The organism is Bacillus sp. V3B, from assembly GCF_024494465.1.
GTDB lineage: Bacteria > Bacillota > Bacilli > Bacillales > Cytobacillaceae > Bacillus_BD.
On record NZ_JAETXM010000004.1, the window covers coordinates 115,343 to 173,013 of the forward strand.

General features: G+C 35.1%; 53 protein-coding genes, 6 pseudogenes and 1 riboswitch (2 of these 60 running past the window's edge). Of the genes and pseudogenes, 40 read left to right on the forward strand and 19 right to left on the reverse strand.

The annotated features are described in order from the left end of the window. From JMM81_RS07570 to JMM81_RS07585, 4 genes are all read left to right on the forward strand, one after another. Positions 1–869, forward strand: partial view of a TIGR02678 family protein gene (locus JMM81_RS07570; RefSeq protein ID WP_256240953.1) — the 3' portion only. Its footprint begins 295 nt before the window's first position; the window shows 869 of its 1,164 coding nt (coding positions 296–1,164); its start codon lies beyond the left edge, outside the window; its stop codon occupies positions 867–869. Further along, complete coding sequence (locus JMM81_RS07575) at positions 869–4,984, forward strand: TIGR02680 family protein (RefSeq protein ID WP_256240954.1); 4,116 nt, start codon at positions 869–871, stop codon at positions 4,982–4,984. The genes JMM81_RS07570 and JMM81_RS07575 overlap by 1 nt, the downstream gene beginning before the upstream one ends. Continuing rightward, positions 4,974–6,263, forward strand: coding sequence for a TIGR02679 family protein (locus tag JMM81_RS07580; protein ID WP_256240955.1), 1,290 nt, complete (start codon positions 4,974–4,976; stop codon positions 6,261–6,263). Before JMM81_RS07575 ends, JMM81_RS07580 begins: the two co-directional genes overlap by 11 nt. A 134-nt stretch (positions 6,264–6,397) precedes the next feature. Then, a complete protein-coding gene (locus JMM81_RS07585) occupies positions 6,398–6,637 on the forward strand; it encodes a glutaredoxin family protein (protein WP_256240956.1) in 240 nt (79 codons plus the stop codon). A 210-nt stretch (positions 6,638–6,847) separates the two neighbouring features. Here JMM81_RS07585 and JMM81_RS07590 read toward each other — a convergent pair whose 3' ends face one another. The 3 genes from JMM81_RS07590 to JMM81_RS07600 form a co-directional block, all read right to left on the reverse strand. After that, a complete protein-coding gene (locus JMM81_RS07590) occupies positions 6,848–7,495 on the reverse strand; it encodes a TetR/AcrR family transcriptional regulator (RefSeq protein ID WP_256240957.1) in 648 nt (215 codons plus the stop codon). 90 nt (positions 7,496–7,585) lie between these two features. Further along, complete coding sequence (locus JMM81_RS07595) at positions 7,586–8,689, reverse strand: ABC transporter permease (RefSeq protein WP_256240958.1); 1,104 nt, start codon at positions 8,687–8,689, stop codon at positions 7,586–7,588. Then, entirely contained in the window at positions 8,686–9,408 is a 723-nt protein-coding gene (locus JMM81_RS07600; RefSeq protein ID WP_256240959.1) for an ABC transporter ATP-binding protein, read from the reverse strand. Before JMM81_RS07600 ends, JMM81_RS07595 begins: the two co-directional genes overlap by 4 nt. A 262-nt stretch (positions 9,409–9,670) precedes the next feature. On the opposite strand from JMM81_RS07600, the gene JMM81_RS07605 reads away from it, so the two are divergent. The 9 genes and pseudogenes from JMM81_RS07605 to JMM81_RS22895 all read left to right on the forward strand — a co-directional run bounded on the left by JMM81_RS07605 (position 9,671) and on the right by JMM81_RS22895 (position 17,642). Next, the gene (locus JMM81_RS07605) at positions 9,671–9,979 is read left to right on the forward strand and encodes a PadR family transcriptional regulator (RefSeq protein WP_256240960.1); all 309 of its coding nucleotides are present in this window, start codon (positions 9,671–9,673) and stop codon (positions 9,977–9,979) included. Between the two features lie 17 nt (positions 9,980–9,996). Then, entirely contained in the window at positions 9,997–11,190 is a 1,194-nt protein-coding gene (locus JMM81_RS07610) for a chromate transporter (RefSeq protein ID WP_256240961.1), read from the forward strand. 257 nt (positions 11,191–11,447) lie between these two features. Further along, positions 11,448–12,383: an IS4 family transposase gene (locus JMM81_RS07615; protein WP_256240962.1), complete on the forward strand. Its 936-nt coding sequence runs from the start codon at positions 11,448–11,450 to the stop codon at positions 12,381–12,383. Beyond that, positions 12,328–12,495: pseudogene (locus JMM81_RS23010) on the forward strand (transposase); the annotation flags it as partial. The gene JMM81_RS07615 and the pseudogene JMM81_RS23010, both read left to right, overlap by 56 nt. A 6-nt stretch (positions 12,496–12,501) precedes the next feature. Then, positions 12,502–12,828 (forward strand): hypothetical protein, encoded by a 327-nt coding sequence (locus tag JMM81_RS07620; protein ID WP_256240963.1) that lies wholly within the window; start codon positions 12,502–12,504, stop codon positions 12,826–12,828. Between the two features lie 231 nt (positions 12,829–13,059). Next, complete coding sequence (locus tag JMM81_RS07625) at positions 13,060–13,299, forward strand: hypothetical protein (protein WP_256240964.1); 240 nt, start codon at positions 13,060–13,062, stop codon at positions 13,297–13,299. Positions 13,300–13,848: 549 nt separating this feature from the next. Beyond that, the gene (locus tag JMM81_RS07630) at positions 13,849–14,007 is read left to right on the forward strand and encodes a hypothetical protein (RefSeq protein ID WP_256240965.1); all 159 of its coding nucleotides are present in this window, start codon (positions 13,849–13,851) and stop codon (positions 14,005–14,007) included. A 130-nt stretch (positions 14,008–14,137) separates the two neighbouring features. Beyond that, a riboswitch (ZMP/ZTP riboswitch) is annotated at positions 14,138–14,216 on the forward strand. A gap of 172 nt (positions 14,217–14,388) precedes the next feature. Further along, positions 14,389–15,588 carry a phosphoglycerate dehydrogenase gene (locus JMM81_RS07635; protein ID WP_256240966.1) on the forward strand — a complete coding sequence of 400 codons (1,200 nt, stop codon included), beginning with the start codon at positions 14,389–14,391 and terminating at the stop codon, positions 15,586–15,588. Positions 15,589–16,073: 485 nt separating this feature from the next. Beyond that, complete coding sequence (locus JMM81_RS22895) at positions 16,074–17,642, forward strand: bifunctional metallophosphatase/5'-nucleotidase (RefSeq protein WP_256240967.1); 1,569 nt, start codon at positions 16,074–16,076, stop codon at positions 17,640–17,642. A 317-nt stretch (positions 17,643–17,959) separates the two neighbouring features. Here JMM81_RS22895 and JMM81_RS07645 read toward each other — a convergent pair whose 3' ends face one another. Together JMM81_RS07645 and JMM81_RS07650 are read right to left on the reverse strand one after the other, a co-directional pair. Then, a complete protein-coding gene (locus JMM81_RS07645) occupies positions 17,960–18,118 on the reverse strand; it encodes a hypothetical protein (protein WP_256240968.1) in 159 nt (52 codons plus the stop codon). A 24-nt stretch (positions 18,119–18,142) separates the two neighbouring features. After that, on the reverse strand, positions 18,143–18,355 hold the full coding sequence (locus tag JMM81_RS07650; protein WP_256240969.1) for a YozQ family protein: 213 nt from the start codon (positions 18,353–18,355) through the stop codon (positions 18,143–18,145). Positions 18,356–18,642: 287 nt separating this feature from the next. Here JMM81_RS07650 and JMM81_RS07655 point away from each other — a divergent pair. The 8 genes and pseudogenes from JMM81_RS07655 to JMM81_RS07690 form a co-directional block, all read left to right on the forward strand. After that, a pseudogene (locus JMM81_RS07655) lies at positions 18,643–19,263 on the forward strand (nucleoside transporter C-terminal domain-containing protein); the annotation flags it as partial. 326 nt (positions 19,264–19,589) lie between these two features. Next, positions 19,590–20,894, forward strand: a complete 1,305-nt coding sequence (locus JMM81_RS07660; protein ID WP_256240970.1) for a pyrimidine-nucleoside phosphorylase — start codon at positions 19,590–19,592, stop codon at positions 20,892–20,894. 131 nt (positions 20,895–21,025) lie between these two features. Further along, entirely contained in the window at positions 21,026–21,196 is a 171-nt protein-coding gene (locus tag JMM81_RS07665) for a DUF1427 family protein (RefSeq protein ID WP_256240971.1), read from the forward strand. 137 nt (positions 21,197–21,333) lie between these two features. Then, positions 21,334–22,167 carry a purine-nucleoside phosphorylase gene (locus JMM81_RS07670; RefSeq protein WP_256240972.1) on the forward strand — a complete coding sequence of 278 codons (834 nt, stop codon included), beginning with the start codon at positions 21,334–21,336 and terminating at the stop codon, positions 22,165–22,167. Between the two features lie 72 nt (positions 22,168–22,239). After that, complete coding sequence (gene cdd / locus JMM81_RS07675; protein ID WP_256240973.1) at positions 22,240–22,638, forward strand: cytidine deaminase; 399 nt, start codon at positions 22,240–22,242, stop codon at positions 22,636–22,638. 26 nt (positions 22,639–22,664) lie between these two features. After that, positions 22,665–23,336 carry a deoxyribose-phosphate aldolase gene (gene deoC / locus JMM81_RS07680; protein ID WP_256240974.1) on the forward strand — a complete coding sequence of 224 codons (672 nt, stop codon included), beginning with the start codon at positions 22,665–22,667 and terminating at the stop codon, positions 23,334–23,336. A 135-nt stretch (positions 23,337–23,471) separates the two neighbouring features. Next, positions 23,472–23,618 carry an SDR family NAD(P)-dependent oxidoreductase gene (locus JMM81_RS07685; RefSeq protein ID WP_256240975.1) on the forward strand — a complete coding sequence of 49 codons (147 nt, stop codon included), beginning with the start codon at positions 23,472–23,474 and terminating at the stop codon, positions 23,616–23,618. Between the two features lie 169 nt (positions 23,619–23,787). Further along, complete coding sequence (locus JMM81_RS07690; RefSeq protein WP_256240976.1) at positions 23,788–24,228, forward strand: DUF4097 family beta strand repeat-containing protein; 441 nt, start codon at positions 23,788–23,790, stop codon at positions 24,226–24,228. A gap of 240 nt (positions 24,229–24,468) precedes the next feature. Here the strand turns inward: JMM81_RS07690 and JMM81_RS07695 are convergent, their stop codons facing one another. Genes JMM81_RS07695 through JMM81_RS07710 form a run of 4 tightly spaced genes read right to left on the reverse strand, consistent with a single transcriptional unit; the run spans position 24,469 to position 27,819 of the window. Next, positions 24,469–25,485, reverse strand: a complete 1,017-nt coding sequence (locus JMM81_RS07695) for an NAD-dependent epimerase (RefSeq protein WP_256240977.1) — start codon at positions 25,483–25,485, stop codon at positions 24,469–24,471. Beyond that, a complete protein-coding gene (locus JMM81_RS07700) occupies positions 25,482–26,756 on the reverse strand; it encodes a hypothetical protein (protein WP_256240978.1) in 1,275 nt (424 codons plus the stop codon). The genes JMM81_RS07695 and JMM81_RS07700 overlap by 4 nt, the downstream gene beginning before the upstream one ends. Further along, entirely contained in the window at positions 26,756–27,298 is a 543-nt protein-coding gene (locus JMM81_RS07705) for a glycosyltransferase (RefSeq protein ID WP_309143482.1), read from the reverse strand. The genes JMM81_RS07700 and JMM81_RS07705 overlap by 1 nt, the downstream gene beginning before the upstream one ends. After that, the gene (locus tag JMM81_RS07710; protein ID WP_256240979.1) at positions 27,268–27,819 is read right to left on the reverse strand and encodes a glycosyltransferase; all 552 of its coding nucleotides are present in this window, start codon (positions 27,817–27,819) and stop codon (positions 27,268–27,270) included. Before JMM81_RS07710 ends, JMM81_RS07705 begins: the two co-directional genes overlap by 31 nt. Before the next feature lie 246 nt (positions 27,820–28,065). Here JMM81_RS07710 and JMM81_RS07715 point away from each other — a divergent pair. Beyond that, positions 28,066–28,252: pseudogene (locus JMM81_RS07715) on the forward strand (UV DNA damage repair endonuclease UvsE); the annotation flags it as partial. Between the two features lie 231 nt (positions 28,253–28,483). Here JMM81_RS07715 and JMM81_RS07720 read toward each other — a convergent pair. Next, the gene (locus tag JMM81_RS07720) at positions 28,484–29,167 is read right to left on the reverse strand and encodes a DUF421 domain-containing protein (protein ID WP_256240980.1); all 684 of its coding nucleotides are present in this window, start codon (positions 29,165–29,167) and stop codon (positions 28,484–28,486) included. A 773-nt stretch (positions 29,168–29,940) separates the two neighbouring features. Between JMM81_RS07720 and JMM81_RS07725 the strand changes: the two genes are divergently transcribed. Next, a complete protein-coding gene (locus tag JMM81_RS07725; protein WP_256240981.1) occupies positions 29,941–30,066 on the forward strand; it encodes a hypothetical protein in 126 nt (41 codons plus the stop codon). A 17-nt stretch (positions 30,067–30,083) separates the two neighbouring features. Here the strand turns inward: JMM81_RS07725 and JMM81_RS07730 are convergent, their stop codons facing one another. Both JMM81_RS07730 and JMM81_RS07735 read right to left on the reverse strand, forming a co-directional pair. Then, the gene (locus JMM81_RS07730; protein ID WP_256240982.1) at positions 30,084–31,370 is read right to left on the reverse strand and encodes a S8 family peptidase; all 1,287 of its coding nucleotides are present in this window, start codon (positions 31,368–31,370) and stop codon (positions 30,084–30,086) included. Between the two features lie 114 nt (positions 31,371–31,484). Further along, the gene (locus JMM81_RS07735; RefSeq protein ID WP_256240983.1) at positions 31,485–32,828 is read right to left on the reverse strand and encodes an N-acetylmuramoyl-L-alanine amidase; all 1,344 of its coding nucleotides are present in this window, start codon (positions 32,826–32,828) and stop codon (positions 31,485–31,487) included. A gap of 395 nt (positions 32,829–33,223) precedes the next feature. Between JMM81_RS07735 and JMM81_RS07740 the strand changes: the two genes are divergently transcribed. The 5 genes from JMM81_RS07740 to JMM81_RS23020 all read left to right on the forward strand — a co-directional run bounded on the left by JMM81_RS07740 (position 33,224) and on the right by JMM81_RS23020 (position 35,842). Further along, positions 33,224–33,457, forward strand: coding sequence for a sulfurtransferase TusA family protein (locus JMM81_RS07740; RefSeq protein WP_309143483.1), 234 nt, complete (start codon positions 33,224–33,226; stop codon positions 33,455–33,457). Positions 33,458–34,098: 641 nt separating this feature from the next. Further along, positions 34,099–34,803 carry a hypothetical protein gene (locus JMM81_RS07745; protein ID WP_256240986.1) on the forward strand — a complete coding sequence of 235 codons (705 nt, stop codon included), beginning with the start codon at positions 34,099–34,101 and terminating at the stop codon, positions 34,801–34,803. 334 nt (positions 34,804–35,137) lie between these two features. Next, positions 35,138–35,314, forward strand: coding sequence for a hypothetical protein (locus JMM81_RS07750; protein ID WP_256240987.1), 177 nt, complete (start codon positions 35,138–35,140; stop codon positions 35,312–35,314). 116 nt (positions 35,315–35,430) lie between these two features. Continuing rightward, positions 35,431–35,583 (forward strand): transposase, encoded by a 153-nt coding sequence (locus tag JMM81_RS23015; RefSeq protein ID WP_375162360.1) that lies wholly within the window; start codon positions 35,431–35,433, stop codon positions 35,581–35,583. After that, positions 35,576–35,842: a transposase gene (locus tag JMM81_RS23020; RefSeq protein WP_483862174.1), complete on the forward strand. Its 267-nt coding sequence runs from the start codon at positions 35,576–35,578 to the stop codon at positions 35,840–35,842. The genes JMM81_RS23015 and JMM81_RS23020 overlap by 8 nt, the downstream gene beginning before the upstream one ends. A gap of 250 nt (positions 35,843–36,092) precedes the next feature. On the opposite strand, the pseudogene JMM81_RS07755 reads toward JMM81_RS23020, so the two are convergent. Continuing rightward, a pseudogene (locus tag JMM81_RS07755) lies at positions 36,093–37,313 on the reverse strand (IS110 family RNA-guided transposase). Positions 37,314–37,639: 326 nt separating this feature from the next. On the opposite strand from JMM81_RS07755, the pseudogene JMM81_RS07760 reads away from it, so the two are divergent. Together JMM81_RS07760 and JMM81_RS07765 are read left to right on the forward strand one after the other, a co-directional pair. Further along, positions 37,640–38,162, forward strand: a pseudogene (locus JMM81_RS07760) (transposase); the annotation flags it as partial. 480 nt (positions 38,163–38,642) lie between these two features. Further along, complete coding sequence (locus JMM81_RS07765) at positions 38,643–38,870, forward strand: metal-sensing transcriptional repressor (protein WP_256241097.1); 228 nt, start codon at positions 38,643–38,645, stop codon at positions 38,868–38,870. 234 nt (positions 38,871–39,104) lie between these two features. Here JMM81_RS07765 and JMM81_RS07770 read toward each other — a convergent pair whose 3' ends face one another. Beyond that, a complete protein-coding gene (locus JMM81_RS07770) occupies positions 39,105–39,689 on the reverse strand; it encodes a M67 family metallopeptidase (RefSeq protein ID WP_256240988.1) in 585 nt (194 codons plus the stop codon). Between the two features lie 73 nt (positions 39,690–39,762). Beyond that, the gene (locus JMM81_RS07775) at positions 39,763–41,187 is read right to left on the reverse strand and encodes a hypothetical protein (protein WP_256240989.1); all 1,425 of its coding nucleotides are present in this window, start codon (positions 41,185–41,187) and stop codon (positions 39,763–39,765) included. 233 nt (positions 41,188–41,420) lie between these two features. Between JMM81_RS07775 and JMM81_RS07780 the strand changes: the two genes are divergently transcribed. From JMM81_RS07780 to JMM81_RS07790, 3 genes are all read left to right on the forward strand, one after another. Beyond that, entirely contained in the window at positions 41,421–42,062 is a 642-nt protein-coding gene (locus tag JMM81_RS07780; protein ID WP_256240990.1) for a hypothetical protein, read from the forward strand. 144 nt (positions 42,063–42,206) lie between these two features. Continuing rightward, entirely contained in the window at positions 42,207–43,082 is an 876-nt protein-coding gene (locus JMM81_RS07785; protein WP_256240991.1) for a glycosyltransferase, read from the forward strand. 508 nt (positions 43,083–43,590) lie between these two features. Further along, positions 43,591–44,982: a sugar phosphate nucleotidyltransferase gene (locus tag JMM81_RS07790; protein ID WP_256240992.1), complete on the forward strand. Its 1,392-nt coding sequence runs from the start codon at positions 43,591–43,593 to the stop codon at positions 44,980–44,982. 649 nt (positions 44,983–45,631) lie between these two features. Here the strand turns inward: JMM81_RS07790 and JMM81_RS07795 are convergent. From JMM81_RS07795 to JMM81_RS07805, 3 genes are all read right to left on the reverse strand, one after another. Then, a complete protein-coding gene (locus JMM81_RS07795) occupies positions 45,632–46,243 on the reverse strand; it encodes a class I SAM-dependent methyltransferase (protein ID WP_256240993.1) in 612 nt (203 codons plus the stop codon). Positions 46,244–46,518: 275 nt separating this feature from the next. Next, positions 46,519–46,671 (reverse strand): hypothetical protein, encoded by a 153-nt coding sequence (locus tag JMM81_RS07800; RefSeq protein ID WP_256240994.1) that lies wholly within the window; start codon positions 46,669–46,671, stop codon positions 46,519–46,521. Positions 46,672–47,059: 388 nt separating this feature from the next. After that, entirely contained in the window at positions 47,060–48,337 is a 1,278-nt protein-coding gene (locus JMM81_RS07805) for a BMQ_0737 family morphogenetic spore coat protein (RefSeq protein WP_256240995.1), read from the reverse strand. A 158-nt stretch (positions 48,338–48,495) separates the two neighbouring features. On the opposite strand from JMM81_RS07805, the gene JMM81_RS07810 reads away from it, so the two are divergent. Further along, the gene (locus JMM81_RS07810) at positions 48,496–49,713 is read left to right on the forward strand and encodes a hypothetical protein (protein ID WP_256240996.1); all 1,218 of its coding nucleotides are present in this window, start codon (positions 48,496–48,498) and stop codon (positions 49,711–49,713) included. Positions 49,714–49,764: 51 nt separating this feature from the next. Then, positions 49,765–51,075 carry a coiled-coil domain-containing protein gene (locus tag JMM81_RS07815; protein WP_256240997.1) on the forward strand — a complete coding sequence of 437 codons (1,311 nt, stop codon included), beginning with the start codon at positions 49,765–49,767 and terminating at the stop codon, positions 51,073–51,075. Between the two features lie 178 nt (positions 51,076–51,253). Here JMM81_RS07815 and JMM81_RS07820 read toward each other — a convergent pair whose 3' ends face one another. Continuing rightward, positions 51,254–52,486 (reverse strand): glycosyltransferase family 2 protein, encoded by a 1,233-nt coding sequence (locus JMM81_RS07820; RefSeq protein ID WP_256240998.1) that lies wholly within the window; start codon positions 52,484–52,486, stop codon positions 51,254–51,256. A 424-nt stretch (positions 52,487–52,910) separates the two neighbouring features. On the opposite strand from JMM81_RS07820, the pseudogene JMM81_RS23025 reads away from it, so the two are divergent. The 5 genes and pseudogenes from JMM81_RS23025 to JMM81_RS07855 form a co-directional block, all read left to right on the forward strand. After that, positions 52,911–54,010 (forward strand): annotated as a pseudogene (locus JMM81_RS23025) (IS4 family transposase). Positions 54,011–54,087: 77 nt separating this feature from the next. After that, entirely contained in the window at positions 54,088–55,053 is a 966-nt protein-coding gene (gene gmd, locus JMM81_RS07840; protein ID WP_256241002.1) for a GDP-mannose 4,6-dehydratase, read from the forward strand. 134 nt (positions 55,054–55,187) lie between these two features. Beyond that, positions 55,188–55,925 (forward strand): sulfotransferase family 2 domain-containing protein, encoded by a 738-nt coding sequence (locus tag JMM81_RS07845; protein WP_256241003.1) that lies wholly within the window; start codon positions 55,188–55,190, stop codon positions 55,923–55,925. Between the two features lie 55 nt (positions 55,926–55,980). Continuing rightward, complete coding sequence (locus JMM81_RS07850) at positions 55,981–56,721, forward strand: sulfotransferase domain-containing protein (RefSeq protein WP_256241005.1); 741 nt, start codon at positions 55,981–55,983, stop codon at positions 56,719–56,721. Positions 56,722–56,900: 179 nt separating this feature from the next. After that, positions 56,901–57,671, forward strand: the 5' portion of a protein-coding gene (locus tag JMM81_RS07855) for a glycosyltransferase family 2 protein (RefSeq protein WP_256241006.1). It continues 480 nt past the right edge of the window; only the first 771 of its 1,251 coding nucleotides appear in the window; the start codon lies at positions 56,901–56,903; its stop codon lies beyond the right edge, outside the window.

Genomic DNA, 57,671 nt, shown 5'->3' on the forward strand with positions numbered 1-57,671 from the left:
AGGGAAAATCTGTAGATGAGCAGTTTCTATTATCTGAACTGAGTCAAGAGATTCAAGCAGATTATCCAGGTGACTTTGAACTTGATTGGACCCTTTATATTCATCGAAAATCTCTTATTCGAGCGGTGAATATCCTAATGGATTTTCAATTAATTCGTACGATTGATGGAGACATCGGGCGATTTGATCATCATGAAGAACAAGAAGTACTGTATGAAGCGACCATTTACAGTCGTTATTTTATGCAAAATTATTTAGAGGGTTTTGTGAACTATAAGCATTGGAGTGAGCTGTTAGAAGAAGATTGGAAACAGAATCAAGAGGATGAACGCCGAAAAAGAGTCTATCGTAAGTTGTTCTTCTCCCCTGGGCTGCATCGACTTGATCAACAAGATCCAGACTTTTTATATATTCGAAACTTCCGAAATCGATTGTCAGAGGATATCGAAAATCATAGTGATTACCAATTGCATGTCTATAAAAACACGGCATTTTTATCGATTGCAACGCCGAAGCAATACCAGCAAATATATCCTACTTCTAAAGCATCTACCGATATCATGCTTCAGCTTTCAAATTATTTACATGAACATCTCGATCGTTTTACACCAAAAGAGAATGGTGAGATTGTCATGACAGAAGGTGAACTAAATGAAGTGGTGGAAACCCTTCGCAATCGATTTGGAAAGGGTTGGTCCAAGTATTTTCGTGAAAAATCCACAAATGCGATTCGGATTGAACTCATAGAAGCGATGAAAGACTGGATGATGGTGGAAGTAGAAGAGGAAAGTTCATTGATCAAAATGAAGCCTCTATTAGGTGTATTAGCAGGTATATTTCCAACAGATTTTGAAGGAGGAGAAGACTAATGTCAGGCACTAGGTGGATGATGAATCGAGCTGGCTTATTAAACTTTTGGTATTACGATGAAGAGATTTTTCATTTTTTAGATGGAAAGCTATTATTAAGAGGTTCGAACGGTTCAGGGAAATCGGTCACGATGCAAAGTTTCTTACCTGTTTTACTAGACGGGAAAAAATCACCCGATCGACTCGATCCTTTTGGTTCAAAAGCGAGAAGGATGGAAGACTATTTACTTGGCGAAAAAGAAGTAGTCAATCGGGATGAACGAACGGGTTATTTATTCATTGAATACAAAAAACAAGGATCTGAGCAGTACATCACAACAGGAATAGGCATGCAGGCTAAGCGTCATAAGGGAATTAAATCATGGTACTTTCTTATAGCGGATAACCGTAGAATGGGTGATGATTTTCATCTTTCTCAAAAGCATGCAGGAGAAAAAGTCCCGCTATCAGCGAAAGAATTGGAAAATCGAATAGGATCCGGGGGATATGTTGTCCATACACAACGTGAGTATATGGAACTGGTCAATAAACATGTGTTTGGATTCCAGTCCGTTGAGGCGTATGAAGACTTGATCAAACTACTCATCCAACTGAGAAGTCCTAAACTTTCAAAGGATTTTAAACCAACCGTTATCTACGAAATTTTAGAATCTGCATTGCCGCCTTTAACAGATGATGAGTTGCGCCATCTATCGGACACGATTGAAAGTATGGACCAAGCACAGCAGCAATTGGAACAATTAGAAAGAGAATATACCTCCATTCAAAGGCTTGAATCCGTCTATGATACGTATAATACATTCATTTTGGCCGAGCGAGTACAACAATGGAATCGGGCACAGCAAAAGAGTCAAGAAGCCGAAAAGCAAGTTCAAGAGTTAACACAAAGGTATGAGGATTATGAAAAGGAAATTCTTCAATTAACCGTTGATAAACAAATGTATCAACAACAAAAACAGGTAGCAGAACAAGAGAAACTCTCATTACAAAAGCATGAAGTGTGGTCGTTAGAAGAAGATAAGGCGAAAAAAGAAGATGAGGCAACATCATTAACGAATGAAGTAAAGAATCTTGAACGTAAATGGGAAGAACGAAATCGCAAGTTGCATGGACAATGGAAAGAAAAAGAGAATACAGAAATGGAATTGTCCCAGCACCAAAAAAAGACAAAAGAGTTATTGGAAGAGCTAGCTATTGATGCAGAAGAATCTGCTTTTCATCAGCATCGAGTAAATGTCGATGATTATGAGAGAACTGAATCAGAAGAATTTGATTTTACGGTTTGGTTAAAAGAAGCAAAAGATCATCAAACCTTATTAGGTTCGTTAGAAAAACTAGCGGAAGAAGCTGATCGATTAGGCGTCGAGCATACACGTCTTCAGCGCCAGTCCTCGGAAAAGAAAAAAATAATCGATGAACACCAAAAGGAATTAGACCATCTGCAAGAGTGGTTTGACGATCAACATCAACAACTGGAGAGTACGGTTTTTCTGTGGATGGAAGATCATTCGAAACTTCTCTATTCCACAGAAATTCGTCAGGAGATTGCTAGGTCCTTGCAAGGGCTTTACGAAAAAAGTCGTTTTGAAGAGGTTCGAGATAAACTGTACTCGGCTATCCACACCTATGAAGCAGGAGTAGGGAAAGATATAGCGATTATAAAGGAAAAAATCGAAGAAAAGCATGGAGAAATAAGCGAAAGTGAAGCGGAGTTACACTATATTAAAACGCAAAAAATGTTAGAACCAGAAAGAGCAAAAGGGACCGAATCTTTTCGTATGCAATTGAAAGAAAAAGGACAAGGCTATTTGCCATTTTATGCAGCAGTTGAGTTCAAGGAGCACGTAACAGAGGAACAAAGAGAACGGATTGAATCTGCTTTGAAAAAGACAGGCGTTTTAGATAGCTTACTCACAGATCCCTCTATTTTCCCAGAACAGGATGCTGTACTGATACCAGAACCGCGCTTACTTGGCTATACGTTAGCCGATTATTTAAGACCAGATTTAGATGAGAAGAGCCCAATTTCTAAACACTTAGTAGATGAAGTACTTAGAAGTATTTCGCTTGAAAAGGATGGAAGCGGGATCCGTGTTGATGTTGATGGATCTTATTCGGTTGGTTGCTTAGTCGGTCATGCTCCAAATGAGGGGACATCAAAATTCATCGGTCGTACTTCTCGTAAACGTCATCAAAGGGAACAAATTGAGCTATGGATAGCAAAAGTACGTCAACTTCAAGTAGAATTAGAAGAATTACATGCGAAAAGGCGAACACTGGAAGCGGAGCTTCAATTAATAGAAGACTGGAAAAAGGAGCTTCCACATGATCGTGAATTACTAGAACTACATGAACAAATCCTACAAAAAATACAGGATGCAAAAAGAGAACAGGAAATGCTTCGTGGAATTGATAAGGAATGGAAGCTTGTTTATGAAAAATTATATGTGGTGAAAAAAGATCTTCGTGAACATGGAAATCATTTGAACATTGCCTTAACGAAAGAGGAAATTAGTCAAGCAGTAAAAGCTGTTGGAAGCTATGTTGAGTTTCTGTATCAGTTTAAGCTTATTTCAGTTCAAGTGTTATTTGCAAAGAAGCAATTATATTCGATTACACAACGAATGAACGAAATGGAAGAAGAATTGGACAGTATAAAAGGAGAACAAAATAGTAGAAGTGTTGAACTCACTAGAGTAAAGGCGGAGATACAATCTATTGAACAACAACTTCAATTAAAAGGGATTGATGAGGTTAGAGGTCGTATTCAAGAAGTACAAGGTTTGTTGAAAGAAGCAGAGGAGAGAATGGCAGCCATCTCAAATTCTTTGCCTAAAAAAGCAGCAGACCAAAGCGTATGCTCAGAAAAGCTGATTGTCTCTAAACGAGAGCTTATTTTTTGGCAAAACATGAATAAAGAATGGGCAGAAATGGTTGAAGAAGAGAGTAATCGAGGATTTTTAGAGCTAGAAACAAGGGATGCATCAGCCATTTTAGAGAAATACAAGTCAGTATTTTTAAGACATGATCGTTCTAAACTGTTGGAACAACTAACGAAAGCCTTCTTCAATGAACAGTTATATCTAACAGAATATCGAATGTTTGAGTTTACAGAGGAGATCGAAACACCTGAATGGTTTAAAGAAGACTACGGTGATCACTATGAACCATTTAAAAATGAATGGCATCACTTAAAAAGTAGGCGACTGATTCAACTGGAATATAGAGGACAGCGGGTGAGTCCTTATTATGTTTCAGCCTCATTAAAGCAAGAGTTAGAGGAGCAAAAAGGGTGGCTGGATGAGCAAGACCGTCAGCTTTATGAAGATATTATTGTCAATACCGTTGGAATTATTCTTCGTAATCGGATTCAGCGAGCTCAAGCATGGGTAAAAAAGATGGATAAAATTATGGCTGATCGTGATAATTCATCTGGTTTGATTTTCTCTATTTCTTGGAAACCATTAACAGCCGAATCGGAGCAAGAGCTAGATACAAAAGATCTTGTTGGGCTATTACAACGAAATAGTAAGTTTTTGGGCGAAGAGGATCTACATCGTATAACGAAACATTTCCAATCTCGTATTGCAAAAGCAAAAGAGTTAATTCAATTACGGAATGAAGGGTCTACACTACATCAAGTGTTAAAAGAAGTATTAGATTATCGTAAATGGTTTACATTTGTACTTTCCTTTAGACGAGAAAATGAACCAAAGCGTGAACTGACGAACAATGCCTTCTTTAAGTTTAGCGGGGGAGAAAAGGCAATGGCTATGTATATTCCACTCTTTACTGCAGCTTATTCTCGCTACCAAGAAGCAGGTGATAGGGCTCCATATATTATTTCTTTGGATGAGGCTTTTGCTGGTGTTGACGAAAACAACATTCGTGATATGTTTGAGGTAGTGGAACAACTCGGGTTCAATTACATTATGAATTCGCAGGCTTTATGGGGCGACTATGACACCATTTCCAGTCTTTCCATATCAGAATTAGTACGGCCCAAAAATGCTGACTTTGTTACAGTAATACGATATCAATGGGATGGTAAGCAAAAGTCGCTTGTCATAGACGAGGATCAATTAACGAAGGATCTTGTAACAAATGAAAAATAGAATACAAGTATTCAGTGAAGAGCCAGGCTTTCTAAAGTTGTTTACATTGTTTAAAGAAAAGTACCGGTCATTAGGACGAATCGGCGGTAACATTAGCTTGAAAACCTTTAGTAGAGTTGAATTACAGTCAATTGCTGGATTCCTCGGTCAACCAAGTGAAAAGCTACTGGAAAAAGGCAGTATGGCATTACTCGACTTTGAAAGGGAATTATCGAATACGGGCTTTTCAAATTACACACTTTTACAGTTGTTAGAGGAAGTGTTACAGGAGTCCATTTCTACTAAAAAGGAAGAGATAAAGCGAGAGCGAGAGCAAGAAGATGATTTTATCGATTCTCTCAAACAAGTCATTCCCAAAGCGACATGGTGGCTACAATGGATTCGTGCAAAAACTCCAGATACAAGATGGATTTGGTCACTGTATAAACAAGACAAAGAAGAATTGTATGAGAGAGTGATTGTTGTTTTTAAGGCATTTACTTCGCTTCCGAAAAAAGGGGAGTTCGAACGTCTTCCTTTTTTTTCTCAAAGAATTACGGGGAATCCGCATGATTTTGATACCAATGAACTAGCCGGAAAACTGTTGCTTCATTGTATGTATGTGGATCAAGTATTGCACGGGAATAAGGATGCGACAATGCCCAGGAATATGGAAGAATTAAATGATTTATTCGCTCAATATGGGATTATGCGAGATGATTTATGGAATTTTGTGACGTGCCAAGGGTTACTTGCCCAACGTGAAAATATCATCCATCCTGTTTGGCAGGCGGCTATTCATACGGGGACGGTTATGAACGTACCAATGAAAGAACTAGCTAAAGTAGACAGAATATGGCCGTGCAATGGATTTAAAGTATGGATTGTAGAGAATTCAAGTGTGTGCTCTACCATTATGGATGCTGTACCGAATGCCCCGGTTATTTGTACACATGGACAACTGAGGTTGGCTAGTTGGGTGTTATTAGATAGGCTCGCTCAATCGAACTGTACCCTTTTTTATTCGGGTGATTGTGATCCAGAAGGATTAGTTATAGCTCAGCGGTTAAAGCAAAGATATAAGGATAGAGTTGTCTTATGGAGAATGGATAGAGAGTCGTATGAATCCAGTCTATCAAATGAAGATATTTCAAATAGGTTGTCAAAGCTCGATCATATTTCTTCTGAATGGAATGAGCTAATTAGCTTAATGAGAAATGTAAAGAAGGCAGGATATCAAGAAGCTATTGTTTCAAGTCTAATCAGTGATATAAAGCAAGAGACAAGGGGACAAGTATAATTCAGACAATAAGGAGCTTGGAACAGTTAGTTTTATTTCGTATAAAACTGTAAAAAATCATATAAAATCGAGGCATTTTAATTTTATATGCGCTGTTTTATGCTTTAAAGCCTAAGTGAAGGAGGACTAAGAGAATGAGTAAACCAGTCATTGTTTATTCAATGGAGGACTGTGTGGAGTGCAGCTATGTAAAAAAGATGCTAACCCTAGAAGGAGTTCCTTTTGAGGTCAGAGATGTCATGAAAAATGAGGAATATAAAAAAGAAGTTGAAAAGTATGGATTCTTAGGAGTTCCTGTAACAGTAGTGGGAGAACATGCTGTAAAAGGCTTGAATCCTGAATTAATAGAGCTTATTCAATCTCGAAAACAATAATCAAAAACGAGCTATGGTGCATATCGTAGCTCGTTTTTTGTAGTTAAACTTATTCTTTATTTTAAAATATGAGGAATCTCCAGAGCGTTTTGAAGCTATGCCAAAATCATTTATGTTTACTCTACAAATCAGGCGGATTTTCTTCATGGTGAGGCTGTCTTACATTTAGAAATATAATAGCTTTGAAATAATTGAGTAGATAGAATTTTGTTACCTGTTTTTTCCTACCCCATGCAAGATAAATTGAATGATTCGTTCTGTTTCGAGTTCATCATCCCACTCGGTATCAGGGAAAAGGAGATAACGGGTTACGAGATGGCCGAGGATACTCGTAATAGCTAGTCTTGCGATATTCTCAGGTGGCATTTCGATTAGTTGTCCTTCTTTTTGATACTTTTGAATGATACTTGAAACACGTTCCAATAGTTTATTGGCTATTTGTTCTTGAAATAGCTCTCTTAATTCCGGTTGAAAAGGAATTTCTTGAAGAACGATTTTGACAACAGGAAGAAGTTTGACTACCGCCTCTCTTCGGTTTTCAATGGTCGCCCTTAGAAAGTCTTCTACATGATCATATTGACGATTTAGCACTTTATCAAAATCTTTCACAATAAATGGAGCAATAAATTTGGATAAGAGTGGGGTAACAATAGAAAACAATAAATCCTTCTTTGTTTTATAATGCCGGAAAATGGTTCCTTCCGCGACACCTGCTTTTTTTGCTATTTCATTCGTTGATGTGGCTGCATAGCCTTTTTCTGAAAAGGATTCGATGGCTGCGATAATAATTTGTTTTTGTTTTTCGGTTAACTTTTCTTCATCAAAAAGCTGTTGGATCATCATTTCTTCTTCAGACATATGTTTACTCCTTTTAAACGGTTATCTCTATTTTCATTTTAAATCACTTTTAAAAGAAAATGAATGGATAGCCATCATGTACCTCATTTATTACATTTTTCGATACTTTTTCAAAGCTAATACATTTAAGATGAGAAATAAAAGGGCAAATCCTAATAAGACAAGTACATCGTTTAGAATGTCAGTGAATCCTAATCCTTTATACATCACATCAACTAATGCATTTCCTCCATAGTACATTGGCATAAAATGAGCGACCACTTGAAGCCAGTTAGCCATTCCTTCAACAGGAAGAATGCCGGCAAAAAAGATTTGTGGGATGATCACAATTGGGATGAATTGCATCATTTGGAATTCTGAATTAGCGAATGCGGACAAAAGGATACCTAGTGATAAAGCAACTAAAGCCAAGGTTAAATTAATAAGAATCACATTCCACAAAGAGCCCACGACAACAATATCAAGTACTTTGACCGCATAGAAGACGACAATAAGGCTTTGGATGACCGCAAAAATACCATATCCAATGAGATAACCAAATACAATATCTCTTCTTTGAATCGGCGTGGACATTAATCGTTCCAATGTACCTGTTGTTCGTTCTCGTAAAAGGGCAATTCCTGATATCAAAAAGACAAAGAAGAAGACAAAGAAACCAACTAATATGGGACTCAACAGATCAAAAAAGGATGCGTCTTCACTGCCATATACATAAGAGGTATGGATTTCGGTGGGTTCTACCGTTTCTAACTCGATCGGTGTTCCTTGAAGTTTCCCTTGAACGGTTTGTATGAATAAAGATAAGTTTTTTGCTTGTTGTTGGGTATTTTCAGCAACAATGGTTTGTTGAACTTTCATTTGAATCGCTTTTGAAACAGAAGGCTCTATATTTGTGAGAACGAGGTTTATATTTGAACCATTCATCTCAAGAACAGCGTCTAATTCATTATCCATTATTTTTTCATTGTTTGGTAGTTGATCATATTGAATGACATCTAAATTACGTTTCTCTAATTGCGTAACAAAGGATTCATCTGCGTTTACAACACCCATTGTAGGATTGGCTGTATCACTAGAAAATAAGTAATGAAAGAGGGTTAAAATGATCAAGGGTGCAACCATCATTAAAGCAAGTGCCCGCTTATCTCGCAACATTTGTTGAAAGATCCTCTTTACTAATGCAGCTATTCTCATTTCATTTCACCTCCAGCTTGTAAAAATACTTCTTCTAGACTCGTAATCCCGTAAGCTTTCTTTAATTCTGAGGGGGAACCGCTTGTGAGAAGGGCTCCATCTCTAATCATTGCCAATCGATCACATTTTTCTGCTTCGTCCATCACATGGGTTGTGACTAAAATGGTTTTTCCTTGATTTTTTAAGCGATATAGTTCTGCCCAAATTGATTTTCTTAATGCTGGATCAATCCCAACAGTTGGTTCATCTAAAATAAGAACTTCAGGATCTTGAATTAAAGCAATAGCGAGAGATAATCGACGTTTCATTCCTCCTGAATACGTATGAACTTTCTTGTTTAATTCATTTGATAAATGGACTAGTTCTGCTGCATAGGCAATTCGTTTCTTTTGCACTTCTTTTTTTAATTTGAAAAGAGAAGCAAAGAAAGTAAGGTTTTCTTTTCCTGTTAAATCGGTATATAGGGCATCAGCTTGAGCCATGTAACCAATTTTCTGTAATAGATTCAAGTTAGGAACAGCTGTACCTAGTACGTGGATATCCCCACACGAGGGACGGTCCATTCCAACGATGAGCTTAACCAAAGTAGTTTTTCCTGAACCAGAAGGTCCAATCAATCCATATATTTGACCAGGACCAATCGTTAAACTGATACTAGTCAAGACGATTTTTTTTCCAAAACTTTTGCTTACTTCATTCACAATAATACTCGATATCATCCTCATACCCTCCTGATAAAAATGAGTGATTACTCACTCTTATTATAAAGCAAATAGAACTTAAATCAATAGGGATCATAAGAATTTAAGAAGATTGCTTTGAAAACAAATTAAACTAAGTATACTATTGAACGAATGGAGTTCTTTATTAAGATTATGTAAATACTCTAGTCTAACTGTGAAAGTAATATTTATTTATGTTATATTTGGTATCGAAATTCAATATTGGATTTCGATATCGTTTATGTTTGGAAGTGATAAGTTGGAAGATAAAGTATTACGTAAGCTCTTTCTCGGGTTTATTCATATTCATATATTACACCACGCGAATGAACATCCCGTTTTTGGAGTTTGGATACTCGAAGAACTTAAAGAACATGGTTATAACATCAGTTCTGGTACTCTTTACCCGATCCTTCACTCGATGGAGTCAGATGGTCTTTTAGTAAAAGAAGAAAGAAACGTAGAAGGAAAAATAAGAAAGTATTATATAACTACCGAGAAGGGAAATACCGTTCTAACCGAAGCTAGAAAAAAAGCGTACGAATTATTTAAAGAAATCAAAGAATAAGAAAGAAGGTGAATGAAATGAAACAAAACAATAAGAGAAGCGGATTGCAGTCTCTATTAGAAATTCTTGTCGTTTCAACTAGACTTGGTTTCACATCCTTTGGTGGACCGGTTGCGCACCTAGGATACTTTCATGACGAATACATTCGAAGAAGAAAATGGATGGATGAAAAAAGCTATGCTGACTTAGTTGTTTTATGTCAGTTTCTTCCGGGACCTGCTAGTAGTCAAGTTGGAATTGGGATTGGAGTGATGCGAGCAGGAGTTTTAGGTGGGATTGTCTCATTTATTGGATTTACACTTCCTTCTGTAATAGCATTAATTGTATTTGCCCTTATTCTTCAAGGGTTTGATATTGGCAATGCTGGGTGGATACACGGTTTAAAAATAGTAGCAGTAGCAGTCGTTGCCCATGCTATTTTAGGGATGGCACAAAAACTTACTCCTGATTTAAAGAGGAAAGCGATAGCTTTATTTGCATTAGTGGGTACACTTTTATGGCAAGCAGCATTCACTCAAGTCGGGGTCATATTGATTTCTGCTTTTCTTGGTTATTTATTATATAAACAACACAAAGAAAACGATGAATCAAGAATAATCTTTCCTATATCTCGTCACTTTGCCGTGATCTGCTTAATCATATTTTTTGGTCTACTCATTTTATTACCTATTTTGAGAGAAATGACATCCTTAAGCTGGATTGCTATGTTCGATAGTTTTTATCGATCAGGTTCTTTAGTGTTTGGTGGTGGTCATGTCGTTTTACCTTTACTTGAACGTGAATTTGTCCCTACTGGATGGTTAAGCGAAGAGTCGTTTTTAGCAGGTTATGGTGCTGCGCAAGCTGTTCCGGGTCCTCTATTTACATTTGCTGCCTATCTAGGTGCCATTATGAATGGATGGCAAGGTGGGTTACTCGCAACTGTAGCTATTTTCTTACCTGCATTCCTACTTGTTTTAGGTACACTACCTTTTTGGGAATCTCTACGTAGCAACCCTAAAATTAAGGGGGCATTAATGGGTGTGAATGCAGCTGTTGTTGGAATTTTAATTTCTGCCTTTTATCATCCCATTTGGACCAGTTCAATATTAGCACCTATGGATTTTGCTTTTACTGCCATACTATTTAGTATGTTAGTGTTTTGGAAGCTACCTCCTTGGATCATTGTAGTCACTGGGGCAATTGGTGGCTCACTTATGGAGTTAATTTAAAATAAATATCCTTATATTTAGAGGTTGCCATGTGGGTAGTCTTTTTATTACTAAAAAACCTTGTTGCACATACAATGAATGAAAAAGAGTAAAAGAGTAAAAGAGTAAAGGAATAAAGGTGCCAGGCACCATCCAGATCATTGGATGGTGCCTGACACCATAGCCATCAAGTTAAGCAGATTATTCCAATTTAGAGAAAAAAAACCGAGGAAAAAGCCTATCCTTTCTACTAAATAGCTAGAAAGGATAGGTTTTTTATGCGACATGAATTAAATATGGAAGAAGAATTTCAACTGCTTTCAGAGGAGATGACTCGTATTTTCGATCATAACTATCTGGATCAATTGGCCAGGAAGGAGTTGTTTATTCAACGATCTGGTAAATTAAAACCGAGTGATTTTGTTTCTTTATGTGGATTTTGGAATCATCGATCCGGAGAAAGATCATTAGCTGAGTTGTGTGGTCTATTAGATTCTAAACGTCACATATCGCTTAGTTCAGAAGGATTAAATCAACGATTTAATGATGCAGGAGTTCGTTTATTAAAACATTTATTTCATGAACTTTTTTCGAAACCCTTTTTGTCAAAAAGTATCCCAACCCAACAAAATAAGGATATTAATCGCATTCGTATATTAGATTCAACTGCTTTTGAACTTCCTTGTCTTTACTCAGAAAAATATCAGGGATACCACAAATCAGGTGTCAAAATTCAATTAGAATATGAGTTGATGAAAGGAGACTTTCTACATTTAGAGGTTCAACACGCTAGAGACAGTGACCTCACATTCGGTCCTACCCTGATCGATACTATCCAAGAAAAGGACTTAATCATTCGTGATCTAGGCTATTTTTCATTGGACGATTTGGTTCAAATTCATCAACAGAAAGCCTACTATCTGACAAGGTTAAAACCCAACATTATTTTATATGAAAAAGTGGAAGGGGAGAACCATCATAAACTCGATCTGGAAGGAATTCTGGAACAAATGGAAGTGGGAGAAGTCAGAGAAGTCGAGAATATTTATGTGAGTCAGAAGAAGAAGTATATCCCTAGACTGATCTTATGCAAGTTAACGGATGAACAGACAGAACAACGTTTAAAGAAAAAAGATAAAAAAGAGAAAAAAAAAGGGTGTGAAGTATTCACACCGCTCAAAAAAACTCTCAAGATTAAACATTTTCGTATCTAATATACCACAAGCTTGTATCCCAAAGGAAGAGATTCAGCCTTTTTACTCTTTACGATGGCAGATTGAGATTTTATTTAAAACATGGAAATCTCTTTTTCAAATTCATCAAGTGAAAAAAATGAAAGTACAACGATTTGAATGCCATTTATACGGTACACTCATATCTTTGTTAATCAGCTCTACCCTAGCTTTTCAAATAAGAGAAGCCCTTTATCGAAAAAAGAAAAAAGAGATTAGTGAATATCGGGCCATATCCATCGTCAAGGAGTATTTACCTTCCATACATGAAGCGTTGTATCAGGGAATAAAGTTTGTTCTCTTTGAGCTAAGAAGGATGTGTGTACAAGTCGAAAAAAACGGGAAGAAATCACATCGTTATAGAAAGAAAACCGTTTTTGATATTCTCGGTGTTGTATACGAAAGAAATATAGAAACAGTTTCTTAAGTGATTTTAATTGAATAATCAAAAAAGTCTAGGTGGAATAGGCTTATTTTCGTATACCCTTTTTTAATAAAAAGGACGAGAATATATATAAATAGCAGAAAGGAGTTACTTCCTTCTGCTATTTTTGTGTTAGCTTGATGGCTATGGTGCCTGACACCTTTATCTCCACATCCTCTTTTCTGAATAGATCTTCTTCGATATAGTCATCTTAATCATAAAGGAGATGATGATATGCCAAGTGATAATGAAAATCTACATGTTAAGGCAACCCCTCATTTTGATGAAAAAAAAGAAGATATTATTAATGATCCTACAGCATCTGCTGGCTCAAAGATGGGGATTCAAGTTGATACTAAAGCGGAATTCGGATCAGAGAGAAATCCATTCAATCACATGCCTAAACAGGATCAAGGAATGAAAAAATTAGGAAAATTAGTGGGAGGTCATAAAATAGAAGATAAAGGAAAGTAAAGTGCTACAATATAAGCGATTGGAATGAATAAACATGGATTTCTAGCTGATGGAAGTTGTGAGAGAACATCGAGAAATGAAAGTAGCATAACAAAAAAGAGATGATGGGAATTTTGAATAGTTGCACTTGAAACGTCTTTGTTCTTGTTTTGTGCGACTATGCCAGGTTTACCAAATCCATCTATTTTAGCATGAAGAATAAGATGTAAACGATTTTGAAATCAGATCTTTTGAAGGTATTTGGGTATTAGTACCACATCATGTATAGAGTATATGTTGAAGTAACCTTTTAAATTTCTTGCTATCATGTAGTTTAGGATATTTTTGGAAAAAATTCAGAAAGAATAGGACTAAAACCTGAAAAAAGACGATAGAGCATGGAGTTCACAAGTGATAAAAACAAGAAAGAAATATTGTTTTTAGACTTTATAGCTTAAAGACGAGTTGATCAATACAATTGGGTCTAAGACGGATGATTACTCACTATTAAAGAGCTCCATGCACAAAGATTCTTGCCTATCTGCACTTTTAAGTCGGAAGCATGGAACGATGGAAGAACCGATCAACAACAGCAAAGGCTTTGGTGGGGTTATGCGTGTAGGTCCTGTAGGATTCTTTTGGAATGACAGCAATCAATATACTTTTCTTCATACAGAATTCCTTTCACCATGGTGTAATATCTATGTAAAAAGCTATGTACATATTTAGCAAAACATGCTGAAAATAATAGAAGATAAAATGTTAAGTGAGCTCATGTGTCATTGACGTAAGCTTGTTAAATAACTTTTAAATGAGGGTTGAAGATTGCTAGGGAATTTGATAAAATGAAATAAATCAAAAGGCTATGTGTGACTGGCGAAACGCGGATAACCGTGAGGAAGCACATAGTGTCGTAGCCGTTCGCCTGGGCAGAGGTAAGGGATATATCCCTTACCTCTTTCTGTTTTTAAGAAAGGATATTGCAGTCGGTACTACTTTCAAATTCTATATTGTATATAACATTTGAATAGTGGAAAGTGTCCTTGCTTAAAACCTTGTTCACTTAGTTAGAAATTTAAAAACAATCGTCAATAAAAGGGGAGAAACAATATGAGCACAATGATTTTAGAAAAAGTAAAAACAATCCAAACGTTAAATGCTATTGCAGAAAGCGGGCTAAATATATTCAATAAGGATAACTTTACGATCGACAATGACAGTGCAAACCCTGATGCTATTCTTGTTCGTAGCTTTAACATGCATACAATCGAATTCGGTAACAATTTAAAAGCAATTGCACGGGCTGGGGCAGGTGTCAATAATATTCCGGTCGACCAATGTACAGAGGAAGGAATTGTTGTTTTTAATACTCCTGGTGCTAATGCTAACGCTGTAAAAGAATTGATACTAACAACATTAATGGCTTCATCCCGTAACCTTTTTGCCGGTTTAGCTTGGACAAAGACGTTAGAAGGTGAAGGTGAACAAATTCCAAAGCTTGTAGAAGCAGGAAAGAAACAATTTGTTGGAAAAGAAATTAAGGGAAAAACTCTAGGTGTAATCGGTTTAGGTGCAATTGGTATGCTTGTAGCGAATGATGCACTTGATTTAGACATGGATGTAATTGGGTTTGACCCGTTCATTTCTGTTGATGCAGCTTGGAATCTGTCCCGCAATGTACAACGCGCTGTGACAATTGAAGAATTGTTTGCTAACTCTGACTATATTACTGTACATGTTCCGTTAACCGATGAAACAAGAGGCATGTTTAACCAAGAAACATTTAGTATTATGAAGCCGGACGTTCATATTTTGAATTTCTCACGTGGTGAACTTGTGGATGAAAAGGATATGAAATCTGCACTTGAAAGCGGAAAAGTGGGTAAATATATTACAGACTTTCCTAATGAAAATGTGTTAAAAATGAAAAATACAGTTCCAATTCCACATCTTGGTGCTTCTACGAAAGAATCAGAGGAAAACTGTGCTATTATGGCGGCTAATCAGGTGAAGGAATTTTTAGAAACAGGAAATATCAAAAACTCAGTGAATTTTCCAAACGCTTCCCTTCCTTACACAGGAAAGCGACGTGTGGCAGCTTTCCATGAAAACGTACCAAATATGGTTGGACAGATCACACTGGCTATATCAAGCTATAATTTCAATATTGCTGATATGGTTAACCGAAGCCGAGGGGAATATGCGTATACGATGATTGACATTGAAAATAACGTAAATGATGATATTATTCCTAGTTTGGAAGAAAAAATCAAACAAATCGAAGGTATCGTTACAACTCGTATTATTTAAATAAACGTTAACGGCACAAAAAGAAAGAGGATGGAAGATCTTTTTGATGACTTTCTTTGTCCGAATGAACAAATATTAGTATGTACAACAAGCTTCAATTCCTTTAAGGAGTTGAGGCTATTTTGATTTTGGCTATGTTAATGATTCATGTTGAAAATTTGCCTTTGGTGTATAAGGATAGGCTACTCATTTGAGTAGCCTATCCTTATTTGAACTAATCTCCGATATTATTTCACGGGACTAAATTACACGCATTTTCACTCCATTAGCTATTTGTTGAAGTCCATCTTAAGTCATATACATGTGATAACATACATCTATCTAGTTCACAAGCTAACATGAACATCTTCTGATAGTATAATAATTATTTTAGGATGAATAGGATTAAAATGATACTGTTATTCTAAAGAGGAGAAGGATCTAGTAGGTAGTAAATAAAAGATAGTTAAGCATACTTAGTGGTTCAATTGTAGGGAGACTAAAAAGTGAAACAAACTAAAATTGTGATCTTATCGACAACCGATGTTCATGGGAAAATATCTCCATATCATTATGCAAACAAAGAATTTGATCCAAAAGGAATGGCTAAAGCGGCTTCCCTCATTCATAAAATCCGCCTTGAGGAAGAAAATGTCATACTTTTAGATAATGGAGATCTCATTCAAGGGACTCCTTTAGTTCATTATGCTTTAACCGAGTCAGAAGCCTCCCATCCAGCAGTTCTTATTCATAATTTATTAGGTTATGATGCAGCTGTCATAGGGAACCATGAATTTAATTATGGAGAAGAAAAGCTAAAAAAAGTCGTAGAGGAATCTCAATTTCCTTGGTTATCAGCTAACGTAGTGAAAAGAGGAACGACTGAACCATTTTTTGGGAAGCCATACATAACATTAACCATTAATGATATAAACATATCCGTTCTAGGACTAACGACAAAGTTTATCCCTAATTGGGAACCGAAAAGAAATATTGAGGCATTTGATTTTTTAGATCCAGTAGACGTAGGAAAGCGGTGGGTTCACTATTTAAAAGAAGAAAAAAAATCTGATGTTATTATCGTTTCTTATCATGGAGGATTAGAGAAAGATCCTGAAACACTCGAACAGATCTCAATAGATAATGGCGAAAATCAGGGTTTTGCTTTGTTAAATGAAATAGAAGACATGGATGTCCTGATCACTGGACATCAACATCTTCTGTATGGGATCACAACGAAAGACATGAAAATGGTCTTACAAGCTGGGACTCAAGCAGCCTATGTTGGTAGAATTGATCTTATTCTTGAAAAGAATCATGAAGGGTGTAAGGTTAAGGGTCGTTCCGCTGAACTTTTATCTACAAAAGATAGCAAAGTGGATACCGACGTATTAAACGTTATTCAATCAATGGAGGATCAAGTGGAAAAGTGGCTTGATGAAAAAATTGGGGTTGTTTCTAAACCGATCACGATTAATAATCCTATACAAGATGTTTGGTTACACGAACACCCGCTAATTGAATGGATCAATAAGACATTAATGAAAGTGGCTAATACCGAAATTTCTTGTGCGTCTTTATTGAATGTGGACGCATTCACATGGACAAAGTCGATTACTCGCAGAGATATATATGCGATTTATCCTTTTGCCAATACAGTTACCATTTTAGAATTAACGGGAGAAGATATACGTAGTGCATTGGAGGTATCTGCTTCTTTTTTTTCAACAAGCGTTGGCGGTGATGTTCAAATAAATCCCGAATGGAAAAAGCCGAGATTATTAAGCTATAATTTTGATATGTGGGAAGGAATTGACTATTGCCTAGATTTGAAAAAACCTATTGGAAAACGGGTTGTTTCTGCAAGTTTTCAAGGTAAGTCGCTGTCTTCTGAAAAGCACTTTGTAGCGACAAGTAGTTATCGTGCTAGTGGATCGGGTGGCTATAAGATGTTCGGTACTCACAAAATAGTAAAAGAAATTCATAACGATATTGCAGAGATACTCGTTTCTGAAGTAAAAAGTGAGAAAATATTAGATGCTCAAGTAAATAATAACTGGAAAGTAGTATTTTAATTAAGTAAAAAAGGAAGTAAGAAAATAATCCATATTAATGGTAAATCTCAAATGAATATGATTTATATTTAACTTCATTCAGCAGAAGTCCTCCACTTCTGTAAGTGGGGGATGAATGCAAAAAGCTCTCTGATTCAGTGGGGGTTTAAACCCCGGCTGAATGAAGTTAAACCTCCAGCGGATGCCTCGGATTTTTTAAAGGTCATTTATCGAGCGAGCTCGATAAAAATCCGGGCGCAAATTCGGCGGGGCGAATTTGATCTAAACAAAAAAGGTTGAGATGTTTTTCTCAACCTTTTTTGTTTAAAAGGGTATCATCATTTTCTGCCGGTAGCACCTGGTGATTTGTCTGTATCACTTCGATTGTTATATTGGGAATCATTGCGATTACGGCTACGCTCTTGCGTTCCGTCTAAATATTCACTCTTATGGGTACTCTGAACTTTTCTGAATTTATCAAAGTTTTCGTTCACCATTATAGTCCCTCATTTCACTTTGAGTTAGTCTTGTTCAAAACCTTTTCTCGGGATCGATCTATTTTCCCCATCGTTATCATCAATAATGGCACCAATCTCACCTTCTGCGTATGAATCACTAAACTGTTCATGAGTAGTGGCAAGCCCTGAAGATAGTTGGTCTTTTTTTTGATAATCACTGGAATCGTAGGTATGACCAGCAATTTCTGTACTGTTAGTAGAATTCTTTTTTTTCATCGATTAGACACTCCTTTTTATTTGTCGGTACATGGATATCTTCTTCTTTTGACAAAAAAATTACTCGTTTAAAATTGTTTTGGTAAAAATAAATTATGATGAATTGGATTTAACCCTATCATAAGTAGATGTGTTTTTTTGTATAGTGGTAAAAACAAAGTAATTGAGGATAAGTTAAATATTGTAACCAACATAAAAAAGATCATTTTATCCCACTCTTAACGGGCATAAGACTCCCACCTCAAGATTCTGAGTATACAACAGAAGATAGGTGGGAGATCAACTGCTTTGGTCCTTTAGCAAGTGCTGAAGAGGTTGGGTTTGTCTTTGCGTTCCAGGTATTAACGATTATTATCTTTTTCTCCTCTTTAATCTCAGTACTATACTATCTTGGAATTATACAATGGTTTCTTAAAATCATTGGTGGTGCCTTATCAAAGCTTTTAGGTACAAGTAAAGCAGAATCAATGTCTGCAGCAGCAAATATTTTTGTCGGGCAAACAGAAGCTCCGCTTGTTATTCGACCGTTTTTAGCAAAAATGACAAAGTCTGAGTTGTTTGCTGTTATGACCGGCGGACTTGCGTCAGTTGCGGGTTCTGTCCTTGTTGGTTATGCTTTATTAGGTGTTCCGCTTGAATATTTATTAGCAGCTAGCTTTATGGCAGCGCCAGCCGGTTTGATCATGGGTAAAATGATTATACCTGAAACGGAAAAATCTGAGATTGCTAATGTATTAGAAATGTTGGATGATACAGAGTCCGTTAATGTGATTGATGCTACTGCTCGTGGTGCTGGAGATGGTTTGAAGTTTGCCGTAAATGTTGGTGCGATGTTACTAGCCTTTATTGCATTAATAGCACTCATTAATGGAATACTAGGTGGCTTAGGTGGATTGTTCGGTTATGAGAGTTAGCTTCACTATTAAGTGCAGCGATTGCAGGAATATTTATTTAACTTCATTCAGCAGAAGTCCTCCACTTCTGTAAGTGGGGGATGAATGCAAAAAGCTCTCTGATTCAGTGGGGGGTTCAAACCCCGGCTGAATGAAGTTAAGCCTCCGGCGGATGCCTCGGATTTTTTAAAGGTCATTTATCGAGCGAGCTCGATAAAAATCCGGGCGCAAATTCGGCGGGGCGAATTTGATCGAAGAGGTAAATAAGAGGATTATTACTCCTTTTTAATGAAGAATATAATCATATCATCAAAAATTTAATGTTAAAAGGATGATCAAATATGAGAATGGTAGATATTATTGAAAAAAAACGTGATGGTGATGAGTTAACAAAAGAAGAAATTGACTTTGTCATTAAGGGTTATACAGATGGAAGTATTCCGGATTACCAAATGTCAGCATTAGCGATGGCCATCTTTTTTAAAGATATGACTTCTTCAGAACGCGTCAATTTAACGATGGCAATGGTTGAATCAGGTGATCAAATAGACCTTTCATCCATTAAGGGAATTAAAGTTGATAAACATAGTACAGGAGGTGTTGGTGACACAACGACCCTCATTCTTGCACCTCTTGTCGCTTCCGTTGGGGTACCTGTTGCCAAAATGTCAGGACGTGGGCTTGGGCACACAGGAGGAACCATTGATAAATTAGAATCGATCGAAGGCTTTCAAGTTGAAATTGACGGCGATACCTTTAATAATCTGGTGAATAAGAATAAAGTGGCTGTAGTGGGTCAAAGTGGAAATCTAACGCCTGCAGATAAAAAATTGTATGGCTTACGTGACGTAACCGCAACAGTTAACTCGATTCCGTTGATCGCAAGCTCGATCATGAGTAAGAAAATTGCATCTGGAGCAGATGCCATTGTTTTAGATGTAAAAACAGGTTCAGGTGCATTTATGAAGGATTTAGATGGTGCGAAGAAACTTGCACATGCGATGGTCCAAATCGGAAACGGCGCTGGACGTAAAACGATTGCGGTTATTTCTGATATGAATCAACCATTAGGGTTTGCTATTGGGAACGCCTTAGAAGTAAAAGAAGCCATTGATACGTTAAGAGGAAAAGGACCGGAAGATCTTTATGAGTTATGTTTAACACTCGGAAGTAAAATGGTTTATCTTGCGGATCAAGCAGAAAGTGTTGATGAAGCACGAGAGAAGTTAGAGGACGCTATAAAAACAGGGAAAGCGATCGATAAATTTAAAACATTTATTGCAGCTCAAGGTGGAGATAGCACAATTGTAGATAATCCGTCCAAACTTCCAACAGCTTCTTATACATTTGAAGTTGTGGCGAAAGAAGATGGTGTTGTTTCAGAAATCATTGCTGATAAAATTGGGGTTGCAGCAAGCACTTTAGGAGCAGGGCGTACGACAAAAGAATCAGAGATTGATTTAGCCGTAGGTCTTGTCTTAAATAAAAAGATAGGTGATCAAGTGAAAAAAGGTGAATCACTTGTTACCATTCGTAGTAATACGAAAGAAGTAACTGAAGTTAGCAATCAAATTTATGATGCCTACGGGTTTTCACAAAATGATGTTAAGTTAAACTCATTGATATACGATATTATATATGATTAAAAAATTAAATGTAATGCAAAATAGATAGGGTCCAATAAATGGACCCAAACTTTTTAAGTGTATAAGAGGTTGGACCTCATACAATGTGTCTATGAGCTTATTATTAATTGAAAAATTAAAGGAGAATGGTCATGAGAGAATTATTACTGAGTGTACTAGCGGGAATGATTATTGGAGTTGTTTTTAAGTTTTTGCGACTTCCGTTACCAGCTCCTCCTGTACTAGCAGGTGTGCTCGGCATATTTGGTGTATATTTTGGAGGCATTCTTGTTGATTGGATTTCTAAAACATTTATGAATTAATGAAACAGGGGGAATTTAGAGATGACGACAAATTTTAAACGAGTTTTTCTAATAACCATTGCCGATAATTTTAAGGTTAAAAAACCAGCATGTGGTCAGAGTTTTTTAGAGGATATTAAATAATAGGAGGGAAAGCGATGAATATTGAATCAGCTAAACAGACAGCTGTCTATATTTCTGAGAAATTATCGATTCAACCTAAGGTAGGATTGATTCTTGGTTCAGGATTAGGAGTACTTGCAGACGAAATTGAACAACCGGTAAAAATCAAATACACAGATATTCCTAGTTTTCCGGAGTCTACGGTTGAAGGGCATGCTGGTCAGTTGGTAATCGGGGAACTTCAAGGATTACCTGTGCTTGCCATGCAAGGGCGTTTTCATTACTACGAAGGGTACGGGTTGGACCAAGTGACGTTCCCTGTACTGGTGATGAAAGAGTTAGGAATTGAAACATTAGTGGTGACGAACGCGGCTGGTGGCGTAAATCCATCGTTCTCACCAGGTGATCTGATGTTAATTACCGACCATATTAATAATGTAGGTGCCAATCCGTTGATTGGACCAAACAATCAAGAATACGGTGTTCGTTTCCCAGATATGTCAACAGCCTATAATCAACAGATACAAGCTATAGCTAAAAAGGCAGCCACAAAGTTAGGACTTTCTTTACAAGAAGGTGTATATGTTTGGAATAGTGGGCCTAGTTATGAAACACCTGCAGAAATTCGTATGCTTCAAAAACTAGGTGGAGATGCTGTTGGGATGTCCACCGTACCTGAAGTCATTGTTGCACGTCATGCGGGCATGAATATATTAGGGATATCCTGTATTTCGAATATGGCAGCAGGGATGATGGATCAACCATTATCTCATGATGAAGTCATGGAGACAACGGAGAAGGTGAGAGAGCAATTTTTAAGTCTTGTAAAAGAAATTATTAGTATAATGAAAGAAAGTGAAAAAATATAAGAGGATTACCTATTAATCCGTGTAAACAATTGGTTTGATAAAAAATAAATGATTTAGATAAGGGTGTGAAGGATGGACAATCAATTGATGTTTGAAGAGGCCAAGAAAGCTAGAGAGATGGCGTATGCTCCATATTCGAAATTTAAGGTGGGGGCAGCGCTACGAACAAAAGTCGGTAACATATATCGGGGTTGTAACATTGAAAATGCGGCCTATTCGATGTGTAATTGTGCAGAGCGTACAGCGTTATTTAGTGCCTATGCACAAGGTGAAAAAGAATTTGATCTTCTTGTCGTCATTGCAGACACTGATCGACCTGTTCCACCCTGTGGAGCATGTAGGCAAGTAATTTCAGAGTTATGTGCTCCAGATATGAAAGTGATTTTGACGAACTTGCAGGGTGAAAAAAAAGAAATGACTGTCACTGAATTATTACCAGGAGCGTTTTCTCCTGAAGATTTAATGAAATAAAAGCGATAGAATGAAAGGTGATAAGAATGAATAAGACAATTGCAAAGATGATTGACCATACAGCATTAAAAGCAGATACGACAAAGGAACAAATTGAAAAATTATGTGAAGAAGCAAAAAAATATGGGTTTTTCTCTGTTTGTGTAAATCCGACGTGGGTAGAAGTTTCAGCAGATTTACTTAAGGGATCTGATGTGAAGGTTTGTACCGTTATTGGGTTTCCGTTAGGAACAACAACATCAGAAACAAAAGCATTTGAAACAAAGGATGCTATTCAAAAAGGTGCCCACGAAGTAGATATGGTGATTAATGTTGGCAAGTTAAAAGACGGTGATGATGATGGTATTGAACAAGATATTCGTTCTGTTGTGGGGGCAGCGAAAGGGAAAGCTTTAGTGAAGGTGATCATTGAAACCTGTTTACTAACCGAAGAAGAAAAGGTTCGTGCTTGCAAATTGTCTGTTAAAGCGGGTGCCGATTATGTGAAAACATCAACTGGGTTCTCAATTGGGGGAGCAACGGTTGAAGATATTAAGTTAATGCGTGAAACGGTTGGCCCTGATATTGGAGTAAAAGCTTCTGGCGGTGTTCGTGACCGCGAAACAGTAAATGCTATGGTTGCAGCAGGAGCGACACGTATTGGAGCAAGTTCTGGTATTTCCATTGTCAAAAGTGAGCAAGGAACGACTGCTTATTAAGTTGGCATTTTAACTTCCATAAAAAGTCATATACACGCCACATAAGGTAAAGAAACTTGAACTGTTTTTTGGGGGAAAGTCAAACTAACTAGTTAGTGTTTTTTGAAAATCAATGTATTAAAAAGGCGGTGTGAAATGATGAAAACCATCTTAATTACAGGTGCAGGAACAGGACTAGGAAAAGAACTCGCACTATCCTACGCACGAAAAGGGAATCGCATTATTTTAGTAGGAAGAACCGAGTCAAAACTAAATGAAGTAAAACAAATGATTGATAAATAGTTAAAGAAAGTAATGCTACATGGAAGCAATCAATTAATCTCATATTATATATTAGTTTGTCGACAAATTGAGCCTCAATTCCTTTAAGGAGTTGAGGCCATTATATTTTAAGAGGAAGGACCATGTAAAAGAACTATTTCACCTTGACGAACAGGAACTAACGGCATTTATGAATAATGTAAATTACAAAGGCCAATCGAAAAATCAACCAGTACAACTAAACAACCTTTCAGTAGATGTGAGTTCAGGAAATGTCAATCTGGATTGGATTACGGCTAAGAGTGGGTTATTTGATATTAGTTCAGGAAATGTTAATTTGAAACATTATAAGGGACAGCTTGAGGCAGATGTATCATCGGGTAATATCAATATTCAACTGGATCAATTAACAGATTCGGTTAAGGTGGACGTAAGTTCTGGTCATGTACAGTTAGATTTACCTGACAACGCTGACTTCACATTAGATGGAAAGGTTAGCAGCGGATCTATTTCGAGTAATTTTGTTTTGAAAAATAAAGAAGAGAATAAACAAGTAATGAAAGGTGTACATGGAACAGGAGAACATCAGTTAGATTTAAGTGTATCAAGTGGAAAGGTTGAGGTAAATTAATCTAGGTGCCAGGCACCGTCCAGATAATTGGAAATTGTTTTGTGTATTATATATTAAAATAATTGGCGAAAAGGGCTGTCCTACAAGTTGTGACTTTGGCTTGTAAGTAGCCCTTTTCAAAGGGGGATCAAAGGGGGAAGAGTTAAAAATAGAATAGCTTAGTAAGATGTGATGCTTCTTTAATTAACGCTTACTAAATGGAAATAGAAGCTTATCTTCTTGTAGATTAATTGAAGAGACTTATTCTGTTTTCTTTACATGATACTTTTTGTACCAATTCACAAAATGATTTAAACCTGTTTCTAATGTTGTTGTAGGGGAGAACCCTACATCCGTTTGTAAGTCCGTAATATCTGCATAGGTCTCCTTAACATCTCCAGGCTGCATCGGTAAATATTCTATTTTTGCCTTTTTACCAATGATTCTCTCTAAAAACTGAATAAAATCAATTAATTTTTCTGGATTATTGTTACCAATATTATAAACTTTGTAGGGCGCATAACTTGAACTAGGTTCGGGATTTGTTCTATCCCATTGATTGTTAGGTTTCGGTGGGCGATGGAGTAATCTGACTATTCCTTCTACGATATCATCAATATAAGTGAAGTCTCTACTCATGTTTCCATGATTAAATACTTTTATTTTATTGCCTTCCATAATATCTCTAGTAAATGAATAGTAGGCCATATCTGGTCTTCCCCAAGGGCCATATACTGTAAAGAAACGAAGACCTGTGGTTGGAATATTAAATAAATGACTATACGTATGAGCCATTAGTTCATTTGATTTTTTTGAAGTAGCATAAATACTTACAGGATGATCGACGGAGTCTTTAGTAGAGAATGGAATTTTTGAATTTGCTCCATAAACGGAACTTGATGAAGCATAAATCAAGTGTTCTACAGGATAGTGCCTACAGGCTTCTAAAATATTTAGAAACCCAGATAGGTTTGAATCAATATAAGAATGTGGATGGTTAATACTATAACGAACTCCAGCTTGAGCAGCTAAGTTGATCACAATATCAATTGAGTGATTTTTAAATATTGAATACAATGCTTCTTCATTTGCTAAATCTATTTTAAAGAACTTAAAATTAGTGTTTTTTTCCAGTATCTTTAACCGCTCCTGCTTTAAACGAACATCGTAATAATCATTAAGATTATCGATCCCAATCACATGATAACCTTGAGCCAGCAAACGTTTTGAGAGATGAAACCCAATAAATCCGGCCGCTCCTGTTATTAAAATGCTCATTTACTTCTATCCTTGTCTTTTTTGTTTTTATTCTTTTCTTTTCCTTTCTTGTCCTTTTTGTTTTTCTTATCCTTCTTATCTTTTTCCTCCATTACTAATGTTGCTTCTTCATTCGTAAGTGGAATTGGTGTTTTTGTCCATTCAGCATGTGTCTCGGGATCCATTATTTTTACTTGTTCAAGGAAAGAGTCTAAGAAATTTCTTTCGTGAAGGTTTTGAAATAACTCGATCGGTCTATTTTGTTCTCGAGAAAACGAATACACATGATCGACTAATTTAAAACCTTGGTTGGTGACAAAAATATGTCTTAACGGGGCATCGATTTGTTTAAAACCTGCTTTTTTCATGGTTGTTAAAATATCGAGCAAGCGTCTTGTTATCTCCTCTGAAAGGTGAGATTGTTTTTTTAGATACTGATTTAAATTGGGTCCTAGTAAATACTCCATTAAAACATAATTGGAACCTGTTTCATATACTTTTGGAATAAACAGCAGGTCTTGATTGGATAAAAGAACTTCTTTTTCCTGCTTACAATGTTCTGGCTTTCCATAAATCTTTACACATTGATCTTCAGCTATTCGGTATACAGCACCTTGATGTCCTTTACCAATGAGCGGTTGAGTTACGGAGCTTTCAACTTTTACTCCTTTTCCTGATCCACCAGAGGAGACGGGAATGTTTCGATAGTCGAAACGATTTTCCTTGAAATATTTCTCCCACATTTTATATGTTCTCGGCTCTAGTCTTTTTACTTGGGCTAAAAATGAGTCTTTTAATAAAATGATATTTAAATCTCTCAATAATTTTAGGGGGACTGGATGAATCCTTTTGAAGGCGTTTACGTGATCAACTACTTTTAATTCTTCGTTTTCAAGAACAAAGATATGTCGCAGCGGGGCATCGATCATTGTGAATTGCGCTTCCTCCATTTCCCTTAAAATAGTAAGAAGTTTTCTGGAGATGGATTCCGGGATATACGTGCAGTTTCTAAGATATTCTTTTAAATTTGGAGCATTAAAGTAATCCATCACCACAAAATTGGAGCCTGTTTTATATACTTTAGGAAAAAAGGATAAATGTTGTCCGGCGTTAAGGGCTTCGGCTTCCATTTCTGCCTGCAGTGGATCTGTATAGATTTTCACACATTTATCTTCTGAAATTTTAAATACTGCCCCTTGCGAGCCCATACCGATTAGTGGGTAGGTAGTAGGGTTATCAATCATTAAAGTTTTTAAGCCTTTCGTTACTTTAATTGATTTAAAGTCCTCCATTATTTCGTTCCCCCTAACAATTCATCATAATATCTTGCCTGTAATAGAAGCTGTTGTTTAGCATCAAAGAATTGTTCAACTTTTTGACGTGCAGCGATCGTATACGATGCCCCAATATTCCTGTTGGTTAACATATATTCAAGAGCGTCTGCAAGTTGGTCCACATTGTTTTCTTCTACTAAGAATCCTTCTTTGTTATGGGTGATCAATTCAGGGATACCTGCATGATGGGTCGAGATGACAGGTAAACCGATTGCCATGGCTTCTTTTAGTGTATTTGGAATTCCTTCTAAATCTCCATTAGCCGCTGTTAAGCTAGCAGCACAAAATAAATCTGCATTCATCATATGCTCTCGCACTTTTTCTTTAGGAAGGTGATTTAATAAACGAAAAGAATCTCCTAAATTTAGTTGATTGGCTAGAGAGGTAAGATCATCCTGGAGCTCCCCTTTTCCGATAATCGTCAAAGTGGCATCAGGAAATTTATCTTTTACTCTTTGAAACGCTCTTATTAAAATGTGATGTCCTTTTTTTCTACTAATCTACCTACAGATAGAATGTTTTGTGAGCCCGCTAAACTTGGCGTTCTATAATGGTATTGGCTTAGATCAACGCCCCCGTATAGCACTTTAATTTTTTCTGGAGGGCAGCCCCAAGCTTTGAGTCTGTCAGCCAAATATTGACAAACGGGATAAAATTGATCTCCTTGTTCAAATAGCATTTTCATGTGTTCTAAATAACCAACTGGCTGATCGGCCAAGGTGGCATCTCTGCCTCGAATACTAGTTACTAACGGGAGATTTGTCTTTTCCTTAAAAGGGAGTAATAATATGCCTAATTGACCATGGTGGGCATGTAAAAGGGAAATATTATTTTTTTCTACAAATTCTTTTGGCGAGAAAATTTCATTAAGATAGTAAACCTTTTCATTGAGTAGCGGGAGGTCAATCATATACTTTGGTTGACGTACCAGATGAATATAATCATAACCTGGAACTTCGCGAATCTGAGGAATATACTGAGTTGGGTCAACTCTTAAATTTAAATGCATAGCTGTTGGCAAATAAACCTTCTCCTTTCAATTAAACATGGAATATGAAGTATTGGAATAGATTATGCAAAATGGGAAGGAGAGGCTTGGACAAATAGGAAGAAAGTTCCATTAAAATAATGGGATTTTTCATATGAAGGAGTCTTTTCAAAAAGGGGAAGATGATTTAGATTGATTACGGAGAACCCTGTCATAAGAAATAGTGATGCTCTTATGATAGGGTCCTTGTATCATTCTGAATAGGTCCATAATCAGAACTATTCGGATTATATTGATGTTGACATGTTTTTTCGATTTTTAAAAGAGATAAAAGGCTCCATACCACAAATTGATTGTATGATTGAGGCAAAGAAAAAGGATAAAGCCCTATTTAAATTAATGGAAGAGATCAAAAAAAAGGGATGATGTTGAAATAATAGATGGTTCTTCCTTTCGTTTGAAATAAATGAAAGCCTTCATGATCGTTAAGAAATCATGTTGTTTAGAGTAGAGAAAATATGTCACTTTAATAACATCATATGCTAATTACACAATAAAGTAGAAAACAATCGCTCAGGAGCGATTGTCACCGAAAAAAGAAAAGTCATAGATTAAACCATTATTGAGTAGAAGGATAAAAAGAATCTTTTTTCCGTTGAAAGGGGAGAGAAAACAAAAGTAAGCAATCTTTGTTTTATTAACAATCTTCTTTAACAGTGTCTTTAAGATAAACATTTAAACGATGTTTTTTATCTGAAACAGTGGCAAAAAAGATGTCTTTTAATTGCCTATATCCCTTTTTCTCCAATTCGGTTTTGAGCCATACTTTATCCTTATGTAAAAGCTTTAAATTCTTCTCTTGAATTCTTCCTTCTACAATAACAGATATAGGTATTTCATCATATGGGATTTCCACTTTTAAATCATGTGGTGTGATAGGAGCTACTTCTCTTTTAGGTAATATACTTACTCCACCATTAGACTCCAATATAGCATAGTGGATATCTTGAATCTCAGGGTATCCTGATGAGCGAAGTGCAGCCAATAATTCGATCAAAGGATACCTAGCCTTCTTTAAGTGTGACGGAATGAGTTTTCCATGTTTGATTAAAATAATAGGTTCCCCAATAATGAAACGATTTATTTTATTAACCAGTGTTAGTCTACCGATGACTAAATGAAGAGATATAACAACGATGATCCCAATTAAAGCTTTCGAAATTGTATCAATCTTAAGTGGTCCAAAGGAAATATAGGCTAGGTATATAATAGCGCCAAAATCGTGTGGTGTTATTTGTGCTAATGCTGATCTACCAAGAAAACGAATTCCAAGAATATAAATACTAAACAACAGTATGAGTTGACCTAAGAAAATGAGCATAAAAGAATACGCCTTTCTAACTGAAATTCATTCTAAAGCTAATATTAGTAAAGTCTACTAAAAATATCCTAAAATTGGAGAATTTCTTTTTAATAGTAAAAGGCAAGCACGATTTTGTGCTTGCCTTTTACCTACAACAATGTGAATTAGACATACTTATCGAATACTGAATGCTTCATTCAAAGATGGTATTCTTAATAAACGATCTAACTTATAAGTCATTTTCCTCATTAAGAATACGGTTTTCATCATCATAGTAAATAAGGTTGGGAAGAAGCGAAAAAGAATATTCACAGTGTATCCCTCCACATTGAAGTTTAGTGTTAAATGAATAAACACTAGAGTTATTATTGACAAAAAAATCATTTATTATATTTGGATTTTACTGGAAAATTTGAAGCATATATTATTATGTGTTTTTTATTATGAATAGTGACAGGGGTGTTTGTAATGAATAAAAAGATTGACATCCCTAATTGTTATTGTTTTTATAATACCAATATGGGTATTATAAAAACAATAAATAACATACAGGAGGCAATACTTCATGGATTATATCAATTATGTGCTACTCGCTCTTATCGCTTTTGTTCTCATCCAGCGTTTTTTACCAGCAAAGGGTGTAAAACAAATAACAACATCCTATTTGAAAGAGGAATGAAGTGGTTTGCTTCATACAAAGGGAAAAGAAAAACGGTTTGTGAATGATAGGGATATCACGATTCATTTTAGATAAATTTTTTATCAAAAAATATACCTTATGGGGTAAGTTGATGACGGTGAATGTTTGGTCTTCAAAAGAGGTAACAGAAAAAGTATTAAATAAAGAGGATCTTCATCAAAACATGTTCTTAACCCCTATTCATTACCAATCAGTTCCTCGTTACACTCTAGTATAATGTGTTGCTTGTAATCATTATTCACTTATTAAATTTGAAGAGTCTAAATAACCATGTCCTTGAACATTAGGGGCTTGTCCCAAATCTTCACATGCACTAATAAGTTGTTCTTTTACTTGGTCAGGGGACAGATTTAGCTCTTTTTGTAACAACTGTGCAACTACACCTGCACATATAGGTGTGGCCATTGAGGTACCAGATAAAGAAAAATAATTTATATCAACACGTGCTGATGGATTTGTTTTATCTAGAAAAGAACGTGGGGAACGTAATGAAATAATATTTACACCGGGTGTTACAAGATCTGGTTTCATTAGCCCATCAACGGTTGGACCTCGACTTGAAAAATATGCGACCATATCATCAGAACGATTCATTGTATTTCTATCATCTGCAGCTCCTACTGTAACTACCTTTGGGCTTATCCCAGGGCTGGCAATCGTTTGCGAAGATGGACCTTCATTACCTGCGGCTACACAAACTACCATACCATTATCCCATGCCTTTTCAACAGCTTTCACCACTGGATCGTCTTTGGAAGGTTGCATTGCAGTAGAACCAAGTGATAAAGAAAGGATATTTATACCTAACTGTGATTGATTTTGAATACACCATTCAACACCTGATATGACGGTAGAAAGGGAACCTGATCCCATTTTGTCTAGAACTTTAACCCCTACTAAGTTTGCCTCAGATGCTGGTCCTTGATATTTTCCATTAGATGCCGATCCATTACCTGCGGCGTCTCCTGCACAATGGGTACCATGTCCATTATCATCATACGGGGCTGTTCTATTATTAATAAAATCCCTAAACCCTTTAATCCGTCCTTGTACATCTTGATGTGGATGGATACCTGTATCAACAATCGCAATAGTTACATCTTTTCCTGTTAAATCATTTTCTTGTAATTGATGGGAATTAATCGCTGGGGTAGCTGTATCAAGGAGCGCTGTTACTTTTCTATCATAATAGATTTTTTTAATGTGGTTACAGTTTTCAAGTAAATGTTCTATTTTTTCGATGGATAATTTTGTGGAGCAACATGAAATGGATCGAAACTCATTTAAAGTGCGGCATTTCGTATTCTTTACATCTTGTATACCAAGATCAAAACAATCCTCTTCAAATTCAATGATTAAGGGTAAGTTCTTTTTTTTCCTTCGCATATATTCAAAAGTGCGATGTAAAAAACATGGAACAGACCGAAAAGGGTAATAAGCTTTGACTAATTCTTGACGCATGCTATGATCAAGTTTATGTCCCATACGTCGGGCCAGCTGAATACCAGAGTAACTTAACATTACTATTCACCTCTCTTAAAATTCCTTACACGATAACATATGGAAATGTTTAAGAAAGTGATTGATTAAACCGTACAAAACAGTAGAAAAAGAGCAAAAAACTAGAGAATATACTTAAGTATTAATCTCTTTAAGGATATTTTCTAGATTTTGCATAGTCGTATTAATCATTCTTCCATACATATTTAAAATAGATTGACCGTAGGTATCACCTGGAACAGCCCATTTCCCATTTAATCCAATCCATGTTGTCGCAGAACCTCTTTGTACGTAGTCAAAACGAGGATCAACTAAAGGGTATTGATTAGGTAAGGGATTCGTTGTCGCATAAGCGTATAAATGTTGAATATGGGCTAGCACACCTTCTCTTGGTGTATCAAAGCTTGCCCCCGGATTATCAGGGCCTGTTGCTCCTAATCCACAAAAGTTATTTTGTGCAGGCTGCACGACTCCAGTAAATCGAAGGTAGTCTGTTTCAAGCATTGCTTGGGCAAAGGCTACATCTCCTCTAATCCCGTAATATTCTCCAAAGGTGAGATAATAAATTCCTAACTCTATAGCATCAGGATTGAAGACTTTAACAACTAGATTCATATGATCCGGTGACAAAAAGGTCTGACCAAGTATAGAATACCCAGAAGGTTTTACTTGATCCGAACTGACATTTTCAGTAAGGATATAAGCATCTCCAATTCCAGCCTTTTTAACTTCATCCAACCGTTTCTCCGCATTTTCACGATTTGAAAAGGCCCCAGCTTGTACTCGATACCATACTTGTCCAGAAATAGAAGGGGTATCAATAAAAGATTCAATGCCCTTTGAGTGCAAATAAGATGCTCTCTCTTCTGCATTATCTTTCGACTTAAATGATCCGGCTATTACCTTATAAACTGTTGTAGAATCATCTGGTTTGCGCCTAAGATTAAATGCTTGCACTAATCCATTTACATGACCTTGTGCTACTTGTTGACGCCATGAAGACTCTTTCATCAAAGCAGCATCATGGGCATTGTCAATAAATCCATTTTCCGTTAGTAGTGCTGGCATATTAGACTCACGTAGAACATGGAAATTTGACTTTTTCTGTCCGCGGTCTCTTAGCTGATTGACTTTCATTACTTCTGTATGAATTAAATCTTGATATTTCGCTGTTGTAGAAGAGTCAGATAGACCGCTATGGATATAGTCCTCGTACCCTTGTGCAGAGCCATTATACGCATTACAATGAATGGACAAATAATAGTCGGCACCCCAAGAATTAGCTTCATTTGTCCGTTGACTTAAGCTTTTGCTGCTATCGCTAGTACGGCTCATTCTTACTTCAACATTTTCATAACCATTTAGTAAGATAGCGCGTATTTTAAGCGCGATATCTAAAGTAATATCTTTTTCCCTTAGTCCATTACCTTGTGCACCTGGATCTGTTCCACCGTGACCTGGATCTAAATAGAGTTTCATACATATCCTCCATTCTATTAAAATATCTTACAAATTACATAGTATGGAAAACCTTAGATTTTGATTGGACATACCAACTATTAGGGTAAAGCTGCTTAGAATACGAAAAATTCTCTTTCACTTTCAAAAAGGGTCTTTGTGTAAATTTCACTGGAACTTCAATAGATGATTGTGGGCATTTTGGTTACTGGATAAGGAATCAAAGAGAAAACGATATATTGAATTTTCTCTTTAGCCCCCATAAATTATTACAAATTGAAGAATAATAGGGGATCCTGATAGGGGTAAATGGAGGCTGGAAAACGTACTTCACTGTATTTGGTAGCAACCTCCATACAGATGTTGAAACAACAGCGAACGATTTAGGGAAAACGATCATAAAAGACGAAACTGATATAGTAGTAGATGAAGTTGTAGATGTAGATGTTACTGGATTGACATGTCCAATGCCGATTGTGAAATTGAAAAAAGGTATGGAGTCAATCGAGAGCAATCAAATATTAGAACTTCATGCAACAGGCCGAGGCACATTAAATGATCTGTTTGCCTGGTCAAAAAATGCTGGCCACACCATCTTAAAAACTGAACAAAAGGGTCCAGTCCTTAAATTCTGGATCCAAAAGAAATAACATTAGATCATGTGGGTGATACGCATCTGCTAAATTCGAATAAAAAGGGCATTCAAACACGAATGCCCTTTTTATGTTAAGTGACAACATCAAAATTGATTAAAAAGGGGGGATGTCATCATAAGTTACGCAGAGATCCATTGTGCATCGCATAATTTCTTAGGACTACTTACCATCTTTACCCAGTAGTGACCGCGTAGCGTACCCATATGTTGGAATAGTTTCACATAACATAAAAATATTGTTAGGAAACGTGTCGAAAAAAATTTTTGACACCCCACCAACGAGTTAAACCGTTGGTAAATCAACATTTATAGAGGGAGGAAAAACGATGAATCATTATAAACAGTGACAGGGACTGTTCGTAATGAGTTGTGTGCTAATGATCAATTATGCAGGATTTTATAACTCGTTGATATATCAATGTTTTCGAATAAAAGAAGTTAGATTTATAAAAAAGCAAAGTGTTATACATCCAAACTGAATAACTCAAAATTGTTTTGAATCTTGATAAAACAAAGTAAGTACTTTAATAAAATTAGAAATAATTAAATAAATTAGGTTATTACACAAGCAACTATCTTTTTAATTAATAAATTGATATAGAAAAATAAATAATAATTAAGAAAGGGTTGTTATGTATGTCATCTTCAAATCATAAAGTGACTCATAATTCTGTAAAGTTTGTTAAGTCAGGAGATAATAAAAAATTTAACAATTTCTGTAAAGGTTGTGGGTCTCATGATTCATTTTGTAACTGTAAATTTAAAGCTCCTGAACGTAAGGAAGCTAAGCCATTAAATAGTGACTGTACCCTAGTTAATTCAGTAGTATGTTCAGAGAAGGTACAAAAGGTTGCAGAACTAACACTTCCACTTACTGCTTTTGGTATAGAGGATCTTGACGATATTTGCGCTGTAAATGTTGTACCAAATACAGCTGGAATTACTCAAAATGTTAGAGTTATCAAAGACAAAGTTGTTAACATTGGGACTGTTCCTGTAACTATTACAATAACACTTACAACTGGTGACACTGTAACTCTTACAACGAGTCTTCCTTTTCAGGCACATACTGACTGCCCAGGAGCGTGTCCTGAGGATTTAGTACAGGAAACTCCTCTCGAAGTAGAAGGAATCTTTGTTCAACCAGGGGTACCAGTAGTTGTTGGTGAAGGAGCTCCAGTCACAGGTATTTTATTTAAAATTATACTCCGCACTTCTTTTGTTGTTGTTCGACCAGTTATTGTAGATAAACATGGCGATATATGTGATGTAGTTGATCGTTGTGACTCTAATGGTATTCCTTCCACTATTTTTCTTCCAGCACCGCCAAATGTATGTTAACGGCTGACTGAGAGTATAAAGTCGTATTTAAAAAGAAACGATAATAGAATAGGAGAAAGAAAAAAGAATTCTCATCTGTTTGAAAAAGGAAAATATAAGTAAAATGCACCTATAGAAGTACACATTAATAAAAGTGTGCCTATATGCTGTTGACAATATAAATAGGAATTTATAAGAAGGGGCTGTCCAGAGAGTCTGTTTACTTACATTTCTGGAACCTCTTTTTATTCTTTATTAAAAAGTTGCACAAAAAAGTCGGCCTATCTAGTAAAATGAAGTTACCATACAACATTCCAGCAAGGACGATTTTTAATGAGCAATCTATATCACGCAAATGACAATTCTTCCAGAAATAGAGGAAAAAAAGCCCCCTAAAAGACAATTAGCTCCAACTTTTAAACCATATGACAACCGTCAAATTCAAGTTATTTTTGATATTGAAGCACTCATACCAGAATATCATGCCTCAAGTGTAGTGGATGAAATGGTTGAGGCCGTTCCAGATGAGTAACGATTTGATTTTCTAATACCTTATGATCCTATATACAAGAACAAACGCGCAAATACAAAAAGGACCTCAAAAACGCAAAAAATTGGACCTATAAGGAACAAGAAGATGATTGTTTTATTTGCCCGAATGGAAGGAAGGTTACGTTTAGAAAGTACCAAAATAAAAAGAACAAGTCTGGTTATGAACAAAACTTCAAAATTTATGAATGTGAAGATTGTTCAGGTTGCCCCTTGAAAGTGAAGTGCACAAAAGCGAAAGGAAATCGCTAAGTTCACTGAAATTACCGTCTTCGAAGAAATGAAAGCGAAGGCAAAAACAGCCCTTGAATGTGAGGAAAAAGCCGTAATCAACGCTCAATGCAAAGTCGAATTAGAAAGTGCGTTCGGTCATATCAAGGGCAATCGGTCGTTCCGCAGGTTTTCCTTGAGGGAACTCCACAAAGTCCATGTTGAGTTTGGAATAGTGGCACTAGCCCACAACATACTGAAAGTAGCAGGCATCCGCCAACTACTTACGGAGAAAAATTGAAAAAATAGAAAAGCAGGTGGAGAAAAATGATTCATTTTTCTCCACCTGCTTTATTTTAAGGACTTATCAGACAGCCCCTTCTTACCTCCAGTCAAGTGTTTTTCATTAGGTTTATTCTAAGTAATGAATTTCTTTTGAAACAGAGGGAGGTACCTCCCTCTGTTTCAAAAGAAATTCACGCATGCCAAAAAGACCTAACGAATTTTCATTTTTTTCGCAAGGCCAAATATGATATAGTGATAGTAAATAATTATGAACAGGTTGAAGCTGTTTCATAATTATAGGTTTTGTGATGTATGATTAGGTGAAATGCCACTTTCAAGAACTTATTCATACAAGCAATAGACGCAACTTTGTGAGGCTTTCTCTGAGGTTGCGTTTTTAATTTGTCATAATAATCTACGATATGGTTGTTTGTCTTTTGGCGAAGTGTAATCATCGTTTGAATCATATAAAATAAAATCTTCCTAAGCTTGTTATTCCCACGTTTATTGATCTTGTCCTTGTAAAGTGTATTCCCAGATTGGTATCGCATTACATCAATGCCTACATAGGCGTTAAGCTGCTTATGACTTTTAAAACGGCGAATATCGCCTATTTCACCAATTAAACGAACCGCTGTTGCTTCTCCAATACCAGGAAATGAAAGGAATACTTGATATTCAACTCATTCCTTTGAAAGATCCACCATTTGATTCACTAACTGTCCTTTTTTCTCTTTTAAATCGGCAATGCGCTTGGCATAATCTCATACCTGCTCACAACGTATATCATCACTCGAAATCGCTGGATATGAATCTTTCGCTGCTTCTAGTAATGCCATGCCTTTTTCCTCAGCTCGCTTTAAGGATAAATTTTTCCTAGTATTTGCCTTTAATCGATTTCGAACAACCGTCTTTGAACAAGCTAACACCTCTTCTGGATGAGGATACAATTGGACAATATTTAAAAATAAGGCTGAACGGGTGGAAAATAAGCGCTCTAACTCAGGGAAACTAAGCTGTAAAATGGAATGCATGCGACTGAAAAGATGGGTGATTTCACTATCTAATTCATCATAATAACGAGAAAGTGCACGCATTTGATGGTAATAATCTTGTTCTTGATATGTTGGTTCACGTTCCACTCGAAAATGTGATTTCGCCAACTCATGTGCATCACCTTTATCGGTCTTTTGTCTACGCATCGAAGCCATTTGTAAATTCGCTTCAAGTGGATTGATGCGACAATATTTATAGCCTTTATCTTTAAAGAATCGCTCTAACCCCTGGGAATACACGCCTGTTGCCTCGAAAACTATTTCCGGTGCTTGACCATCTTTATCTGTTAACGATTGTAGTGTTTCATGAAGTACTTTAAAAGACGAACGATTATGTAGTATTTCTCCTTCATATTCACATTGACGATATCGATTATAAATTACCATCGTACTTTTCCCCATACTGACATCAAATGCCACAACATGTTTCAATTTCCTCTTCTCCTTTTGGCCAATCATAGAAGTCTTCACAATACCTTATCGATTCCATTTTCTTTTACACGATCTCTTGGATCCAACATACTAAACTGATTCATATAAGGGTGTGAAGTCGGTCGGTTTTTAATACGGACTCTTCTTTGGTCCCAGGAGCTGTTCGACCTTCCCTCACTTCTACTATAAAAAAATAGTAGCACAAACCATGGCCGTGGTCTGTGCTACTAATGTTAGTATGTTTTTGAATTTCATCCTCATAAAAGTTGAATCTTTATCTGTCTTTGAAAAACTATTACGGTCTTCAAATATAGCCTTTTGTTCTTCATCTTCTTCGGCAACTGCTTCATATGTATATTAATATGCATCTAGAATATAAAAAACATCTATCAAGGCTTGAAGATGAGATAGATCCTTTAGCAAAAAGTATTGAAGAATATAAGATTATCCAATCCATACCCGGAATCAGCGAAACAATCGCTGCCACGATTATTTCTAAGATTGGAGAAATTGATCGGTTTAATCACCCTAAAAAATTAGTTGTATTTGCCGGAATTGATCCGAGTATTTTTGAATCTGGTACATTCAAAGGTATTACCAAAGGAGGTACTAGTAGAATACGATACGCCTTGAATATGGCTGTTAAATGTGCCATTCGTGACTATGCAAGAAGAAACCGATAGATGAAATTATCCCTCGTAACAAGCGATTACGAGGGTTTTATGAAAAGAAATGTGAAGAAGGAAAACCCTTTAAAGTAGCTGTGAAGCTTGTGCTAATAAACTTTTACATTGGATATATGCACTTTTAAAAAGCAAATCGACTTTCCAAGATCTAGCCTGGTTTTAAAATATAACTAAACGACCCAAAACGTTTTTTCGTATGCATAAATTTAGTATAGCGTGAGATATTTTAAGTTTTATTGAAAAATATTGACAAACTATTAGCTGGTTTAGTTTTGCCTTTTTTCAATGAGAATTTTCAAGGTGGCCCTCGGTAAGGTACTTTAAAGTGTGAAAGCAATGGGTCTGATCCAGTTTAAGGCAAAAAATGAATAAAGGCTGTCTATGTTAAATATTATTTATACAGCTTTAAATCATGATTCTTTTAAGCCAGTCACATTTGAAATTATACCCAATATGGTATAATGTAAGATGCAAAAATGAATTTAAGTGCTGTTCATGTTCAGGTAACAAACTATTAGATATAATCATCGTTATAAGCGTTGAAAACATTTAAATGAATATGATCATTTCCTTATAGAAAGGTTGAAGAATAGTGGAATACGATAAAAAGGTGATTAATCGTTTAAAGAGGATAGAAGGATAAATTAAAGGGGTTATTGGAATGAGGGAGCAGGGAAAAGATTGCCGTGAAGTCGTTAACCAATTATCAGTTGCTCGTAATGCAATAGACCGGTCAATGGAAGTGATTCTCAGCACCAATTTAGAACAATGTGTCTGTGAAAGTGTAATAATCTGTGAAAGTGTAATAAAAGGAGAAGATGCGGAACATCTTGTTAAAGAAGCGGTAGAACTTTTGATTAAGAGTCGATAGGTCAATTCAGCAACTAACTTATCCTTAGAGGATTAGATCATTTTTTAATACATCTAATCTTTGAGATTAAACGAATTCCGTATGTATTAATTAAAAATAATATGAAGAAAGAAAAAAGTGTAAATAGGCGTATTTTTGGTCAATTGGGAGGAGGGCAGTTATCTCCACTCTTTTATATTGCTTACTCTACATTCTAGTGGTGTAGCGTTTGGGTTATACTGCCCGTAAAGTGGCTTAATCCAGCACGATGATTTTAAGAGGGATTACTAAAGAATTTTTAATACGAAAACATTTCACATTAGGCTTTCCAAATGACAAGGACACAATAAAATAGGCTGTATTTGGATAATGGACATTGACGATATCATTTCTGGACGGGTAAGGGGGAGCGGTTGGATGGGAATGATAGATTCCTGTTAACTCCTCTCCTTGCTGTTTCATCGATTGGAATACTTGGGACATTTGCTTAATGTCCATGGCAAAAGTAGTAGGAGATCGTTCAATGTTTTTCATTTTCCATAATGACTCGTTTTTTCCTTTCAAACCTGAAAGCAATCCGCATGCTTCATAAGGTACTTCTTGTTGACAATGGTTAATCATTGTATCTAACACTGATTTTTTTATATAAACGTGATCTTTACTAGTTTTGTTGGACCTAGCGGCCGCAACATTTTCTGCGTTGTGTTTTGCTGGGTGTGTCGGATAAATATTTTTTCTTTTGTTCGACTTTTGCAGTTGTGGGCTGTTGGATTTTTTTTGCCTGAATTTTTGATTTTGCGGTTTTCCTATTTCCTGCAGGAACACTTTTTGATTTTCCAAATATTTCCTTCATTTGTCTAGATGTCATCATTTTTTATCACTCCACATTATTTTTAATATAAAGCTTTCAAACTTATTTAAATGGGTTAAAAATTGAACGTTGTGACTGTACTTGAGGATAATATTGCTTTAACTTTTCATATCTGGAATCGTTTTGTTGTTGTTGAAAACTAGGCTGTTGGTGTTTATTTATTTGTTTCCTATCATTAGGTCTTACTTGTTTGTTTTTCGATCTTCTTTTAGGATAGTTGGATGCAAGCTGGATTTGTTCACCATATTGCTTTTCTTTTTCTTGAAAACTTTGGATGGTTCCCTTTAATTGCTGTGTTTGTTCGATACTTTTGAGTTTCATTTTTTCAAGTTGTGATTTATGCTCTTCTTCTCGTTGTTTCATTTCTTTTATCGTTTTTTCCATTTCTTCGTTTTGTTTTTTTAAAGTGTTATCTTGCTCTTTGTAATCATTAAGTTCACTTTTCAGTTTCTCTATTTTGTTTAGATATTCATTTTCATTATCCTTATGAATTTGTAAATGGTCATTCATTTCTTTTACCTGATGGATATACTTCATTTTATCTTCTTCATATTGTTGAAAATGGTCATTCATTTTCTCTAATAAACTTTCGTAATATTTTAATCCTTGTTGTAAGTCCTTAATAGTACTGTTTAATTGTTCAATTTTTTCAAGATATTGCATTTCATTATCGTTATTCCATAAATGCCAGGCCATGCTAAGCCAACTCCCTTTCTTTATCGTATACATTTCTTTCCGTTCTTGCTTAGGCTTTTGATCCTTTAATTCAATCAAACTTTGGCTCAGCTGTTGAATTTCTTGATCTTTTGATCTAATTCTCCGGTTTTGTTCTTCTATGTGTTCCTTTAATTCGTTTACTTCTTGTTTCAACGAGTGAATATATTGATTTTTATCCTGGAGCTTTTGATGTAAGATTACTTCAAGTTGATGATACTTTAGAAGAGACTGTTCTTGTTTTTCTATTTTGTTTTTGAATTGTAACTGATTCTTCTCAAAAGAATTAACGGTGTCTTGTGATTTTCTTTCTGCTTCCATTATAGTATCTTTGATCATCTGTTTACTTTCTTTAAGAGCTTGAGAAAGATGCTTTGTGCTTCTTTCATATAACTGGATAGTGTATTTATAGTCCGCCATTTCTTGTAGGTAGCTATTTTTCATGTTGTTTAAATGTTTTATGTTCTCATCTTTTTTCTTTATCTCTTGTTTCAGTTTATTTTCATTTGCTAAGAAACTTTTCATTTTGAAATAAATTTCATTTAATGACTGCTCTAGTTGTAATCGTTTTTCGTAACTAGTTGAATCTGTTCTAATTTCTTTTACTTCCATAGGTGGATTTAATACTTTAGCAGTATTATTGATTTTTTTAATTTGATTTGTAAATTGAATTTTTTCATGGCTATAAATCCTTAAATGGTTTTTCAATTTTTGAATTTCATTTTTGGAGGTAAAAAGTTTATTTTCAATCATAAGGATATCTGATTCAACTTTTGATTTAAATGGAATAATATCACCGACCATTTTTTACCCCCCTTTATAGAGATATCACCTAATAAATATATATGATGGTTTTCGTTCGATGTGAAACAATAAAGGCAGTAAATAATCAATATTTTAGATTCAAGTGCTTGTTTGTGACATATCCATTTAAATTTTTGCATAAATTGAGGGAGAATATTTAATAAAACGTCGAGGTGTTATGATTGGAAAATATCTACAAGCTTGATCAATTTTTAACATTTGATTATATGAAAAAATTGGTGGAAAGTAATGGAATGTCCATCGTCAAAGAGCTGCCAGCCGATTTAGAAAAAACGTTCACTTACTATAAACAGCTATTAAAACAATCATTACAAGCACCTTATTTTTTAACAGAAGATCGTCATTTTCAGCAAAAAATCCCTGTAGGTTCTGATGAATATTATACGATTAGATGGAATATTCCAAAGTTAAGGTATATTGTTAAACAAAGTAACATTCCTCTAACCTCTTTACCAATGGAACATATTAAAACATCCATTCAGCAGCATAAACACAGTTCCTTAAACACTTCTGAATCCACAAATCGGAAAACGAAACAATCGATCATTGCTGTTTTTTATCCGCCCATTTTAAGTAAGTACATCATCATTGATGGTATTGAAAAAGCCATTTGCCAATATGAAAACGGGGATACAGCAGTTAAAGCCTATGTATTAGAACCTTCTGTGCATTTGCAGGGGATGACGAGGGATGTTTACCGAAATCTTTTTGCCATTCATTTTAATTATTCACTCATTTGCAGTTATATAACTGACAATCTAACGTTCAAGGAGCTTGAAGAACATCTTTTTCCTGTATATTAACTTGGTTAAATAATTTAAGAATTTAAAATAGATGTTTATTTAGAATAGTCATTCGGATTGTCATGGAAAAGGATTGTTTTTAAAAAAATCCCCCAGTATGGAATTAGAAGGGTGGGGAGTTATAAAAAAGGAGAGACATCCTATATGATTGTGAGTCGTTTGATTTCAATTATCTTTCCGGTTAAAAATGAAGGAGAACATATGCGAACAACTCTTGATTCATTATTTTCAGTAAAAACAACTGTCAACTTTGAAGTAATTGTAGTTAACGATGGTTCTGATGACAATTGTTGCGATTTTCTATCTGCTTATCATTATAAAAGTCAAGTGAAACTGATCGAATCAACGGGAATTGGTGCTGCAAATGCTAGAAATTTAGGGGCTGATCATGCGGAGGGAGATTACCTCATTTTTTGTGATGCGCATTTAGAATTCGAGGATGGGTGGATGGATCAATTGATACAGCCGTTACTTTCGGAGAAAACAGATGTGGTAACCCCTGCAATTGGAGCGATAGGAAACACTGATTTTACAGGATTTGGTCAAACCCTAAAATCCAATCTTCGAACGATATGGGGTCAGAAACATGGTGAGTTATTCGAAACAGCTGTAGTACCGGGAGGATGCTTTGCTATAAAAAAAAAGACTTTTGATGATGTTGGGGGATTTGAGACTGGTTTTAAAACATGGGGCCTAGAAGATGTAGAGCTCTCGATTAAGCTATGGCTTTTCGGTTATCGCTGTCATGTCCAACCAAATGTCAAAATACTTCATTTATTTAGGAAAGCGCATCCGTACAAAGTTCCCCATGAAGATTTTTATTATAATTTATTAAGAATGGCCTATTTACATTTTACTCCAATCCGCATTAATAAATGTAAAAAATTGATCCGTGGAAATATCGATCATATTCAAAAACAAGTTCTTTATGATGAAGTGTTGAGCAAAAGAGAATACTATTTTCAAAAACGGAAATATGATGATAATTGGTACTTTAAGAAGTTTCAAATTGACTTTTAAGTTTGTCCTAATATTTGTTAACCTTCATGAATTCTAATATCAGACTAAACTAATAATTTATTAGTTTAGTCTTTTTTATTTTTGCAATACAAACAAGCCCTAAATTTGTATGAAATCTGAGTATGTTCGTTAAACTCAATACCTTCCCGCAATAGGTTGGGATAATCTAAATATAAAAGTCTTATATCAAAGTAACCCTTCTTTTAAAGTAGAAAATATAATTTTAAGAATTCTGACTTAAAACGGAGGTAGAAGTTTAGGTTGACGCTTATAACTGTTAACCTTCTTTTTTGGAAAAACGTTGCCTAAGAAATTTGTGGGATTTGGGCTAATCGCCGCACTCTCTCAATATTACTACATATTTTAATTATTAGTTTACTCGATTCATGGCCTCTTTGAATTCAATTATAAAAATATTTGTTTTCTTCACGGAGTGAGAGATATTTTGAGATATTTTTGTTTCAAAGAAATTTTAATAGCAATTTAAACAAATATAGGAGTGGTAGCTTTGCATGTTATTCTATTATCAGGTGGTTCAGGACAGCGTCTTTGGCCTTTATCAAATGATTCACGTTCAAAACAGTTTTTAAAGGTATTCCCTTCTGATAAAGAGTCCAATTTACGCATTTCAATGGTTCAGCGAGTTTGGCAACAGCTTCAAAGAGCTCATCTTGCAGATCGAACTTTTATATCTACAAATCAATCACAAGTGGATGCAATTACTAATCAGCTTGGATCTGATTTGCCTTTAATTATTGAACCAAGTCGATGTGATACCTACCTAGCTATTTTATTATCCTCTTTATATTTATATTCAATAGAAAGAGTAAGGCCCGATGAAGTTGTTACCGTAATGCCAGTAGACCCTTATGTAAAAAATGATTTTTTTGAACATATAAAATCATTGGAGTATATAGTGAAACATTCAACTTGTGACCTTGCATTAGTTGGTATTCAGCCAACTTTTCCATCAGAAAAATATGGTTATATTGTACCTAACTGCTCGGAAAGAGAAAAAATGAATCAAGATTATCAGACCGTTCGTTATTTTAAAGAAAAGCCTAATAAAAAAGAAGCACAGGAATTAGTTAATATAGGAGCACTTTGGAATGGTGGAGTCTTTGCATTTAAACTCGAATTTATATTAAATCATTTAGAACTTCATGGACTTCCATTAAACTATGATGAAATGATATATAAGTATAATAGTTTACCGAAAATTAGTTTCGATTATGAGGTCGTTGAAAAAACAGAGGATATTGTAGTTGTACCATATAAAGGGGAGTGGAAAGACCTTGGGACATGGAATACACTAACAGATGAAATGGGTACACATCTAGTTGGCAATGGATGTATGAGTTCAGATTGTAAAAATGTGAATATTATTAATGAACTAGATATTCCTGTATCAGTATTAGGTTTGTCAAATTTAGTGGTTGCGGTAAGTCCTGATGGAATTCTTGTATCAGATAAAGAAGCGAGTTCCCGAGTAAAGGAAATAATCAATAACTATGAAAACCGCCCAATGTACGAAGAACGCCGTTGGGGATGGTATCGAGTATTGGATTATACAAAATTTAGAGATGACTATGAGGTACTTACAAAACGAATTGCTGTGATGGAAGGTAAAAATTTAAGTTACCAGAAACATTGTTATCGTCATGAGGTATGGACTATTATTAGTGGAGTAGGTTTATTTGCACTAGACGGACACATAAAAAAGGTAAAACCAGGTGACGTTCTACAAATCCCAGCAGGTGGAGAGCACGGAGTAAAAGCAATTACTGATCTAGAGTTTATTGAGGTACAAAATGGTTCAAAACTTATTGAAGAGGACATTGTCCGGTTATTTATGACATGGGAAGAAGTTGAGTATTATTGTAAGAGTATTGATCATTAATTTAATATATTCATAACACACATGTTGATTAACCAAAATTATACAATGTCCACCTGACCTATTTCCCGATGAAATGGTACTATTTCCTTCACGCCAATCCGCCATTCAAGTGGCAGAGCATCACAAATAAGTAGGCGACTAAAGCCTGCGAATGTTTTGAATGAGTGTAAAAATCGTGTTATGCTTGTTCAAGAGAGATTCTCATGTAAAATGTTGTTGTGGTGACTACTATTTTACATGAGAATCTCTCTTTTTTATGCAATTTTATTGGTACAAACTAGATAATCAACAGGCATGTATTCATAAATTAGAAAATGTTTAAAAAATAGTTATTATCTGAATATGTGAATAAGCTATCAAAAATAATCTTTTAAAAGTGGATGAGAATGACATAAAACATTTTAACCTTCAATTTTTAGAATAATTCATTAATCCGATCATCTACTTTAGTTTTATCAATATGTTTATAAATGTAAACATATGTTTACATGAGCTTAAAAGAGAAGTATAAAGGAAAATAACAGCCAAAAATTACAGAATGAGGTATTGGTTTAGTATAGAGTTGAGTACGAAGTAAAAGTAATAAAAGGTTATCCTCCTTATCAATTGATTATCATATACATATGGCATGAAGCGAGTATTAGAAGGGTCAAAATTTAATTGTATTTAAATCCCATAAAGCTAATGATTTATCTGTATATTGCATGTTTCCTTCAGTGCAATTTTCATTTATCACATAGATGGGTCTAGGGAAATTAAACGGTTTCATTTCTAGATTAAGAGGACGCCAAGCCCCCGTCTTAATATCGGTATTACTTTTTCGATTAGTAAATGTAGTTGTTAATAAATACCTAGAACGACTTGCCTTAAAATTATTTATGGCTAAACGAATATCTGAAAATGAAAAATGTACAAGACAGTCTCGACAAAGAATCAAATCCCCTTCTGGTAAAGGATCTTTTGTAATGTCGGAATGAATAAATTGTAGGTTATCCGCTAAATATTGTTTCTTATTTCTTTCGATTATTTCATTTACTATATCGATGCCAATATATATTTCTAGGTTTTCATATATTTCCTTCATCCAATTGAAGTCACCGCATGGTGCATCTATCATTTTTTTCACTTTAAGGTGTTTTATTAATTTTGGTAAACCCTGGATAAGTGTCGTGGTTTGTGTAATTGATGAACCTGAACCGGATACAGAATGAAAATTCCCCCACGCATTTTTTTTATGAATATTTGTGAATATTTCTTTCATCCATTACACACCTTTCTGTTGTAGTAAAATCAACTAGAAGTGTTTATACAATTTAATTAAGTATATATACGAATGTTAACTAGATATTATTTTAGTTAAAAAAGTAGAACTAATCTGAAAATCTCATTTATGGAAAATATTCTATGTTTTAAACTTAAAATTCATGACTATTTTAGGATCTTCATATAAAACTATTCAATAATAATGTTGAAAATAGGTTTCCAATAGATTCCTGTACTTTCTAAAGCGACATGAGTGACTTCACATTGCTCAAGCTACTTTAATAGCTCATACAAATCTTTTGTCATGGTTGGAAAAGATCGAACTTCAGTGATAGAACTTCTATCTGTTGCTTCTCGAATCACACAAGCAATAATTTCCTTCTGATGAACATCTAAACCAGCACAATTTTTTAATGAAATATCCATCAAATAACCTCCCTGATTGACTAACAAACAGTGGAATAGATTGTACCTTGACATTTTTCTGTACGTGATCAAAGCGAAGCTTTGTCAACAAGGTGGTGTGCAACAATGTATTCCTTACAGTTTTTATGACAGGGTTCACCCATCATTAAAAACCACGTACTTATCTGTTTGTTGTAGTATCAGTTATGGTCAGAAAATAAAAAAATACCCCCCACTTTCATTAGGGCGTGTGAGTAAAAAATCATGTTAGTTTTTATAAAGAAAGATTTATTGAATTATATTCAAGGTCTAGAAAATTGAAGCAGTTTATATAAGGTAAACACAATTAAAGTGCAAAAAAAGGGGAGAATCCCCCTCGTTATTCCAAAAGTTTTTCGAGTATATAAATTTAAGGTCTAGTAATCGGAATATCACCAAATGTTAGACAATCTTGAACAATTAGATCCTCATCTGGAACAAATTCAGCTCCTGCAGCTACTAAAGGTAATTCAATTAATTCAGCACCAGCTAAATCGAATAAAGTAATAGCATAAGCATCAAAAGGACCAGGGGCTTCAACTAGAGTTAATTCAAAGGTAACATTACGGTCAGCTACAGTAGGGTCTTCAAAATTCACGACACCAGATCCCGTAACAAACATTGTAGTTATTCCTGTTCCTGGAATTGCTGTACATTCTGGTGGGTTAATCTCAGTTGCTCTAAATGTAAAACCTTGATCAACTATTGGTGTAGGGGCAGGTGTAGGAAAAATACCAAGATCTTCTACAATCCATTCTACCGTACTACCAGTCAAGGTACAGTTGTCACAGATTTCGGCATTTAATTCTGATGTAAATGCCCCTGCAGCTAAATCAGTACCACCAAACAGAGTAAGACCAAATAAGAGTGCTATATCTGGAGATAGAGGGTCTGTATCAACAAATGCCTGACAGTCACAGTTTGGACGAGGGAAGACATCAGGACATTGTTGAGGCCACTCAAATGGTGGGCAAACTCCATTTGTTGGAAGTTCAATATCATTTGGACGAGGGAAGCAGAATTTAGCTAGAACTTCTAATTTTACATCTGCTTCTACTTGAACTTCAAAACAAATATCAAGCATGATTTGAAGACCAATATCAGGTACACCAGTTTCAATAAAGTTTGTGTCACAGCTTATATCAATAATTTTACAAAATACATTATCTGCTGTGAAAGGTTCTGGTGCACAGACAACTAACCGACGAGATTCGCTAATTGTTGGACAGAATTGACAAATAATGTCACCATCACAGTCAAAAATAGTTACTAATGGTCTAATTGTAAAAATTACTTTAACAATCGCTAATTCTGTTAGAACTCCGTCAACAGGGATTTCTCTTCTTTCAATTCTGGATGAAACTGTACATGATACATTAGCATCATTATCATCATCACAATCTTTACACTTTTTATCTGGTGGATTTAATGGAAAAAATCCAGGTGATTCAGGTAATTCACATGTAACATCCAGTGGTGTTTTTTTTGCAGCTACAGCAGCAGCAACGGCCTCTTTACATTCTTCCGGTAAATTAATACCTGTATCCGTTGTAATCGCATCGAATACCCAGTCATAGACTTTAGGAACCCGAATACATTCTTCCTGCAAATTGTTAGGGGTTAGTTGGGAACCTCTAATTTGCTTCAAACTGATCATCCTTCCTAGTGTTTATTTACAATAGCATTGTATTGTTCAAACTTCTTTATTGTTCTAAGCAATCAGCCCATTTTAGTAAATTTAACTAATAACTCGATGTTTTTTTGCATATACATATAAAAAATCTACTCATAAAAAGGGGAAACTTTATGGATATTTCTGTTTATTTGGAGGGTGAATTAATCGCAGTAATTCCATACCATTCTGTTGTCAGTTTCCGATTATTTTGTGAACAAATAGGACTTCAAATAAGCTGGGACAGAGAAGGAAAAAGGTTAGATCTCTCTGATTCGAAACAGGAGCAGATTGCTCTCTTTTCAACAATCGATAACCAACATAGTCATGAGGCTTTACATTCATTAAAACAATTTCTCTCTGTTAATGGGCTTGTTACAGTCGTTGAAAATGTAAATCAATTCACGTCGAGCTCCAATTTGCTAATCAAATTGGATGTCTTTGAAAACGCCGCTGACAAAAAAACGTTTCTACTTATCGAACATCATTCTGGTATTGATGAACGATTACGAAATTTATTGATAACGGAATTGAATAAGGAAAATATTTCATTTCAACTAAAAGAAAAGCGGAATAATTCCACAGTTTCTAGTCAAAGCTTATTTTTAAAATGTCATCTCCCACAAAATCCTAACTTGGACATATATAAAGATCAAATCTTAATGTGCCTAGCTAAGGTCATCCTTCGATATACAAATCGTCAACGAAATAACTTCATTTCCTACCTCCCAAAAGTCATGATGGAAAATTGGTTGAAAAGTATGACTCGTCAAGATAATTTGCCTATACTAAATAAGTTAAAACAAAAAGAAATTAGCAAAGAAAAAAACTCGGAATCAGTAAAAAAGATATCCCAACATCCAGAAAAAAAAGAAAACAGTTTTATAAATGCAGAAGTGTTTTTTGATTACACTTTCCTCCCACCTCAATCTGATAGTGAATCGAAAGAATACTTAGTTGATGGAAATCTGTATATAAAGAATACTGGGAATGAAGTCTTATTAAATCCAGTCATATGTATCAAAATATCACCAGTACAAAGCGCATCGTTGCAAGGACAAATTATACCACCTAGAATGGTTTCTTCATTAGCTATGAAAAGCGACAGTGGTGAAAAAGGGTGGAAGTATGTATACGAGGATTGGAGGAAAAGGGTAAAAACAGATGGTGAGTATTGGGTAACACCTATTCAAGTTTTTCAAATCTCTCCTGGGGAAACCACAGGATTTAATTTTAAAATAACAATTGATCAGCCAAAAGAAAAAACGTCCATTATTACCCAAGGATTTGTTTATTTTCAAGAAGGGAAAAAGCAATTTCGTTCCAATAATCAAATCTCTTTTTCATTTTAAAAAGTATCAAACAATTTAAAAACAGTTTAAAAAGAGATTTTGGAGGTTACTATGAAAAAAAGAAATATTTTTCCAAATGAAAGTGTAAATCCTGTTATTCTCCAGCAGCAAATCTATTATTTAAAGGCCGAGCTAGACAAATATAGATCAAGGGTAAACGATTATCAGGGGAATTATCATTATAATCAGCTGGAAAAATTGAAAATTGAGAATAGTACATTACACAACGAACTCAACAAATATCAGGGTCAGATGGAAGAAATGAACAAAAATAATCGCTCTTTGCAAAACATGATAGTTGAGAAAAATTCACAGCTAAAACAGCTTAGAAACGAGCTTGAAGAAACACACTATACAAAAAAGAAACAGGAGGAAGCCCAGAAAGAACAAGAAAACATTCAAAAGAATTTATTAATAAAAATGGCTGAGTTAGAAAAAGAGATCGAGATACTTCAAACGTTAAAATTCGAAACGGAAAATAGCCTTGTTGATTTTAAAGAACAATATGAACAAATAAAATCAGATCACCATCGTTTGCAATTAGAAATCGGCAATAGGGATTCGACTATACAGGAGCAAAAAAAACATATTGAAAAGTTAGAGGGAGAAATGATGAATGTAAGAAACTCCTTTCAACAGGTAGAAGCGGAAAAAAGAAAATGGTTGGAAGAATCTAACATCTATCGAGAAGAAGCTGAAAAACAGAAACAAACGGTCCTACAATTACAAAAACATATTGCCTCTCTTGAAAGTAAACTCTTATTTCTGAATGACAAACAAACTCAAAGCGAAAAAACAATTCAGGAACTTCAACATACCAATCAATTGCTCTCCGAAAAAAATAAACAACTAATTAGAGAAGCACAATCAAACAAGGAAGAAATGAAGAATAAACAGAACCATGTTCAACAGTTACAGAACCAGATTAATTCTCTCGAGCAACGGCTTACAGAATATCGCGATAAACACTTGAAAAGTGAGACAGAAATTAAAGATCTTCAAATTATAAATGAAAGGCTTAAAGACGAAAGGCAACAATTAAAAGAGGATAAATTGACTTTAGAAAACTTCCAAATAGATATGTTTGACAAGATAGAGGAATTGAAACAAGAGATTATCTCTTATAAATCAAGGGAGATGGCAACATCCTCTTTCCAAAACTCTAATCAACTTACTGAAAATAACAAACTTTTTAAACAAATACAAGTTTTACTTGAGCAAATAAATGAATATGGAGAAAAGGTTTCAGCAAGTGTGTCACTGACCAATCGCTTAGAGGAACATATCGATGAACTTACGGTTGAAATTAAAAAGTTAAAAAGCAAATTACCAGTCTCTTCCGTTCACGAAAAAACTCTCTAATTTGAAAGTAAGAACAGCCGCCACAATTTTATTGGCAGCTGTTCTTATTTGTTATCGATTAAAATAATTCATTAGATTAAACTTACATAAGAAAAAAGTATTTTATGAAATGAAGTAATTCTTTGAAAATAAGTAATAAGTATCTAAATATATAAATTTATAATATTCGGTAATTACACTACTCTTCTAAATTAGGTGGATGTTGTTTAAAAGCAAGGTCTATCCATTTTCTAACATTTGCATTCCCCTTTTCAAATTCTATAAAAAAGTTGTATTCGTCTTTAGTCAAGGGAAGAATATCTGTAATTTGATATAGTGGTGCACCTGAATGGTTACTAACGTTTGTATCACAAGTCAATTCAAAGAAATTTAAAGGCTTATGCGAATAAACAGGTATTTGCAATATAAAAGATCCTCTATTCAATTTTATTTTTTGAATAACACGACCATTCAAGAAGGCATTACAAGGTAATTTATGAAACTTTTTCAGATTTCCCTTAATAATTATGGCATGCAAAGGTTTTTGGGGGTAGGTATTTATGGATACTTTAAGGTGGTAAGAAGCCCATGAGTTTTTGTCAAGATTAGTTTCTGTAATTTTGGGACTATTTCCAAAGAGAGAGGAAGTTCTAAACAAAGTTAAGAACCAAAATACTCCTTTTTCTCGATAACCTTTTAAAAATAAATTTAACCAAGAAGAAGATACAGTACCGAAATGATTTTTACTTGTTTTAATGATTTCTGGAAAACCAACATCGGCAAATTTTGAGCCTGATTTACTTTCTGGATAAAATCTTGCATTAGCTAGATAATGATCTTTTAAAATTCCCATTTCATAACCATTTTTCGCAATTCGAATCCATAAATCATAATCCATACAAAAATCCAAACTTTCGTCTATACCCCCAATTTCATCTAAAGTTTCCTTTTGAATAAATACCGAAGGCTGACAAATCGGGCAACTGTTAAACAACTCTTTTAATTGAACAGGTTTAGCAATAAATGGTCGCAGTCTTTCATTATTTTTGTTCGTATAATATGCATTTCCATAAACCATTTTCCAATTAGGATGGTTAGTAAAAGCTTCTACAGCATGACTTACTGCTTTAGGTAAATAAGTATCATCAGAATTAAGCCACCCAATGATCTTTCCCTTTGCCATTTTCAACCCTTTATTGATGGCATGGGATTGCCCATTATCAGGTTTAGATACAAAACGGAAACGTGGATCCCGTTGTTCGTATTCTTTTAAAATTTGTAAAGTCCCATCAGTTGACCCTCCATCTATTACAATATGTTCTAAATTCTTATAACTTTGTGTTAATACACTTTCAATTGTTTCCCGAATAAATCTTCCTTGGTTAAACGAGGGGGTAATCACACTAACTAAGGGAACGTTTTGATTATCCATCAATATCCTCCATTTGTAAAAGTAAGTTTGCTAAAAAAGTGAGATATAAAAAATTTATAAGAAACTTTATATCTATCTTTGCATAGACTTTAAAGTCAAAAGAACATTTTTTCCATAAACAATCAAAATATATCTATATCAAATTCCATTTATACTTGTATATGTAAAAAAAGTAGTTACATTCCAAATAATAGAGATTAACTTTATCGTACATTTTGAAAAAACTTATGAAGCAAAGGAAACATGTCATGCAGACGGCTTAATGTAAAAAAGAATATTTTGTGGGAGAAAGAAACCCTGACATTATTTTAATATCATGCCTGTTGATTATCTAGTTTCTACCAATAAAATTGCATAAAAAAGAGAGATTCTCATGTAAAATAGTAGTCACCACAACAACATTTTACGAAATGAGGAATCTCTCTTGAACAAGCATAACACGATTTTTACACTCATTCAAAACTTTCTTTCCGAAGCCGAACTTCAAGCGATTTTGACTGAATTCAACTATGTTGATTCGGCACGCAAATGTACCGTTTCAACGCTCATTTCGTATTTAATTGGCGCTGCGACAAACAGATGGAAAAGTTTACGTCATGCAGCCGATGTTGTTGGTCTAGCATGGGACTTGTTTCGGTTGATCATTCATCACTTTCAAAACATCTAAAAACACTGAATTATGGCATTATAAAGCGTATTTTTGAAGTCGTTGTCGGCAAGTTAAATCGTGCTGCACGCCGAACATTAAAGATGCCCAAAACGCTTCTTTCAGTTGATTCCACAACAATTACCGTTGGGAAAACGCGCTTACCGTGGGCGATTTATCATGGCGAACGTTCAGGTATTAAATGGCACGTGAGTTTCACGAATGAAACAGCCATGCCCCTTCAAGTCGTGGAAACAACGGGCCTGAAACATGATGGTCCAGTCGGTGGAAATTTGGAAGACGCGCGCTTCATTCTTGTTTGTGATCGTTCCTATTTTTCTATTGAAAAAGTCGATCGCTATTTAAAAGACAACATCCAATTGAACCGTAAAAAGTTGCTCAAAGGCTGTCGTACCATGGATTCGAATGTGACCGCTGATTTTACCTGCACACTGGGAACCACTCAAAAACAAACAAAGAAACGTCATCTTGTCGTGCAATTTACAGATCACGAAGGCAGAGAAATGCGCGTCGTGACGAGTTTAATGCATATCACAGCGGAAGAAATTGCCGGCATGTATAAATCACGCTGGGCAATTGAATCATTTTTTCGCTAGATCAAGCAAAACTTAAACGTGCCCGTGTTATTTGGAACAACGAAAAATGCAGTGTTCAATCAACTATTCGCAGCACTCATTGCCTTTGTTTTACTCAAGTTTCTTCACGTTCAAGGAAGTAAGAAAAATAATGGTAAACCCCTATCATTCGCAGGCTTTAGTCGCCTACTTATTTGTGATGCTCTGCCACTTGAATGGCAGATTGGCGTGAAAGAAATAGTACCATTTCATCGGGAAATAGGTCAGGTGGGCATTGTATAAATTTGGTTAATCAACATGCGTGTTTTAATATGTGCATATCATAAGAAATGTCTATAGAAATAAGTGGGGATGATTTTATGAAAACAGCACTGATTACTGGCATAACAGGACAGGATGGATCTTATTTAGCTGAATTTTTATTAAGCAAGGGCTATAAAGTATATGGACTAAAAAGAAGGACTGCTACTCCTAACGTTGGGAATATCAAGCACTTATTGGATCAGATTGAGCTAATATCTGGTGATTTATTGGATTTACCTTCATTAATGAAGGCAATAAAAATTTCAAGCCCTGATGAAGTTTATAATCTAGCTGCTCAATCGTTTGTTGCAGACTCATGGGAACAATCGATTTATACTGGTGAAGCTACAGCACTGAGTGTAACAAATATGTTAGAGGCGATTAAACTAACAAACCCCGACATTCGTTTTTATCAAGCTTCCAGTAGCGAAATGTTTGGTAAAGTTGTTGAAATCCCTCAAAAAGAAACGACGCCTTTTTATCCTCGCAGTCCGTACGCTGTAGCAAAAGTATATGGACACTGGATAACAGTTAACTACCGTGAAAGTTACGACATGTATACCTGTTCGGGGATATTATTTAACCATGAGTCACCTAGAAGAGGATTACAATTTGTTACAAGAAAAGTAACAGATGCCGTGGCGAGAATCAAATTAGGGCTGCAAAAAGAACTTCGTTTGGGAAATCTTGATGCAAAGAGGGATTGGGGTTATGCAGGTGATTATGTTAAAGCGATGTGGATGATGCTTCAACAGGATGAACCAAACGACTTTGTGATTGCAACAGGTGAGACACATTCTGTAAAGGAGCTTGTGGAAGTTGCCTTTAACTATGTTGACCTAGATTGGGAAAAATATGTTGTTCAAGATCCTAAACTAATCCGGCCGGCTGAAGTGGATCTATTATTAGGGAACCCTCAAAAAGCCAAAGAAAAACTTGGCTGGAAACCAGAAGTTTCTTTTGAAGAGTTGGTAAAAATGATGATTGATAGCGATTTAAAAAAGGTAAGTGCTGAAATGTGAAATGATTGGAACTGAAACTTAAGAACAATAATTATGGTTATACTATCATCTGGCTTTAGAAATAAACACTAAAATTTCATGCAATAACAACATTTTAGGGTCTATATCATAAATAACAAAATGTAGGTGAAATAATGGATAAAAATGGAAAAGTTGTATTATTTCTTCATATACCGAAAACAGCAGGATCTACCTTAAAATCTATTTTAGATAATCAGTATACCTCACTAGAAAGAATGGATTATTATGGCGGAGATTTCAGTAAATTTATCAATGCTGCTAAAAATAATCCTAATTTAAAATGCATAAACGGACATTTCCGGTTTGGTATTCACAAGCGAATACAAAAGCCGTTTTGTTATGTAACAATGCTTCGTCATCCGATTGAACGGGTTCTTTCAACTTATTATTACATCAAAAGGCCTAATCACACAAAAAATAACATGGTAAAAAATATGAGTATCGAGGATTTTGTTGCTTCAAAAGAAGCTTGGGCTAATCATATGGTATCTAATTTGCAAACGACTTACGTGTCAGGTAGCACTCCCCCAAATCTAGAAGTGGCAAAAAAAAACCTGGAACAATATTTTGATGTAGTTGGCATTACTGAAATGTTTGATCAATCGTTATTTTTAATGAAGAAATCATTCGGTTGGAAAAATATAGATTATAAGTCTGAAAATATAACAAAAAACCGTCCGACAATTAACGAACATTCGAAAGAAGTTATTGACTTAATTACACAAAAAAATCAACTGGATTTGAAATTATACAAGTTTGGAAAATACCTTCTTAATCAAAAAATAGTTAACCTAGATCATAAAACAAAGGTAGAGATGAATAAATTCTTAGGTGATATAAAACGATACTAGTTCAGTGCATTTAAAAATAAATAGAAGAAAAAATTTAGAAAGTAGGTATCTTTTTATGACTACTATCCAAAATTCTTCATTACCAACAATTTTCCATATTACACATGAAAAAAGTGGATCACAATGGATAAGAGCGATATTAACACAGTGTGTTCCAAATAAAATTGTGAATCCGGAATGGGACTATAGTCATTTTTTTAAACATCCAATTCAACAAGGGAAAATTTACCCAGCGTTATTTTTAACAAAACAACAGTTTTACAGTGTAAAGTTACCTGCAAATTATAAAAAGTTTATTATTATTCGAGATTTAAGAGATACTTTTATATCATTATATTTTAGTCTAAAAATAAGTCATGTTATAAATAATTCTAACATGAAAAATGTAAGAGATCATCTAAATTCACTTAGTCTAAATGAAGGGCTGAAATTTATGATCAACTCAGCCATGTTAGATCATGCCAAAGATATACAAGCTTCATGGATTAATAGTGGTGAAAAAATAATCAAATATGAAGATTTATTAAGGCGAGATGTTCAAATATTAGAAAAATTATTAATTCACGAGTTCAAACTACCAATCCCTACAAATCAGCTTAAGGAAATCATTATTAAAAACCAATTTAGTAATATTACGGGGAGGAATCCTGGTGATGAGGATATAACAAAGCATAGTCGAAAAGGTATACAAGGTGATTGGAAAAACTATTTTACGGAAGAAGTTAAAAGGTTGTTTAAAGAAAAGTATGGAAATCATTTAATAACAGCAGGGTATGAAACCAATAAGGAATGGTAATAAAAAGTTGGAAAAATGATGTATTAAAATGGTGGTTTTTGGAATAAAGAAATCGTTTTTTTGATTAACATCCTTTATAAAAAGGGGTTATTTTCCAGTTTTGTTAGAAAGGTACCTCTATATAGATTATTGTAGGGATAGTACGGTATATATATAAAACTCCAGTTAGGAGGTAAGTAATGGAAAATAAGAGAGACTTACCATTAGTAAGTATAATTACACCCTCTTTTAATCAAGCGAAATTTATTGAAGAGACTATAAAAAGTGTACTTAGTCAAGATTATCCAAATATTGAACATATTGTAGTTGATGGTGGTTCAAAAGATGGTACTTTAGAAATTCTAGAAAGATATAAACCTTCTCTAGAGGGTCGTTTTCGTTTTATCTCTGAACCAGATCAAGGGCAATCGAATGCTATAAACAAAGGACTAAAAATGGCTAAAGGAGATATTATTGGGTGGTTAAATTCTGATGATACCTATTTACTTGGAGCAGTTAAAAAAGGAGTAAACGCTCTTCAAACACATCCTGAGTGGGCAATGGTATATGGAAGAGGATATTATATTAATGAAAAAGGAAGTATTTTATATCCTTATTATGTTAAGCCAAATAATGATAAAAAAAGCTTGTTTGAAGATTGTTCTATTTGCCAACCTGCTACATTTATTAAGAAAAATGTATTAGATGGAGTAGGTGGAGTTGATGAAAATTTAGACTTTTGTATGGACTATGATCTTTGGATGAGGATAGCTAAACAATATACTATGGGTTTTATCGATGATTATTTGGCAAATGCCAGAAAACATCCTTCGGCAAAATCCGTAAAGAATTGGTTAGACATTGGATTACCAGAAATATTTAAAACCTGTATAAAGCATTACGGGACTGTATCAAACAAATGGCTTACTTATTATTTAAAAACAAATCATTCAAAAGGTAAATTATGGATT

What these genes read in the sequence shown, in the direction of transcription:
- JMM81_RS07800 (WP_256240994.1), bottom strand. Translation starts at nt 46,671, where the DNA reads ATGGATATTTCATTAAAAAATTGTGCTGGTTTAGATGTTCATCAGAAG.
- JMM81_RS07745 (WP_256240986.1), top strand. Translation starts at nt 34,099, where the DNA reads ATGTCATCTTCAAATCATAAAGTGACTCATAATTCTGTAAAGTTTGTT.
- JMM81_RS07575 (WP_256240954.1), top strand. Translation starts at nt 869, where the DNA reads ATGTCAGGCACTAGGTGGATGATGAATCGAGCTGGCTTATTAAACTTT.
- JMM81_RS07685 (WP_256240975.1), top strand. Translation starts at nt 23,472, where the DNA reads ATGATGAAAACCATCTTAATTACAGGTGCAGGAACAGGACTAGGAAAA.
- JMM81_RS07600 (WP_256240959.1), bottom strand. Translation starts at nt 9,408, where the DNA reads ATGATATCGAGTATTATTGTGAATGAAGTAAGCAAAAGTTTTGGAAAA.
- JMM81_RS07620 (WP_256240963.1), top strand. Translation starts at nt 12,502, where the DNA reads ATGAAAGTACAACGATTTGAATGCCATTTATACGGTACACTCATATCT.
- JMM81_RS07730 (WP_256240982.1), bottom strand. Translation starts at nt 31,370, where the DNA reads ATGTTAAGTTACTCTGGTATTCAGCTGGCCCGACGTATGGGACATAAA.
- JMM81_RS07670 (WP_256240972.1), top strand. Translation starts at nt 21,334, where the DNA reads ATGAATATTGAATCAGCTAAACAGACAGCTGTCTATATTTCTGAGAAA.
- JMM81_RS07645 (WP_256240968.1), bottom strand. Translation starts at nt 18,118, where the DNA reads ATGGTGAACGAAAACTTTGATAAATTCAGAAAAGTTCAGAGTACCCAT.
- JMM81_RS07785 (WP_256240991.1), top strand. Translation starts at nt 42,207, where the DNA reads ATGATTGTGAGTCGTTTGATTTCAATTATCTTTCCGGTTAAAAATGAA.
- JMM81_RS07580 (WP_256240955.1), top strand. Translation starts at nt 4,974, where the DNA reads ATGAAAAATAGAATACAAGTATTCAGTGAAGAGCCAGGCTTTCTAAAG.
- JMM81_RS07630 (WP_256240965.1), top strand. Translation starts at nt 13,849, where the DNA reads ATGGAAGAACCGATCAACAACAGCAAAGGCTTTGGTGGGGTTATGCGT.
- JMM81_RS07625 (WP_256240964.1), top strand. Translation starts at nt 13,060, where the DNA reads ATGCCAAGTGATAATGAAAATCTACATGTTAAGGCAACCCCTCATTTT.
- JMM81_RS07650 (WP_256240969.1), bottom strand. Translation starts at nt 18,355, where the DNA reads ATGAAAAAAAAGAATTCTACTAACAGTACAGAAATTGCTGGTCATACC.
- JMM81_RS07775 (WP_256240989.1), bottom strand. Translation starts at nt 41,187, where the DNA reads ATGATTGAAAATAAACTTTTTACCTCCAAAAATGAAATTCAAAAATTG.
- JMM81_RS07850 (WP_256241005.1), top strand. Translation starts at nt 55,981, where the DNA reads ATGACTACTATCCAAAATTCTTCATTACCAACAATTTTCCATATTACA.
- JMM81_RS07660 (WP_256240970.1), top strand. Translation starts at nt 19,590, where the DNA reads ATGAGAATGGTAGATATTATTGAAAAAAAACGTGATGGTGATGAGTTA.
- JMM81_RS07635 (WP_256240966.1), top strand. Translation starts at nt 14,389, where the DNA reads ATGAGCACAATGATTTTAGAAAAAGTAAAAACAATCCAAACGTTAAAT.
- JMM81_RS07695 (WP_256240977.1), bottom strand. Translation starts at nt 25,485, where the DNA reads ATGAGCATTTTAATAACAGGAGCGGCCGGATTTATTGGGTTTCATCTC.
- JMM81_RS07750 (WP_256240987.1), top strand. Translation starts at nt 35,138, where the DNA reads ATGACAATTCTTCCAGAAATAGAGGAAAAAAAGCCCCCTAAAAGACAA.
- JMM81_RS07815 (WP_256240997.1), top strand. Translation starts at nt 49,765, where the DNA reads ATGAAAAAAAGAAATATTTTTCCAAATGAAAGTGTAAATCCTGTTATT.
- JMM81_RS07615 (WP_256240962.1), top strand. Translation starts at nt 11,448, where the DNA reads ATGCGACATGAATTAAATATGGAAGAAGAATTTCAACTGCTTTCAGAG.
- JMM81_RS07725 (WP_256240981.1), top strand. Translation starts at nt 29,941, where the DNA reads ATGACGGTGAATGTTTGGTCTTCAAAAGAGGTAACAGAAAAAGTATTA.
- JMM81_RS07820 (WP_256240998.1), bottom strand. Translation starts at nt 52,486, where the DNA reads ATGGATAATCAAAACGTTCCCTTAGTTAGTGTGATTACCCCCTCGTTT.
- JMM81_RS07595 (WP_256240958.1), bottom strand. Translation starts at nt 8,689, where the DNA reads ATGAGAATAGCTGCATTAGTAAAGAGGATCTTTCAACAAATGTTGCGA.
- JMM81_RS07795 (WP_256240993.1), bottom strand. Translation starts at nt 46,243, where the DNA reads ATGAAAGAAATATTCACAAATATTCATAAAAAAAATGCGTGGGGGAAT.
- JMM81_RS07585 (WP_256240956.1), top strand. Translation starts at nt 6,398, where the DNA reads ATGAGTAAACCAGTCATTGTTTATTCAATGGAGGACTGTGTGGAGTGC.
- gmd (WP_256241002.1), top strand. Translation starts at nt 54,088, where the DNA reads ATGAAAACAGCACTGATTACTGGCATAACAGGACAGGATGGATCTTAT.
- JMM81_RS07690 (WP_256240976.1), top strand. Translation starts at nt 23,788, where the DNA reads ATGAATAATGTAAATTACAAAGGCCAATCGAAAAATCAACCAGTACAA.
- JMM81_RS07590 (WP_256240957.1), bottom strand. Translation starts at nt 7,495, where the DNA reads ATGTCTGAAGAAGAAATGATGATCCAACAGCTTTTTGATGAAGAAAAG.
- deoC (WP_256240974.1), top strand. Translation starts at nt 22,665, where the DNA reads ATGAATAAGACAATTGCAAAGATGATTGACCATACAGCATTAAAAGCA.
- JMM81_RS07845 (WP_256241003.1), top strand. Translation starts at nt 55,188, where the DNA reads ATGGATAAAAATGGAAAAGTTGTATTATTTCTTCATATACCGAAAACA.
- JMM81_RS07810 (WP_256240996.1), top strand. Translation starts at nt 48,496, where the DNA reads ATGGATATTTCTGTTTATTTGGAGGGTGAATTAATCGCAGTAATTCCA.
- JMM81_RS07735 (WP_256240983.1), bottom strand. Translation starts at nt 32,828, where the DNA reads ATGAAACTCTATTTAGATCCAGGTCACGGTGGAACAGATCCAGGTGCA.
- JMM81_RS07665 (WP_256240971.1), top strand. Translation starts at nt 21,026, where the DNA reads ATGAGAGAATTATTACTGAGTGTACTAGCGGGAATGATTATTGGAGTT.
- JMM81_RS07700 (WP_256240978.1), bottom strand. Translation starts at nt 26,756, where the DNA reads ATGGAGGACTTTAAATCAATTAAAGTAACGAAAGGCTTAAAAACTTTA.
- JMM81_RS07610 (WP_256240961.1), top strand. Translation starts at nt 9,997, where the DNA reads ATGAAACAAAACAATAAGAGAAGCGGATTGCAGTCTCTATTAGAAATT.
- JMM81_RS07720 (WP_256240980.1), bottom strand. Translation starts at nt 29,167, where the DNA reads ATGCTCATTTTCTTAGGTCAACTCATACTGTTGTTTAGTATTTATATT.
- cdd (WP_256240973.1), top strand. Translation starts at nt 22,240, where the DNA reads ATGGACAATCAATTGATGTTTGAAGAGGCCAAGAAAGCTAGAGAGATG.